Below are 57,671 nucleotides of genomic sequence, written 5' to 3' on the forward strand. Positions count from 1 at the left end.
TCAGGGCGCGTCTCCAGGCTTTCAATTCTGCAACGGTTGCCTTGTTTTCTTCTGCCCATTGCAAACATTCCGGTGCATCATCCCAAGTTAAAGCGATATAAAAATGTGACCATTTCAGCGAAGCATACTGATCACGCACATCTCCGAATGTCTCCCATACTCTTCTACGCTGGTACACTTGATCTCCGCTTATACCAACCATGGCACCAAAATCAGCATCAGTTTTTCCTTTAGCATATTTCTTTGTCCATTGGGCCGCACATTCGCCTATCACCCAACTGCTATCGCTCAATGCTTCTCTGGCACGCTCTATTAATTGATCTTCAGATAGTTTTGATGTCGAGTCTGGATGCTTAGTCATATCTTTAATTCTATGAATATAAAAATGGAAAGCTCTCTCTGAATTATCTAACAAAATTCAAATTGAAGGTAATCTTAACCCTCGGTTTGAGAGAGAAGGACGAAAAAAAATGAACCTGTAACACATAAAATACCTCAATGATTCAGCAAAGAAGGTACTCAATTGATGCTACACTGATTGAATTCAGAATTCCACCAACGCAAGGATCTTAGTGATGGAGAAGCTGTTTTCAGCCGCTATGTCTTTCCCAACCTTTTTCACTGGTAGTCTGATACTGACATTTCAAAACTCAAGTTAATTTAGGGAATTTACAGAATTAATTCTGAAGATGTGCTCTTTGCTTGACCTAACTTCGATCGGTTATTAGGATTCGGTCAAATTCAGACAAAGAAGCGTCGAATAATGACTCTATCGCTTCTGTTGATTAAATGGTTTCAGCACAATAAACTCTTCTAAAATAAGAGCTTATTGTGCTGAGAGAGCTTTAAGGCGCCGTAGCCAAGTGGTCCAAGGCGGCGGATTGCAAATCCGTTATTCCCCGGTTCGAATCCGGGCGGCGCCTCTTCTCCTTAAAAGTGCCTTTCTGATGAAATACTGAACGCTCCTCATGCACAACAATTGAAAAATTGTGTTCTATTTGAATCGTCTTACTAAAACCAAACACAAAAAAACCCTGACAGCAATTTATGCTGTCAGGGTTTTGACACAAAATCTTCTATGTTGTCTGAATTAATCACTAAGTTTTCTTTTATAATCGGATAACTTCTCTGAATTTTTTAAACAATGGACTAGAGAAACATCGCTGTCAAGCCTGCCTCTTCGATCTCTAATTGAGTCGGCAAGGTTCAACATCTGATCTAATCCAACATTTAATTCTTTATCAATTGATTGGGAATCAGTTGTCTTTAAATCTGCTAATTCAGTTCCTGCCGCCTTCCACATCAACCACGACGAAGTAACGTCATGGAGACTAGCCGTTCCGGCAGGATAATACTGATTGGCCCTCAAATTCCAGGCTGCTTTAGCATACTGCATACTCTCTGTAAATAACTCCTGGCTCCTTCCCTTGCGATTATTATTCAGCGAGTACTTTCCTTTTGCATACGATAAATGAGCTTTAGAAAGGTCAAGCAAATCGGCTCTTCCTAGTCCTGCTCCATTTGAAGCCATCCAATTGATATCCGTTTTGATTTCTTCAAGCCTACGTTCATATGTTTCAAAACTCGCCGTGTCGTTTTTTGTATTCTGATAAAATAGATCTAGTTCCTGATTGGCATTATTGACAGAGCTTAGGGCCCTTCGGTATTCAGATAAATCTGCTTCACCAACTTGAGCCTCTATATTTCGAATTGCATAATATTCAGCTGAATTCTTAGAAATCGCTTCTAAAGCAAACTGTTGAGCATCTCTATCCTGATTAACACGAGCGATTTCGTATTGGTTTTGTGCTAAAAGTAACTTTGCGTGGACAAGGTCCCCATACCAACCTTGAGATGCAGGTTGATCAAACTCTTGTAATTGCTCTACAGCTTGTTGTATCAGTTGTTGTTTCTGTTCTAAAAGAAACCCTTTGTTTTGTTTAGTTTTTTGAATCTCAGCCACTTCAATTTTTGTATCAAAAGCAATTTTTAATGCAAGATTATAATCAACAAGAGGCATTAATCCTCTCGTAAAGGAATTAGTACTCTGGCGAACCAGGTCATTGGCTCGATTTTCTGTTTGTCGTAAATGCTTCTTTAATTGTGCAGAATCCCTTCGTTTTTTTGGGGAAAAAATGATTTTTTTAGCTGAATGAACTTTTTCTGAATGGCTCTTCTGTTTTTGAGTTCCAGTACGTTCTGGAACCACATTTAAAGGGATGAATTTATTATGATATTCGTGTTCTAAGTTTGAATTATAGGAAGTAAAAGACTGCTCCATGTCGGTGGCAATTGATTCTCCTTCTGAATTCAAGAAGCGATGAATTGACTGCTGTAAGCCGGGTTCATTATCTCCTGTCATCAAATCCGAATTCGGATGAGACTTAGACCAGTACATGAAACTTATCATTGAGCAGATAATGATAGAGCAAATATAGAAATGAGTTCGATCGTTCATAGAAACACAAAATCGCTTGAAAAAATGAAACCCAAATTGATAGGAGTAATTGGGATTTTGAAAAAGCGATCCGTGCTATCTATAACTACTTTTCCTTTAGTTAGGTATCGGCATGATCATTTTTTAAAAATGCAAATTCAAAAAATGGCCATGCAATATGATTGAGAAGCATTTCTGATAGTGGCATAGAATCTGATACGACATGACTAACTATACTGACACGTCTTATCCCTATTTGTATTCTCAACCAAATCCTCTAAAAACATCCTTTTCAACCCAATCATCCCATCCCTTTATTTCATAAGAGATTGTGAGCTTTTTTAGATTACCTCGTCTAATTAAAAAGTTTTCCAAGAAGTGTTTGCAGAGAGATATCAAGGAATGAAACGTATCGTTCAACCTGCTTAAAATAAACATTAGTACACATTAGTATAAAACATTTCGAATCTGTTACCTATTTCCTCAAAGTTACATGTTTGCTTATAGTGATAACTTTTGTTATCGTAACTCCAACAACACATATAACGCATTTTATCTATTTAACTTATATTTTAATTCTTACACCTTTAGCACAAGTAATTGTGCATCTTGAACAAATAACAGATCACCACAACAGACCAACCCCAAACTCCGATCTGTTTTGACGAGAACAAAAGGACTCATGATGCCCTCTCTTGGATTAATTTATTCGCAGGACTCCGATATGGAGTCAGTTCTTAGACCGTGCATTGAAAAAGATATTAATAGATGTCTGAAAAGTGTCGCATCGCTCAGCGAACTGAAAAGTCATCTAATGGAAACATCTCCCACTACTTTATATCTTGATTTGAGGGCAAATGAGTGTTCTCTCTCAAATGATGATCGCATTGAAGTCCTCACATATTTGAGAGAAACCTGTAATTCACCTCTCAAAGTGGTATCTGTGATTGATCAATTTTTACCACTTGAATTGACAGAATCTGCCATTTTTTTGACAGATACATTTTTGGAATACCCTCCCGCTCCTGAAGAGTTTCAATCACTTGCTAAAGAATTATTGGAAACTGAAGCAGTCATCAAGCCGTCAACCTTACCAAAATCCCGTAAGATTTGTGGTGGTAATACTCATGTTACAACTTATACACCGCCGATGATTCCGATCATTGATCAGCTATCAAAAATTGCCAAACACAATGTTACTTTACTACTTGTCGGGGAAACCGGAACTGGCAAAACAACTTTAGCTTCTATGATCCATGAGCTTTCTCCACGAAACTCGGAGCCTTTTCAAAATATCGCTTGCGGTGCTTTACCATCGGATTTAATAGAAAGTGAACTATTTGGTCATATACGTGGAGCTTTTACTGGAGCTGAGCGTAGTAAAATCGGTCGCTTTGAAGCAGCAGGAAAGGGGACCTTGCTTTTAGATGAAATTGATATCCTTTCTGCGAAAGACCAGGCAAAGCTCCTTAAAGTCATTGAAACTGGTCAATTTGAACCAGTCGGTTCTACAGAATCTCGTCTTTCTGAAGCAAGACTTGTAGTAGCATCCAACGTAGAGTTGGAGGAGTTGACACAGAAAAACATATTCCGTTCTGATTTGTATTATCGTTTAAATGTGCTGCAATTTCGACTACCTGCGTTAAGAGAACGCCCCAATGATATCATTCCACTTTCTATACAATTCATCAAAGAATGTTGTAAGCAACATTCTATCAAGATCAGCAAAATACATCGTAAAGTAATTCAGATGCTTCAACAGTATCATTGGCCTGGTAACTTAAGGGAATTGAAAAACCAGATTCAGCGCGCTGTCTTATTTTCGGATCAAGGTGAATTGACCACTGATGAATTTTCACCCAATATTCTCCAGGAAAGCCTGTCTTCTGTTAGAAATGGTTTTCAAATAACACAAGAACCAACAACATTAGCAGATCAGGTTGCGATGAGTGAAAAGCATCTGTTACAGAAATCTTTGTCCGAGAATGGTTACCGCAAAACAGCAACCGCGAAAGCATTGGGAATTAGTCGAGTAGGTCTGTACAAAAAAATGAGAAAGTATGGAATGCTTGAAACAAAGAAACCTGCTACTCCTCAAAACCTACTTACCGAAAGTTAATGTTGGTAACAGAATCATCAACGAATGATGCCAACTAACTTCAATTAGTACTATTTGATTGGTTTATTACTGATTGAGATGTAGTGCTGATTGATTCTCCATACGAGTCTGACTCTAAAATTCCACCAGGCTGATGCTCACGAATTATAAAGTTTCGTAGTTCAAGTACCGCTGGTCCAAAGAACAATATGTAAATTGGAGGAGCCATACAAAAAATCACAGGAAAGAGTAACTTTATACTTGTTTTGCTTGAATTTTCTTCTGCACGTTGTCGGTATTTTCTACGCACACCATCAGCAAAATCAATTAAAGCCGTGGAAACATTTGTCCCTAGTCTTTCTGTCTGCGAAATCATTAACGAAAGTGCGTTTACATCCGGAGCATCAATTCTTTTTGCAAATTGTTTAAGGGCATCAGACATAGAATTCGCATCAGCATGTCGACGGATGATATCAAATTCTACTGCAATGTCTGGATGAGAAAAACGAACTTCTTCTGTAACACGCTGTAGGGCGGTTCTGAGTGGTACACCACCAGTCAAACACATCATCACCAGATCGAGCGCATCTGGCAACCCCTTTTGAATTCGATGAACTCTGCGGTTGGCCTGATTATGTAACACAAAACGGGGAAGACCATACCCTCCACCAGCGACCACAAGACCCACAATTATTATAATCTCTGGAAGACTTGAGCCAGGATCTGCTGCAATACAACCAATCCCTGTGACGATTAAAACTAGAACAACTAACAAATTTCGGGTTGCCAAGTATTCAACCAGTGCTGTCGAGCGATAATAGCCAGCTCTTTTAAGATCAAGCTCAATTTTTTGAATTTCATTCTCCGTTTGTGGAATAACGGCTGCCATTGCACGACGAAACGGACCTACGTTTGAAGAAGAGTAGTAATTCGAACTTTGATCATTCAGGTTCAAATTACGTTTTTTTCCTGAACGGCGTCCAACTGCAATCGCATCTCCAATTAAGAAGAAAACCAAGCATGCTAAAATAAAGGTGCCAATAGTGATAATGTCAAGAAACATAGAACTCTCTTTTATTTGAAATCTGAATAACTAACTTAAAAAGTTGATTCATTATTCATATAGCAGTAATAGGAATTAATAGTCCGTTCTCAGGAGAGCCGAAACCCAAAGTATACCGATCACTTCAAGGACTATCGCAATGAGTAATAAGATGTTACCTATCGGGTCAGAATACAAATTGGAAACATGATCTGGAAAAACAACTAACAATATTACAAATGCAACGGGTGCAATCACAGTCATCAAGATTGCAGATGCACGACCGGCGCCTGTAGAAGCCCTCATCTGACGACGATAATTAATTCTGTCACGAATGACTCCCGACATACGTTCGAGATTAGCTGGAAGATTACCACCGGTTTTGCGATACAGCATCAAAGCAGAGGTTAAAATCCTGAGATCAATTAACTGAATGCGATTCGAAAGCGATTTCATCACTGCTGGGACAGATAAATTCATATCTAACTGACGAGCACAACGCCTGAACTCAAAACTTAAAGGTCCCTTAGTTTCTTCGCCAACTATTGCGATTGCCTGCTCTAAACTAGCACCGGCGTGTGTTGACCGGGCCAGTAAATCAATCATTTCAGGCAGCTCTTCCTGAATTGTCTGCATTCTTCTTTTTCTTCGAAAATGCAGAATAAAAAGAATGGCAACCATTCCAAAAATCATACCGGCAATACCAGCAAGCGGCTGATCAGAATAAATGAAAATTGTACCACCAATCGCTAGACCACACATAACTAACAAAAGAAAAGTGGTAAACGGTGTCAAATCAGAACCGTTCTCAAGAACCAATCGATCAAAACTCTGATCGATCTTTCCTAAAATGCTGTCGGCAGGCTGTTGATCAAATACATTATAAACTCTTCTTAGGGGAGGCCGTTTTGAAAACCGCTCTGTACTTAATCTGCCTGCACCAGATAAATCGCGAAAAAAAAGATAGATCGCGAGACTTGAAACCGTCACTGCAGCAAAACAAATCAATGCGATAGATGAACTGTCCACTACAGGTTGTCCCCCTAATATTTTAATAATGGATATCACTAATTTGAGTATTTATTGCCAGCATCAAAACTATTTGTTTTCAAAAATTTGATCGCTAAGCTTAATCCCACAGGCTTCCATCCTTTTCAAGCAATTAGGACGATAACCAGTAGAGTAAAATCTTCCTTGCGCATTGCCTTGATCATCAACGCCTGTTTGCTCAAAACCAAAGATGTCTTCTACCTTATAATCTCCCTGGCTATTCAGTGAGACAATTTCAGACACTTTAGTAAGACGACGTTGTCCCCCCTTAAGACGCGAGACATGTAGAACAATTCCAATGCCATTTGCGATATATTGCCTGATCACTGGTAACGGAAGATCAAAGCCACTTATCGTGACCATCATTTCCAATCTAGCTAATGCATCGCGAGTATCATTCGCATGCACTGTTGTTAAAGATCCTTCATGCCCCGTATTCATAGCCTGAAGCATATCTAATGCTTCGGCACCTCTGACCTCACCAATAATAATACGATCTGGACGCATACGGAGACTGTTTTTAACAAGCTGCCTTTGTGAGATCTCACCTACACCTTCTGTGTTTTCGGTTTTCGTCTCGAGTCGTACAACATGTTTATGCTGGAGAATTAATTCAGCTGAATCTTCAATCGTAATCAAACGTTCTTCACGTGGAATGAAGTTAGACAGTGCGTTTAGTAATGTTGTTTTACCACTACCAGTTCCACCAGAAATCAACATACTAATACGGGAATCAACGACTGCTGCCAGAAAATCGACAATCTCAGGAGTCAGTGAATTGTTCTCAATCAAATCATCTATCTGTAATGGAGTTGCTCCGAATCTCCGGATGGATAATGAAGGCCCATTCAAGGCAAGAGGAGGAATGATGGCATTAATTCGAGATCCGTCGGGGAGTCTGGCATCAACCATTGGATTGACTTCATCAATTCTTCGTCCGACTCGAGAGACAATCCTCTGAATGATTCGCATCAAATGTTGATTATCAGCAAAAATAACATCAGATTCTTCCAGTTGTCCATTACGCTCAATATGAATTTCATAAGCGTGGTTCACGAGGATATCACTAATAGTGGGATCAGCCATAAGCTTATCCAAGGGACCAAGTCCAAATACTTCACTTAACAACTCATTTAATAAACGTTCTCGGTCAATACCTTCCAAAACAGCAACGTGTTCATCACAAATCTCCGTTGCAACAGCACGTACTTCTGTCGAAAGCTCTTTTTCAGAGATCTGGGCCAACATCGACAGATCAAGTGAATCAACTAGTTCTTGATGAATTAAAACTTTTTGTTTTTGAAAGTGGAGTTCAGCTTCGCGCTCTTCAGGAACAAAGCTTTCAGATTCCACAAAAAGTTTTTTTGTGCTTAGCGATTCCATGTGCAGTCCCAAAATCTTAAAAAAAATGCTTTTAATAAAATTGCCGATTCCAAATCAGTAGAGAAAACTCTATTTCATTGGATATGACATACCCTCAGCGAAATGAGTACATTGAAGACTCAATCACGTTTTAAAACTAAAAGCCACAAACTACAAATATAACTACTCTACAAGAGAGAACCGATATCAAGAATTTCTTGATCTTATAAACCACTAAGTGGTGTAGAAATCTCTGAAGTCCTTTTACGATCGGCTTGCTTCATAGTTGTTGTTGCTTTGTTGGAGGGAAGCACTTCTGATGCAACGGGTGTTTCAATTGCGTCAATCCAATTTTGACTTTTGTAAGCACGATTACCTTTAAAATGAACAGTATCCAAATTACCTGCTCGGTAGATATCCATGCTGGAAACACGCTGATTAGGAATAAAACCCAAAATGTTAGAGAGAGTAAGTCGGTCGCTTGAACGCCCCGTTGATACAACCTCTGTATTCTCATCGGGGTGTCGCAATGCTAAGCTTAATACACCGTGGTCTTCGACGACTTTAAGCACTTTGCCCTGTTCTGGTGAGACTTCAAGTGTCACAGAATATTCTTCTGATTTTTGACTCGCATTGCCAACAAATTTGTGTCCGGGAACAGCAATTTCACCCACAGCGAGTACTCGAACTTTTTCCAGAAGAGTAATCGTTGTTTCTGGAATACCATCCGTTTCATCAGAACGGAAGAGAACATCAACAATTGCCCCAGGCCGTGAAAAGCCTGCTACATTTCCAATTTTATGGATGGCAACAGTCACTGCCCGATTCCCTGGCTGAAGTGTATCTGAAAGCCCGGGCCCCATTCCATTGGCAAATAAATCAACAGTGTGAAAAGGTTGCCCTGCTTTGATAGGCGACTTGAGAACGCGGCCGGTAATATACTGAGAATCCATAATTCTCTGCTTACCATCGGATTTATAGCGCTTATTTACTTGCTCAGGCTTCATCCTCAAAATCGAAATGTCGTCCAGAGACAAGGTTTGTCCCGGCAAAAGATCCCTCGAAGCTATAGGAAGGTATGTCAAGTTAGGTTGGGGAGGATCTTCTGCTAACAGGGCAGGGCCTGGTTGTTCATGCAGAAATTGTCGCACAGTATAAGCTGCGCCTAAACCTAGTAAAATTGCGAAAATCGCCGCCGTCATTGTACCTGGACTAATTTTTGCCACGCTAACTTCCCTGAAATCTTTAGAGTTTGAAACTTTTGGGATTCACATTTTGTCAGTTTAAAGACACCAATGAACCATATTCAACAAAAAAATATATTTCTAACAACGAATACATTATGTCTACTCACCAGTTGCTGGAATCGTTAAATCCAGACCAGCTGGTGCATCTCCTACGGGATCAATTACAGTTGTTGTATCTACATACTCACTGGTAACACCATTAACTGTAAAGCTATAAGATTGATCTAGACTTTCGAGTGCAACGGCAGTATCGCCAAATTTTTGAACGACTTGATCTCTAAAAGTCACAAGCCCCGGGATAATTCCCAATACGAGCAACGTGACTATTAAAATAGTCGTAACAGGAGAGACGCTCCCATCTTCATCTTTCCAAAACTGTCGAGCAATTCTCATTCCCACTTATCCTGACCAGACTATATGCAGTAGCTAATATTCTCGAACATTCTGATAGTATGCATCTTATGTGCCTAAATGTCCGAACTAAATCAAAAATGTTCATATAAAGCCAGTTCCCGAGTGGGCGTCCTCGGGAACAGAGCTAAAATTTGTGATCACAGCCGCCGGGAATAAACCCAAAGAAAACGACTGATTCCTTTTAACCATGCTGAATGCATGGTTCGAAAACCAATAATAAAATTATGGGCCTTCGTTTTCAGCTGCTACCTGAACGCTGATACAAGCAGGTTCAGCGTTAGCTGGATCTAAGTTTGTGTCACAGAAGTCGAGCTGGTCAGCGAACACTGAACCTGCAGTGCTAGAAGTGTGACCAGTAACTCCTGAAAAACTATAGCTTTGATTAATGTTTGAAATTGCTAAAGCAAGGTCACCCAATTCTTGAACAACTTGATCACGAACGGTGGCCAATCCCACGACAACACCTAATACAAGGATCGTGCCGATTAACACGAGTTCAGACGAGACAACAAAACCTGCCTCATCATTCCAGAACTTAGTAAGCATGTTCATCCTAACTCCTTATTAAATTTTGTGAGCCGCTCTAAACAGCTCGTTTAAACATTTTGATACGAAAATTAAACAACCACAGGGGAAAATGCCCCTAAAAAGTGGTTGAACCCTCCTGGTTCAGCTAAACACTGAGTTGAAAGTCAACTGTTAACTATGGACCTTCGTTTTCAGCATCTACGATAGCGATACAGTGAGGATCCAAGTTTGGAGGATCAACGTTCTGATCACAAAAATCCAGGTTGTCAATGAATACAGAACCAGCTGTACTTGAAGAGTGGCCTGTAATTCCTGTGAAGGAATAGCTTTGGTTGCTGTTTGAGAATGCAGCTGCAACGTCTGCAAGTTCCGCGATTACCTGATCACGAAGTGTTGTAAGCCCGACAACCATACCGAGGACCAACACAGTAGCGATCAGCACTAGTTCTGTTGAAACGACGAAACCACCTTCATCATTCCAAAACTGCTGAAACATCTTCATTCGTACTCCTAACATTAATCAGATGGTTAATGTTCACTGGATGCACTACAAGAACATGTAGTAAACAACATCCAAGTAAATTAACATGTCTGCACACGCCCCGCGCAGACACTACGAATGAGAGAGCAGACAATGTGCCATTTTGCCCCACAATACATATTTTTCGTAATTTCACTCCATAATGCACTTTTTCAAAAAATCAACAGGATGCATTATGGGTACTTACCCCTAGAATCTGTAACTACAGAGTAATCAAGCTGATTAAAGTCGAAATCCAGCTTCGTTTTTTTCAGAAATAGAATACCACAAACACTGTTTCCAAAAGTTAACATTTTGAAACCAGATGTAATCGATAGTGCACATGTCAGCTGAGATAAGACACCAACCGTTAAAGCCTCAACCAATCAGGTAGAGCTGTTTCGGATGAAATCGGACCTGATTTAGGCCGCTTAAAAACTCATTATTTTTCTTCTGAAGACAAATCGATTTGGTACGGAAATTTGCCTCTCCAGAGTGCTAGAGCGCGGCCTGCATGAGAAAGAAATGTATAACTGCTTTTAATTTCAGACGCAGGCATTTTCTTAATCGTACTGACAAGCCAATGACCTGCCTTTTCAATTGTTTCGTCAGGAGGAAGAACCTCTTCGGGTGCCAAAGACCACCATTCCAGTGCATGGCCGGTTGCCAGAACTCTTCTAGCGCGGGGAGTAAATAATTTCTCAGAAGAGAGATCCAGCTTAGTTCCATCCCAGTTTTTATCCCAAAACCCGTCATCCGATTGCGTTTTTACGAGCAAGCTTGTAATGTTTTTCAGATATTGAACAATCCGTTCCCGCCCCTCTTTTGTCAGTATCGGAGTCTGCTCATTTACCCGTAGTAGCATGACAAGGGCATGTAAACGATGATTTCCATAACAAACACCTTTAGTGGGCTGTTGACGCATAATCCGGTCAGCAATCAGATCAAAGTTGACATATTGACCTTCTGTTGTCATCCAATCCCGTGCTGAATTGAGATACAGGGCAAAGACTAGAGTAGACCACTCATATTCTTTCTGATTCAGACTGAAGGACCTCAATGTCTCTTGGATCATTTCAGAAAGGGTGGTTTCTCCCTTCGAAGTCACTACTGGGAAATCGGCAGGTGTTCCAACTTCAGCCAGAGTTGCTAAAGTATGATCTTCATGACTGGAAGTCGATAATCCCTGCTGGACAAGTGGCTTGACTCCGTATTGATTATGAACCAGTAATGGCTTGGATTCTGTCCCCCAAACTTGAAAAAATCGACGATGGTCTAACAGAATATCGCGCATTTCGATTCCTGAAAGACATTTCGGATCCTCAAAAACCGACTCGATTCCCCAAAATCGCAAGGCATGATCAACATGATTAATCCGGGGCTCTTTACCCCTGAATTGAGGGCGCAACTTATGAAGCACTTGAACCAGATCCTCATCAGAGACAATTTTCGGCCGGTTATAAAGTGGAACAACTTTGAGTGGATTCAAGCGCAACGCCGGTAGTTGTTTTTGTTCCTGCCATTCCTGATAACGAACCGCTCCCCAGCCTATGGCAGCACTCACCAAGAGGATATGAAAGCAAAGGAATCCAGCAACCCTCAATTTTTTTCGAAAGGAAATCTTCTCTCGCATCACTCATTGACCTCGTTTTCGGATTTGGAATTCGTATCTTCCTGTTGCGTTTTTTTATGCTTTGCTGCTTCAATCAATCGTGGTTCACGCGATACGACTAGACTAAGATCATCTTCATAAACAACTTTAAATCCCTTCAATTTCCGAACCTGTTCATCAAGTTTTTCTTGTTTTTCTTTGTGTACAATAAACGTGGTAACATCATATTTTTCGGCAGCAGACTGCCAGCCACGGATCGCACGCGCGATCCCCAGATAGTCCTTCCATACACGGGGAGGTGTCAGATGAACGGCATTTGTGGTCATGAAAACTTTCATAGCTGGAGGACCATCCCAAACCAGCCAATCTCCCCACCATTGGGGATTCCACACCTGTCCCTCAGGAGGATGAGCTTTTAGAAATTCCGTCAATTTTCTAGGTGTTCCCTGGCTATAAATTTTGTCCAGATCTCGAGGTGTTCCTCCAAATAATGGTGTTGCCATGTTAGAAAAAGCAAATCCAAACCAAATCGATAAAACACAAGCCGACGTGATCACAGGCGATTTCTTAGCCCAGAATGATATTTTTTCTGGATCCCCTTCACGTAACCTTGGAATCACATTCGTCAAATGGGGGACCATGGCGTAGACAAAAATGACCGAAAACCAGCCAATCATTCGCACACCAATAATCACAGACAGAGACAATAACCCCACACGTAATACATCTGCAGCTCGAATGGCTTCCCGGCTACGTCGATAGAGGAACAACATTAAGACCCAGGCAAAACAAAACCAGATGCCTTCTGCATCTCGAAATTCCAAAGGTTCCCATTCCAAAACATCTTTTAAGTTCGGATTTCGGGGAAATGTGAGGGAGTTAATAAACAGGTCAATGTGATAGGGATTTACGAGCGCCCCACATACTGAAAGTTCTGTCACGACTAACCAACGCCTGACCCATTTATCGGTACAGACTTGAACCAGACTGCGTGTTCTCCAAGCCACTTCAAGGACTCTTCCCAGAAACTGCAGCCCCAAAATCGCCAGCCCCACTACAAATGAACCATGTAAGTTGGCCCATCCCAGAAAAACGAGGGGAATTCCAAGATATAATGAAATTAAAAGTGCAATTGGCGTTTTTTGCGCCTGTTTTTCAGAATCTTTAGTATCTAATGAATCTTCATTCAAAGTATCATATTTTTCGGACCAGGCCATAATTACAAGTAAAATGGCGACACATAACGTCCCAAAAATTTCCGGTCTAATAATCGCAATCCGGCTCGATGCGATTAAGACCAGCAAAAAAGAGGCAAGGGTACTGACACCAACTCGTCCAGATTTGAGGTAGAATGCAATCCAGAATAAGACGTGAGTCGCAAATACCGTCAAAGCAAAAATATGTGATAAACCACGTACTCCCAACGCTCCATTTACTTTGGCAAAGATCACCTGTGACAGCCATGCGGCGTCAATAGACCTGACACCCTCTGCCAACTGAAGAAAGGGGTCGTACTGTGGTAACGATTGATATTCAATAATCCAATTACCATAAGAAACATGCCCCCAAATGTCCGAATAAAAAATATGGACATTTCCGAAATAGAAAAACATCAGCGAAAACCAGAGACAGGTTATTAAATGAGGCCAACCTAGCGAAAACATTTCTCGGTATGAACGCTTTTTTTCTAAAAAAGTCATAGACTCTATTCTACCAGGATGGGAATCGATCGACATGATGCCTTCTACTCATGAAACATGACTTAAGTTCTTATTTTACGAGAAAAATCGACCATTTTTTAGATTCTTCTAATTAGATCTACAAAATTAACGCAAACAATGTTCCAAGAACTCCTGCGAAAAATTAATAAATCCCTACTCATATCGAGAGGGATAAGAAATCTGATCAATTTGTAAATATCAGCGTTGTAAACGAGAAACATCTGTTTTGTGTCAGCATAGACTTCATTTCTCTTCACACTTGGATTCCGCGTCGGACCAGTTGTTCAACCAAAGTAGAAGTGTCTATGAAGACTTCTGCCTGAATTCCAAGCTTTCTTGCTTCCTTAACATATTCAGGAATGTCATCTGTATAAAAAGCCTCTTCAGGTGCACATTGAATCTTTTCCAGTGCATAATCAAAAATAGCAGGTTCTGGTTTGATTGCACCAGCAGCATATGAAGTCACATAATCATCGAATCGTTGCAATACGTCAAACTGTTTCCAGATATAATCGAAATGAGAGACACAAGTATTCGACAACAGAACCAGTCTGTATTCTTGGGCTTTCAGAGAATCCAATACAGGGATGATTGAATGGTTCAGTTCAAAAATATCAGAACCGGCAATCTCAAGCGATTCAAAATCGACAGATTTACCAACTGCTCGTTCAAACCAGTGATGAAATTCCGTGGGAGTCAGATTACCCCGTTCATACTCCCACTGTTTCCCGGATTCAATGAGAAGCGCCTGGATCTCAAGCCGCGATCGCCCACAAAGCAGCCCCATTTGTTCACACATTTTATCGTGTGAAAAAAACGCAAGGACATTCCCCATATCAAATAAAAATGTACGAATCAAAGGACGATCCCCGGCAAATGGCTTAATAATCTCTGACTCTCACATGAATGATCGGTGTTGTATGTTATCATTCCTGGAATCACAAGCGTTTTATTTGGTACAGGCAAATAATAATCTCAGGTCAACCAGTGATAATTTTCGTTTGCAGATACAAGAGAATACACCTCTTATTGACGACATGGGGATATTTCCTTAAATTGCATCAAGATAACAACTTGATGAAAGCCAGTCTCCAGCATGGCTCTTATCATAACAAGCATTCAGGTTTGATTGATGATTTCTGTGCCGTTAGTCAAACCAAACTTGTCCAGTTCATGGAGAGTAAAAAATGGATTTTGAAGATCAGTCTTCTTACCCGTCCGGAGAATCAGGCAAAGAGTGGCCGTGCCTGCGTCAATTTTGTGTTTTTATGGAAAACCGGGTCGGTTATCTCCATCAACTATTACAGCTACTCGAAAAATTCGATCTCCGGATCATCGCCTTAAGTACTGTTGATTCTGTGGATGTGGCAATGAGTCGAATTGTTCTCGATAATTATGAACGAGCACGTGAAATCTTTGAGCTATCGAATTATACGTTTTTTGAAAAAGATCTGATTGGTGTTGAACTTCCAGATGATACCCAGCCTTATATGAGAATTTGCCTCTCGCTACTTCAGGCAGAAGTCAATATTGATTATACCTACCCGCTGCTTTATCGGAGGCATGGAAGAGGGGCTATTGCGTTATGCGTAGATGATCTCGACCTCGGTCTAAAAACACTGACTGAGCAGGGACATCGAATTATTACAGAACAAGATCTGAATGATGATGATGAGTATCTTTGAATTCAAACGAAAAGATCACTCTTGAGAAATTACTTGTGATTTCCCTGTCTTGGCTGCTTCATAAAACGCATAAATTGTTCGAATAATCCTTAAACTCTCCCGACTGGTCAGTAAAGGAGAGTCACTGCCTCTTACCGCTTGAACTGCTTTTCGTACAGCGGGTGTATATCCACGTGGCTCAACAGATTGATCAAATTGATATACTTTACCATTGTGGTTGAGCGTCCACTCCAAATGACGATCCTGGAAGGGCAGCATCTCTAGCCAACCCTTGCTACCCCAGATTTTGATCATTGATTGATATCCACGGTTCATAAAATAGCCAGATGTTAAAGTTCCCAAGAAACCGGCATCATAACGGAAAGCCAATGCAGCAGAGTCCTCGATGTGAATCGGCTGGCCACCCACCAATGCTGTGAATCCGGTGACATCAGTGATTGAAGATTCCGTCAGATACATCGAAAGATCGAGCCAATGAATTCCTAACCAGGAAAGAAATCCTCCTCCCGCACGATCCTTATGAGCATACCAGCTTTTGTGATAAGCAGGATTTGCTAAGCGTGTCTGATCAGCTAAAAGCGTCATCTCCAACCCATAGATCGTTCCAATGGCTCCATCTTGAATTAACGATTTTGCAAACCGAATTTCCGGGTTTGTGCGATTGGCAAGAGCCAATGATAAATGCAAGTGTTTACTTTCTGCCTTTTGCACTAATGGCTCAAACTGAGGAACACTGAGACAAGCTGGCTTTTCCGCAAAAACATGGCAGCCCTGTTCTAAAGCAAGACTGATCGAGCGAGGTGCCTGTCGTGCTTCCATCGTTACCAAAGCCAGATTGGGTTTTTCGTTTTGAAACAGTATTTCTGGGGCTTGATAAACATCCTTCAACTTGGATCCCAGTTGACTTTGTGCTGACTTCACCTGTTGTTGACTTGGATCAGAAAGAAAGACCTCTTTGACTTCATCAATTTCTTTCAGGGCAGAGAAGTAAGCACTTAAATGTGCCCCGGTTTCATTTGTTAATACAGCAACGGAAATCTGTTTAGCCATAAATGAATTCCTCCAGCTATTTTTAGCTTTGCCCAATCAGGATTGAGCCTCAACATTGCATTTTAAACTATTTCGTATATTTTATATAACTATATCAATTCTGCTTCGCCCCTTCCAGAATTCCTTCCTTTCTGGAAAGGTAGAGTCCCATATGTATCAGGATCAGTTTGTTGTTAGCAAGCCATTTAATCGCGCCAGGTAAAATTGACCTTATTGAAGTCTCTGAGCCCGAACTTTCACCAATTTCGCCACTTGGTTCTGGCCGAGGGGAAATTATTTTTCAACCCGAAACAACTTGTCTCTGTGGTTCCGATTTACCTTACTTTAGTGGAAGTGATGAATGGGAAATTGAAATAGGTCACTCTTTACACGAGATGATCGGGACAGTCACAGCAACGAATGGGCAGCGCTGGAAGGAAGGTGACCGGGTGCTCGCCGTCCCTGTCATGCAGCAGGGATTGCGGGAGCGATTTGTGCTCGATGAATTACGTACGATTCCGATTGCGACAAATATCCCCGAAGAACACGCGTTGATGGCTCAGCCTTTGGGAACGGCGATTTTTGCACTGAAAAAACTTCCCAATCTATTAGACCAGACAGTGGCCGTTGTGGGACAGGGGCCCATGGGCCAGTTAATGAATGCCTCATTAAGTAACATGGGGGCCAGAGAAATTATTGGGGTCGACCTACTAGAATCACGATTGCAAGTCAGCCCGCAAATGGGCGCAACCGCCACAATTTGTAATCAAAATTGTAATCTCATCGAAGCACTTCGTGAGATACTAAAAGGAGAATTACCAGATATTGTGATTGAAACAGTCGGTCATGCAGACCAGCAGTTCAATCTGTGTATTGATCTCTGTCGAGAAAATGGTCGTATTCTCGTTTTTGGTGTCCCCCCTGAAACGATTGATCAAGTACGTTGGCGGGACCTGCTCTTCAAAAACATTACCGTTCATACCAGCATTAACCCTGACTTCGAACGCGATTTTCCTTTGGCAATGAAGTGGTTGTCTGAAGGCAGGATCGATGTTGCCCCCATCATCACACACCGATTTCCATTGGCAGAAATTCAGCAGGCATTTGACCTGTTTCAAAATAGAACTGACGGAGTTCTTAAAGTGATTGTTGAATTTCCCTCCCTGCATTGATAATGATAGAGTAGATTCTACTTCAACAGACTGACTTTAAAACAAATGCGAGTCTTTTCATTTCACACACCATGTCAAAGGTAACCAATGAAATTGATACCCCATAATTATTGCCTTTTAACTCGTGTAACTCCTTGCTTCCTGCTCATTGTTTTGTTGATGAATCAGAGCCAAGCGGCTGAGACTCCTAACATTATTTACATTATGGCAGACGATCTGGGATATGGTGACCTCGGTTGTTATGGGCAGAAAGTGATCAAAACTCCCCATATCGACCAATTGGCAAAAGAGGGCATGCGGTTCACAAATCACTATTCCGGCCACACAGTTTGCCGTCCTTCAAGATTAGTCCTGCTTACGGGCATGCACAGTGGTCATACTCCTATCAGTCAAAATGAGCAATATTATTTTCCTGCTGGTGCTACCAGTGTAACAACACTCTTAAAAAAATCTGGATATGCAACTGGGGGAGTAGGCAAATGGGCATTAGGACCGCCTGAAACAACAGGGGTCCCCAGTATGCAAGGATTTGATTACTGGTTTGGATATCTAGATCAGGGAAACGCTCACAATTTTTATCCGGAGTTCCTTTGGAGTAATGAACAGGAAATCTCACTTCCTGGAAATAAAGTCGGAAACCAAAAAAGAGTCTCGGTTGAGCGTGAAACATATTCGCACGATCTATTAACACAAGAGGCACTGAACTTTATCAAGGTTAACCAAAAGAAACCTTTTTTCCTTCAGGCTCATTACACGATTCCGCATGCGAACAATGAAGGAGGACGCGCAACCGGCGACGGAATGGAAGTTCCCGAGTATGGAGAATATGCTGATCAGGAATGGCCAGCCCCGGAAAAAGGCTTCGCAGCAATGATCACGCGCCTGGATCGAGATGTCGGAAATTTCATCAATCTGCTGAAAGAACTGAATCTGGAGCAAAATACAATTATCTTTTTCACTTCAGATAATGGCCCTCACCAGGAAGGCATGCATCTGGTTGATTTCTTTAATTCGAACGGACCATTACGCGGTTACAAGCGAGACCTCTATGAAGGAGGCATTCGCGTTCCCTTAATTGTCAAATGGCCCGGCAAAATAGAAGCAAATTCGACGACGGATCACATCAGTGCATTCTGGGATTTTCTTCCGACAGCCTGTGAATTAGCTGGTATTAATCCACCACAAAATATAGATGGGATCTCATATCTTCCTACTCTACTTGGTGAATCCCAAACGGCCCACGATTCCTTATTCTGGAAATATCGAGGAAAAATCGCATTGAGATCCGGCAAATGGAAAGCCGTCCAAACAGGAAAGGAAAAGCCTCTGGAACTCTATGATCTCGACAAAGATGAGGGAGAGCACCACAATATCGCAGACGAACATCCCACAGTTACTGCCCACATGAAGCAGATGATCATTAAGAGTCAGTCGCCTCGCTGAATTTTTCTCCTGGAAGGCTAGCGATTTCTTTTTGCAGGTACTTCGTCAGATGATTTCATGGATTGGCTCTGTATGTTCAACTCCTACCAGCTTTTGATCCAAACCACCATAAAAATAAGACAAACGATTTGGATGAAGTCCCATCTGATTGAGGATTGTCGCGTGCAATCGTTTAACGTGAAATGGCTTCTCGACCGCTGCCGACCCCAATTCATCTGTTGCACCAACAGAAGTACCGCCTTTTATCCCTCCACCAGCAGTCCACATGGTAAAGCCAAAGGAATTATGATCACGTCCTGTGCCTTTTGCATACTCTGCCGTTGGCTGTCTTCCAAATTCACCGCCCCAGACAATCATGGTTTCATCAAATAATCCGCGAGATTTTAAATCCTTAATTAACGCAGCAATAGGTTGATCAGTATTGCCTGCATGAAAACTATGATTTTTTTCTAAATCGCCATGCGCATCCCAGTTGGAGTCATTATGATTTCCACCAGAATATAACTGAATGAAGCGCACACCTCGCTCAACTAGTCTGCGTGCCAACAGGCATCTTCTGCCAAAATCAGCGGTGCGGGGATTATTGAGCCCATATAATTCTTGTGTTTGCTTTGTTTCTGAAGAAATGTCTGCTGCTTCCGGTGCATGTTTCTGCATCTTGAAAGCCAGTTCGTAACTGGCAATACGAGCTGCCAGTTCCGAGTTACCAGTACGAGTAGCTTGGTGCTTCTGATTTGCTTCTTTTAAAGCATCCAACAATTCACGTTGAACTGCTTTACTCATTCCTTCAGGACGACGCAAATCAATCAACGGTGCCCCTTCAGAACGCATTGTGGTTCCTTGGTAAGTCGCCGGCATAAATCCACTCGACCAGTTCTTGGCTCCACTAATCGGACCTCCTGTCGGATCAAGCATGACGACATACCCGGGAAGATTTTCATTCTCAGTTCCTAAACCGTAATTAAGCCATGAACCAAGGCTGGGAAATCCACTCAGAATTCTACCCGAGTTCATCATCAACATTGCAGAACCGTGAATGGGAGAGTCGGCCGTCATCGATTTCAAAAACGCAATATCATCAACGCAGGTAGCCAAATGGGGAAATAGATCAGAGACCCACTGACCTGATTCACCATATTGTTTGAACTTCCATTTCGGGCCAACGACGCGTCCTTCATTTTTTTCACCGCCACGGCCTTTCGTTTTGACAGGGATCGTCTTGCCATCCAAACCATAGAGTTTTGGTTTGTGATCAAAAGTATCAACATGACTCGGACCACCATACATAAAAAGGAAGATCACACTTTTCGCTTTGGGCTTAAAATGCGGGTCTTTAGGCGCCAAAGGATTCTGATATTGGCCGACACCATCAGCGGCAACGGCTTGAGAATTCAAAAATCCATCAGCAGACAACATTCCCGTTAAAGCAACCGAAGCAAAACCGCCTCCCGCTTCCCATAAAAACTCCCGACGTGTACGACGGCAGAACTGTGCATGTCCAGCTGATTTCGTTTGCTGATCTACCAGATGATTTGATTTTAGTTCTGATGCCATAATTGATCCTTACACAAAATCAGAGACAAAATTTCCCAAGATCACTTAAATTTTCTTTGCATTAATCCAGATAAACAAATTCATTCCGATTCAGAATTGTTAAGCAGAAATATTCCAATGCCTGTTTTTCTTTCAGGGAATGCTTTTTCATCAGAGTATTAATTAATCGTACTCCCTCATCAACTTCATTCATCTTTGGTTGACGACCATAGGCCAGACGAATCGCGCGTATGACAAATTCGGAATGCGAATTTCTCACTTCTTCGAAAATTCTATTTGCAAAATGTTCGGCCTGCCGATTCACAAAGTCTCCATTAATCATTCCCAATGCTTGTGCCGGTTGTGTGGTCACAAATCGGACGGCACAGGTACTATCAGTATCTGCAAAGTCAAAATTGAAAAGCAGGGGAGTCACTAACGAACGCTTTACAAAAATGTAAATGCTTCTTCGTGCCCTTTCTTCCTCTGATGACTTACCCCATCCCTCACCGGGACGCGATTGGCCTTGTAACACTTCTTTCGATATCAAAGGGTAAAATCCGGGGCCGTACATTTTGGGATTCAGACGACCATTTACTTTCAATATGGAATCACGAACTTCTTCTGCACTAAGACGCCGCATGTTAAACCGCCAGAATAAATCATTGGCCGGATCGATGACTGCTGCCTGTTCTGAATACTGTGAAGACATCTGATAAGTATTCGACATCATGATCAATTTATGTAAGGATTTGAACTTCTGCCCACGTCCGACGAATTCGAGGGCTAACCAGTCCAGTAGTTCGGGATGTGTGGGTGGCATACCTAATTGACCGAAGTTGTTAGGTGACTGAACGATTGCCCGACCGAAGTGATGCTGCCAGATTCGATTGACGATCACTCGCGAGGTCAGCATGTTATCAGGATTCACAATCCACTCAGCCAGTACACGCCGTCTGCCGGATGTCTTTTGATCTTTATCAAGAGGTGGTATTTGTATCTCACTTTGCCCAAATATCCGCGGGAAACCCGGCTCCACCTTTTTCCCACGAACATGGGGATTTCCTCTTAAAAGCACAAAAGTTTCGCGCGGTGTTTTCAGACTGCGACTGACACTTAGCGCCATTTTTCGAGGAGGAAATTGCTTTCGACTCTCCTCCAGCTTCTGCATTTCATGCTTCATCGCCTGGTAGGTTTTGATTTGAGCCGGTTCCAAATACTTCTCCAATTTTTCTTTCAATAATTTTTTACGCTGATGGGTTTCAGATCGCCTTTGATCAACAGCCGACATTTTTTTGACGCCCGTCTGCTCGATTTGAAACATTTTTTTCTTAAGCTCTTTTTTCTCCACATCGTGCTTCGAATAGAGAGTAGAAATTTCAGGACCGGAAATATCGGTTTGATTAAAGGACCGTTGATCAGACCGTGTTCCATAAGAGTTCAAACCATGAAAAAACGCAAGAAAACTGTAATAATCCTCGTGAGGAATCGGATCGATTTTATGTTCGTGGCAACGGGCACAATTCAAAGTAAGCCCTAAAAAAACCTGACTTGTTGTCGAAACAATATCATCCATTTCATTGTAGTAACTCAGTAATTTATCAGCGGGTTCATCATCCCAGAGACCAAGACGATAATAACCAGTAGCAATGATTGTCTCACTTGATACATTTTCGAGTTCATCACCCGCCAATTGTTCTTTGACGAATTGATCATAGGGCTTATCACTATTGAAGGAACGAATCACATAGTCGCGAAAACGCCAGGCGTTTGGTTTCGCACCGTCACGCTCAAAACTGTTCGTATCAGCATAACGCACAAGATCAAGCCAATGACGAGCCCAGCGTTCTCCATAACGGGGCGAAGCTAACAGGCGATCGATCAATTTTTCGTAAGCATTGGGAGACTGGTCGTTGACAAACTGATCAACTTCTTCAGGGGTAGGTGGTAAACCCGTCAAATTAAAATAGGCCCGCCGAATCAGAGTCACGCGATCCACGGGTGGCGCAGGGGAGAGTCCCTTCTGCTCTAGTTTTGACAAAATAAATGCATCAATGGGGTTCTTAATCCACTTGCTTTGTCTAGTCTTTGGTGGTGTGCTTTTCTTGGGAGGTAGAAACGCCCAATGCTTTTTCCATTCAGCTCCCTGTTGAATCCATTTCCTGATTAAATTAATTTGTTCCTGTTTGAGACGTTCTCCCTCCGGAGGCATCTGATGATCTTCTTCTTGGGAAATGATACGAGTTAGCAGCTCGCTTTGTTCAGGGTGTTGAGGAACAATAGCGGTGGCTTCAGAATCTAACTGTTTAAAAGCGTGTTCACTCTGATCCAGACGTAAACCACCTTCTTGCACATCAGGTCCATGACATGCATAGCAATGCTTCGCCAATATAGGCTGAATCTGCTGTGTGAATTCAACGGCCGGAACCTTATCTTGCTGAACTGGTTTGGCGTTATTGGTTTCTGCCCATCCGAAAAGTGGCACACTAAGTTCGACAAATAGAACGATACCACAAAAAAGTAGCGTCTTGACTTTCAGGCTGAATCTGAAGGAACTTGTCCGTTTCATACTTAGCCCCTTTAAAAATGTACATTCATCAACTTATTATTTAAACGCCGTAAACTTAATCACAACTATAACGACTTGTCTCACTCTTGTCTATTCTCAAATGTAACTTGGATAATAGTCAATTCAAGATTAAACCGACCTAAGTTATTTGCCGTAAAGCCCCTCGAAATGATCTCATCCATCCAATGATTTACAGGTTTTCAAAGTAGACTGTCTGCAAATTAACTGATTGTGCTATAATTACTGACGCGCTGGTTAACTGGCATGTGCTTCTGATTTGAGGAGAATCCACTGGATGAATCGATTATTTCCTCCATTCTCAGGACGATTCTACCTGAGAAATGTTAACATCAGAATTCTTCTATGTGTCTGTATTTTGTTAATTTATCCATGTGCTTATCTACTGTCTAACGATGAGCAAGACGGACATCAGCTCATCGCGTTTTTAGATCCTCCCGCAGACAAAGATGTTCCAGACCAGACAGAACCTGAAAGTGAAGCCTCAAATAATCGTAAGGAGTTGATCCACCGCATCTATCGTAACAGAAGTTTGAGATCACAGTTCGAAAGAGCCGAGCACAAATTTCTGAATCAAGAAATCACCGAAGGCGCGCTACAATTAGAAAAACTTCTTGATCATCAGGAAGACTACTTCTTCTGGCCTGAAGGGCAATCCCGCCCGTTAAACTTCAGACAGCGTACGCGTGAACTTTTTTCAGTCGCTTCTCCACGAGCACTTTCAGATTATGAGAGAATTTCCGGCCCACAGGCAGACTGGTTTCTGAAGCAAGCGAAACAGAATCATGATCTGACGATGTACGAATACCTGGCGTTACGATTTTTCCCACTCCAGGCTGGTTTTGAAGCGCTAGACTATTTAGCCTCTCACTACTTGGAGCAAGGTAACTTCGATTTTTCAGCGCGCTATTGGGATCAATTATTGAATAGCAGAATTCATAAAAGACGAATGCGACCAACCCACTTTCTTAAAGCGGCAGTTGCATATCAACGATCTGGTCAACCTGAAAAAGTTTCCCAAATACTGACGGTCATAGGCACACTACCAGTCACAGTATCTGGTATCAAAAGTAACCTGTCTGATGCAATAAAGAGGGTAAACGCTTCACTTGAGAAAATGGATTTAAAAGAAAATCCTGGATGGTTTCTCTCGCAAGGAAATCCCCAACGAAACCGATCTATCAATGCCAGCCTGCCATATCTGAATCCTCGCTGGAGTCATCCGATAGCTCGAACCAAAAAATCCAGACCACTTGATACCTTAAGAAGCTGGCAAATCAAACAGAACAGAGAGGACCTCTCAACGGCTGTCGCAAATACTCCAATCGCAGTAGATAATCTGGTCATTTATCGAGACTTTGAAGGCATCAGAGCAGTCAATATAGAAACAGGGATAACATCCTGGTTATTTAAAAGCGATGGCAGTCTCAATAGTCTGATTGATCGTATTGAAAGCCAAACTCCTTCCCACTCAACTTATTCACAAAATTTACCGCTCGATAAATTCTACTACTTCAGTTCACTATACGGCTCACTTTCCACTAACGGGCAGCATGTGTTTGCCATAGATTATCTACCCAATCCAAGTCCTCAAATTCCACCACAATTGAATCTGGGGATTCGACGCCGAATTTCTCATTTCCCACTTGTCTCTCAGAGAGGAAACCGGCTCCTGGCTTTACCAGTGAAATTGACAACGGCTCGTTCAATCGATGATGCATCTGTTACTAATTCATCGACTTCTACCCAAAAAGACTCACTTCAAACAAAACCTGCCTGGAGTATTGATGGCTACTATTTTCTAGGCGCGCCTCTGCCTGTTGGTAACTATATTTATGCCGTTGCAGAACATAATAGTCAGATCTCTATACTTTGTATCAACCCGAGAAATGGAAACATCCATTGGAAACAAGGGATTGTCTATGTCAACCAGCCTATTCACTCAGATCGAAACAGAGCTCATAAGCAATGTCCGCTCGCCAGCAGTCAGGGGATTATCGTCTGCCCCACACAAATTGACACACTGGTTGCTATCGACGCAACTAATGGAGATTTACTCTGGAATTACTATTATGGTGAAGGAGACCATTACCGTAGAATTTCACAAAAACGATATTATGCTCCGGTTTCGTTTGGTCATCCAGGTCTGACCAGCGTACCAGTGATTGATAAAAATCGGATTTACTATTTGCCCAGTGGATCACCGTTCATCCATTGTATCGATTTGAAATCGGGCGTTCCGCTGTGGGATGAAGTTCCTCGAGAAGATGGCGAATTCGTTGCTGCCGTCGTTGATCAAACAGTTCTCATCATTGGCTCTGATTACTGCCGTGGACGACATATTGAAGATGGTCGAGAACTCTGGCATCTACATGTCGGACCCGTCACTGGCAAGGGAATTTTGTCGCGTAATAATTATCTCCTGCCAATTAAATCGGGAAGTCTACTCAGTATTCACATCCCTTCAGGAAAAGAATCCGGCTTCACTCTTAGTAACGCAACCCAAATTTCTGATATCCTGAACCGTGAGTTTAAACAAAAATTGCGACGCGGGGCCGAATATGCCTTCCAGCGTACATCTAAAGTTACACGGTCTCAGAGTAAAATTAGAACACAACACAATTGGTATCCTGGAAATATTATCGCACATCAGGGGCACATTATTTCGATAGGTCTTTGGCAAATCGATTCGTTTGCCCAGGCTGAAACAATGCTTGCCAGTTTGCCGCAAGATCAAGAAAGATCGCTCAATTCTGCAAAGGCTCAGAGTAATCAATTAATCAAAGCTGAATTGGAACTTTCACTCGGAAATCTGGAAAATGCAAAACGAAAACTCGAGGCCTTAATTTCTGTGCAGTCCGTTTCTCCGGTGAAAGAACGCTCGGAGTCACTGTTACGAGAATTACTCTACGCAGAATTAAACGAATCCAACCAAAACGAATTTCAGATATTGGCGAAAATTGAAGATCTAGCTTCCACACCTCTGGAGCGAGGTCGTTTCTTGTCACGAAAGTCAAAGTATCTACTTGAACAACAAGACTATCAGGGCTTGATGGAGATTGCTGAGGAATTTAAAAAGATCGATGTAGAGCAACCTTTAGCTATGGCGGGCGATACGAATCATCTGGTGACAGTAAAGAGCCTCATTAGCGGACTGATGGAAAAAGTAACACAAAAAGCGTCCCCAGGTGCACGCGAAGCAGTTGACTTGATTATTTCTAATGACCAGCATATAGCTCTCAACGATGGATCTGTTATCGCTCTACAATCATTTCTCGATACCTATGGTAGTTGGCCACAAGCAGTAGCAGTACGCAGTGCTTTGGCTGATCAATTGATAAAACAGGGAGAAAACCAAAGGGCAGAATTTTTGCTATTGGAAAATTACTCTAACCCCAATCCTGAAATAGCTGCTACTGCGACACGTCAACTACTGGAATTATGGGAATTGGCTGGTTTACCTCATGAAGCGGCTTCCTTATTACAAGATCTCAACGATCAATTTGCAAACGTGACACTCGATTCCGGAATCACAGGTTCTCAGTACGTGAAGCGTTTTAACCGTGCTTCGCAAGTGTGGACTGTTTTTCAAGCCATGCAACCTTTAAAACATTCCGTCTCACATGTTTCAATCAAACAAAGCCATACAGGTCCTGTACCACCGGCAACCAAAGTAATCTATAAAAATTACGAACGTAAATTTCTCCCTCCACCAGAAATTTCTCAACTCTTGCTGAAGGCAGGCACAACTCTTAATGTCGTCAACAAGCATGCTGGACAAAACATTGGGAAAGTAAAAATATCTGACCGTGTCTCCTATCCATATCAATCTCGCACTTCATTTGTAGGGCATTTCATTCCTCTTGGTAGTAATCGAATAATTCAGGGAGTTTCTCTGCTGCATCTTCAAGATGAATTATCTAAACCACTATGGACAGCAGAATTTGACAATTTGAGTAGTTCACAATCAGTGTTTTATGTAGGTCCATCCGGTCCGCGTGTCTGTATTTTTCAGTGGGATAATCAGTTATTTGGATTGAATCCTGCTACAGGCAAAGTTTTATGGGAGCGCAGAAACATTCCCACTAAATCAGGTTATTTAAGTGATTCCAGCAAGGGTTTGATCGGTGATCAAAAAGCAATTGTCGCTTTCAACATCAATCGGACAAATTACGATGTTTATAATTCGATCACGGGAGAATTGATTCGAAAAGGGGAACTGGAACTGAATAGCCGCTCGCGCCATGCATTCGGACGAAAGCTCTTTTATCAAACGACATCCACTACCGAAAAAAGAGTACGCTTGTGGGATCCGTTGACCGACCGATTATTACTTGATGAGCCAGTATTAAATTCAGGATTTTCAACACAGGTCTCCGCTAATGAACTGGCTATTCTACTGCCTCCCAATCGACTCAGAGTTTTGAATGTAGAGACGGGTGATACTGTTGTCGAATCGATAATCCCTGATAACTTACTTGAAAACTTAAACAAATTTGTCGGTTTTTCTGATAAGAAACGATACTACTTTAATTTCTCTTATACAACACCTCGCAGACGGTCTCCTCATCGTGACTTTTATGTGAGTGATTCTTTTTTAAATGTGGTGCATGTCGACAACGATTTAATCTGCATCGACAAAAAATCTGGAAGTATGCTTTGGAGCCGCAACCTTCCCAAACGGTCTTGGATTGATACTTCTCAATACCAACTTCCGTTTTTGATATTCATAAGTAAAATTCGGACTGAATCAAAAACCACAAGCTATTCTTTTCTCTTCGAGATCATGGACGCAAAAACGGGGAACACGATCGGTTTTAAAGAGAACATTATTAAAGACACACTTCTACAAATGCATATCGAACCACGATTGAATAAAATACTTCTACAAGGAATGAATAGTGCCATCGAAATTGATTTTCGTGATTTTCAGAAACCTCTGAAAAATATCTTTGATACGCCTCTCTAACAATTCATTAATTTGCTTGACCTGAACCTTTCGCATACATAGGCTGTCTCATAGAGAAATCAGCGGCTGTGGTATAATGGTATTACCCCAGCTTCCCAAGCTGGTGACGAGGGTTCGATTCCCTTCAGCCGCTCTCTTTCCTGTGCCTGTGAAATCACCACACACTCCAATGTTAATTTGGAAGTTGCGTGATTAAGCCAGAGTATAATCAAACTCGATAAAAAGTATGATCTGTGCTAGCTCTTCACTTGCCTCGTATCCGCCGAGCGAATTTGTTTGAGTTGTTTTGCCACTGTAGAGAAGGGGACCTCATGAGGCAGTTTCTGCGTTGTAGCAGCAAGTGCTGAAGCCACACCTGCTGCTTCCCCCATCGCTACCGCATTCCCAGTAACTCGGTAACTGCTATGTGCAATAAAATCACCGCTGATACACCGGCCCGCCATCATCAGCCCAGTCACATCACGGGCAATTAAAGCCCGTAGTGGAATATCATAAGGCCGCGACTTAAACGGTTTCTTTTCAATCGCCTTAGTCTTATCGGGATTAGTAGAATGGACATCAATTCCAAAACTCACACGGCAAATCCCATCCTCAAAGCGGGCGCCCTTCTTTAAATCATCACTTGTAACATGATATCTTCCTCTGATCCGCCGACCTTCGCGCGTACCAATGTGTTCTGCGGTGGCAACGATCTCTAAGTTTGTCCAGGGACTGCCTAACTTTTTCAAACTATTGATCAACTTATGGACTTCACGACGTGCTTGCAAGGTGGCATCGGTCACATGCGCTGCATCAATCGCTAGTGTTCCATATTCATGATTCGCCATCATGGCATATAGCCCTTCACGTACACGAAAAATCGTCGGACCACCATAGGAAGGATCGACACCTGCGCGCTGAAATTCTGCCAGAAGATTTTTCTTCGGATTTCCCAATTTGCGAGGTTCTGCATCTCCTCGAATGAATGGGGCGATTCCATCAGTGGTCACCCCTGTCAGTAATACCATTAGACTCATCGGTTGAGTAAGTCCTGTTCCCGGTTGACCAAATTCATAGCCACAGCCTGCCTGTGCCGCTAAATCGCCATCCCCCGAACAATCAATAAATGACTTCGCTCTCCACACCTGCCTGCCGGATTTGGATTCTGTCACAATCACTGAAAGTCGATTATTTATATCCGTCACAGCACCCACAACTCGGGTATGCAACTGAATTTTGACGCCTGCCTCTAATAACAGATCTTCCAACAGCAATTTTGTTTTCTCAGTATCGTAAGCCACCGATCCATTCTGCAATGGATTACTGGCACCTCTCTCTTCCAGTTTTTGTAAAATTTCACGCATCACACCCGGTTTGTTTTGGGCATCTATAATTAATGTCAGAGCTCCCGCAGTCCAGACTCCACCGACACAACCATTTACTTCGAGCAACCTGGTTTTGGCACCGCTCCTGGCAGATGCCAAGGCAGCCGCGACTCCGGCCGGGCCACCTCCACATACAATCACATCGTCCTCTTCAACAATGGGAATATTCCGAGCCGCCTCATGAAAAACTTTTCCATCGGGAGAAATCCAACCACTGGTCCGAACATGTTGTGCCGTAGAATTCCATACGGATTGTCCTCCTCCATCAATAATCATCGTATTCGATGGTCGCGTAATACCATCCAGAATAGGCTCTTTAGCAGAGGATGCAGTGGTTCCTGTAACAAAAGCCGCTGTGCCACCAGCAAAGTATTTCCCGAAATCTCGACGGTCCATTTTCTTGTTAGTCATGACACATACCTCTTTTTATTTTACTTTGAAATATCAACAGACTCTAAATTCATTTAGCCATTGAGTCGTTTTTGAATTTCGGTCACGACGTCATCAATGGGAACACGCACCTGTTCCAGTGTATCACGATCACGTAAGGTAACACAATTATCTTGTTCGGTATCACCATCCACAGTCAAGCAGAAAGGAGTTCCAATTTCATCCTGACGCCGATAACGGCGTCCAATCGCTCCTTGCTGATCATAAACGGCCTGAACCCCTGCAGATTTCAAACGTTGATAGATTGACGACGCCACTTCCGGCATACCGGCTTTTTTGATTAAAGGAAACACCGCTGCTTTCACGGGAGCCAACTTGGGATGGAACCGCATCACCGTTCGAGTCTGCATGTTGCCTTTTTCATCGGGTTGCTCGTCTTCGTAGTATGCTTCACAAAGAAACGCGAGTGTGGCGCGATCTGCACCTGCGGCGGGCTCAATCACATGCGGTGTAAATCGTTCTCGTGTCTGGTCATCAAAGTAAGTCAAATCCTTACCACTTCCTTTGTATTTGGGCTGACCATGTTCATTCTGCTCGACCACCAATTGATCTCCTTCACGAACTAGTTTACCCTCCATGTGTGAACGCAAATCGAAATCGCCGCGATGGGCTACCCCTTCAAGTTCACCATATTCATTCTCCTCCATGAAAGGAAACGCATACTCAACATCGGCTGTACCGACAGAGTAGTGAGCGAGTTCCTCTTGTGTATGATCACGGAGAATCAAATTGTCTTCTGCAATGCCATGTTTGATATACCAGTTATAACGACGATCTCGCCAATACTTGTACCACTCAAATGACTCATCCGGATGACAGAAGAACTCCATTTCCATCTGCTCAAATTCACGAGAGCGAAACGTGTAGTTGCGCGGCGTAATTTCATTGCGAAAACTTTTTCCGATCTGAGCAATTCCAAATGGAATTTTCACTCGTCCGCTATCAACCACATTTTTGAAATTCACAAACATTCCTTGCGCTGTCTCCGGACGCAGGAAGGCGGTTCCTTCTTCGCCAGACAATGCACCAATAATCGTTTTAAACATTAAGTTAAACTCACGTGGTTCAGTCAGTTCTCCACCAGTTTCGGGACAACGCGCTTCCAGTTTTCCAGTTGCTGGAATATCGGCATCCCTGAGCATCTTGCTGTATTCCATCAGGTTACAGACAGATATTTGATGAGTTTCACTGACAGCAATCCCTTGCTCTTTTTCATACTCCGTAATTGCCTTTTCCAAACGTTTACGTTTCGTTTTTGAAAGACCTTCTTCTCCAATATCTGCCATATAAGTCTCACAGGCAACGGGAGAACTATCGGACGCATATGCGACGGCAACAGAAACATGATCGACACGGAAACGCGCCTTGGATTCTTTCGAGTCGACCATAAAATCATGAAACAAATCAAAATGGCCGGAGCTTTTCCAGACACTGGGATGCATAATAATCGTCGTTTCGACACCGGTCATGGCAAAGGGCTTCGGAGCACCTGCGGGAGCAACCAATTCATTGTGCGTTGTAATCATGTCAGACCACCAGGCTTCTCTGACATTACGTTTGAGTTCAACTCCTAAGGGACCATAATCCCAGAAACCTTGAAGGCCACCATAAATTTCTGAAGACTGAAAAATGAATCCACGCCGTTTGCACAACGCAACAATTTTCTCCATCTCTTTTTTCATTGAATTGGTCTTTCAATCTTATCTTTCAAAGATACTCTATAGTGAGAATTAATCTTTAGTAGAAGCATAATGGTACTCATACATTCAACTACAATGTAATTTTTCCTGATGCCTGCTTAAATTCAGGGACAGCAGAAATGAGACCACGTTGCGAACATAGTTGAATATCCGTTTCAAAGCCACGTTGAATCAAGTTTCGGCCTCCGATACTGGCACGCATCGCTGATAAAATCCCATCTTCCTTTGATGTCTGTAAGCGATAGTAGTCTGCCACAATGCGAGTCGAATCATCCAAAGCCAATGCCTGATCAGAGAGATTCTGAAGTTCCACGGCAATCGCCCCTGCGCATAAACAGTCCTCTCCTGTCACGCTGCCATCAGTCCCAGCACAAACAAGACAGATAATACCATCTAAGTTACTCAGCTCTTTAACAAGGGCATCCAGGTTTAGAAATGAACCGATCAAGATCCGCTTTGCCTGAAAAGCTCGTTTCAGAGCTCTTGTTCCATTACTGGTTGTAAAAACAATACTTTTCCCATCAACAATTTCAGCTGGATAACGGGCAGGGGAGTTATCCAGATCAAATCCCTCGATCATCACTCCCAATCGCTCTCCCCCCAGTAAAACCTGAGCTCCTTCTGATTTCCTCAGTCTTTCAGCAACCAGATGCGCTTCTTCAACTTCCTGGCAGGGAACCACTGATTTTGCACCTGAATTTAAGGCATATGCAATCGTGGAAGAAGCACGCAAGATATCCAAAATCACCGCAACACTTCCTGAAAACTCATCAGGTTGTGACAACAATGGTAATAAACAGGTTCGAATCTCAGTTGGCATGGCTTATTAACAACAGCAATCAATTATGAGTTGAGAAGTAAAGAATTCAACGTGCTTTGTCTGAAATATCTTTTCGACACCAGGCACCATCCCATCTGATACATTTGACCGCCTGATAGGCTTTCAGTTTCGCCTCGCCGATGGTTTCTCCAATGGCAGTCACTCCCAAAACTCGGCCACCATCTGTGACGACCTGACCTTCTTGCATTGTTGTTCCCGCATGAAAAACTTTGGTATCCGATAACTGTGCTGCTTCATCCAAACCCCGAATCACTTTTCCTTTTTCGTAGTCACCGGGATAACCTTCTGAAGCCATAACCACGCAGACTGTCGGACGTTCATCCCATTCCAGCGGATCGATACTTTCAAGCCGCTCTTCTGCTGCAGCTAGTAAAAGTTCTCCCAGATCGGTCTTGAGTCGCATCAGCACGGGCTGCGCTTCTGGATCACCAAAGCGAACATTAAATTCGAGAACTTTCGGTCCTTGATTTGTAATCATCAAACCCGCATAGAGTATCCCGTTAAAAGCACGGTCTTCAATTTTCATTACGTTCACCATAGGAACCAGAATCTTTTCAATGATCTCGTCCATCATTGATTCTGTCACCAATGGCGCTGGACTATAGGCTCCCATTCCACCGGTATTGGGACCTTTATCACCATCATGAGCCGCCTTGTGATCCTGTGATGTCTCTAAAGGGATAATGGTGGAACCACTCACAATTGCCAGAATACTGACTTCCTGACCAATCAATTTTTCTTCAATAATGATTGTGTTACCAGCATCTCCAAATTCCTTGATTCTCATCAAAGACTTGATCGCATCAAGGGCTTCCTGTTTAGTATCGCAAAGTATAACTCCCTTACCGGCTGCCAAACCATCTGCCTTGATCACTAATGGCTGCTCTTCACGATCTTCCAGATAAGCCTCGGCTGCTTCAAAGTTGAAAAAAGTTTCTGACTTTGCCGTTGGAACATTGGCTTTCCACATCATCTGCTTCGCAAATGACTTGCTGCCTTCCAGTTCTGCTGCTGCTTTCGAGGGACCAAATACAGCAACTCCCGCCTCACGTAATGCATCCGCCATGCCTTCCACTAGAGGTACCTCAGGTCCAACAACAGCCAACCGAATCGACTCTTCTTTAGCAAACGATACCATCCTGGGTATATCCGAGACATTAATAGCAACGTTTGTCGCTTCTGACTGTGTTCCGGCATTTCCCGGCGCACAAAAAACCTGACTGACACTCTCAGACTGAGCCAGTTTCCAAGCCAGAGCATGCTCACGGCCCCCCTGACCAATCACTAAAACTTTCATTGTTTATGTTACCTACGCGCAATTAATCTTTGAAAAAATAGGAACATTTCAATTCAAAGAATTGTTCATTCCGACTGAAGTGGAGTATATCAGCACTGTTTTCCACCTAGTAGCATGGCTCACTGAATTTTGTATTTTGATGCTAAAAAGCTGATTTATCGCTATAGATGAGAACTATAGAACATGAATTCAGATCCAGATTCGATCAACCATCAACTAATATAAACGGAATCTGCTCAACGATTGGACGAAACCAACATTAGACCATATAATACTCCGTTCAAAGAACGTTCATGGCAAAGATGGCATGAATTTCAAAATCTACACAGTCTGAACCATACTTCTCTTCCGGCTGTCGTACAAAAATGAGCACAGGCTGTAATCGTTGGCTCTGAATAATCATTTTCATCGTAACATCCGCCTGTAGCAGTTGACTTAAAATCAATCTCTTAAAAGACTTTTATCCTTTTAGCTGTCTGGAGAATTTAAAGTGTTTGATACTGTCGCCATTCTTGGTGCCACGGGTGCCGTTGGGCATATTATGCGAAAACTGCTGGAAGATCGTAAATTTCAAGCAAATCAATTTCGGTTCCTGGCATCAGCGCGATCTGCCGGTAAAACTCTAGAATTCCAAGGGAAAACCTATACCCTTGAAGAATTAACTAAAGATTCCTTTGAGGGAGTTGAACTGGTGATTTCGTCTACTCCCGACGACACTGCAGCTGAGTTCCTACCATCGGCAATTGAAGCGGGCGCGATTGTGATTGACGAGTCAGGCTACTGGCGAATGAAACCTGAAGTGGCACTTGTCATTCCTGAAATCAACCCAGAAGCAGCTTTGGAAGCAAAAGGCATCATTGCCAGCCCTAACTGTTCAACAACTCAGATGGTCATGGCCTTAAAACCTCTCCACGACGCGTCTCCCGTTCGAAGGGTGATAGTCAGCACTTATCAAGCGACCAGTGGAGCAGGAGTCGTTGGCACCAGCGATCTTATGGAAGGTTCGCGCGCATTCTTAGACGGTGAAGACCATGAGTATCAAGCCTTTCAACACCCGATTGCCTTTAACGCCATTCCTCAAATCGGTAGTGAAAAAGAAGCGGGATACACCAGCGAAGAAATGAAAATGGTGTATGAAACCCGTAAAATTCTCGGAGATGACACAATACTAATCAATCCGACTTGCGTTCGCATTCCGGTTGCTAACTGTCACAGTGAAACAATCACGGTCGAAACAGAGCGTTCTATTTCTCCTGAAGAAGCACACCAGCTATTCGAAGAATTCCCTGGAATTACGGTGGTAGATGACCTGAAGAATTTCTCGTATCCGCTTCCCTCCACCTGTGATGGCAGTGATGAAGTCTTCATTGGTCGCATCCGCCGTGATATCTCTTCTCCGAATGGACTCAGCTTCTGGTGTGTAAGTGACAATCTGCGTAAAGGTGCTGCCACAAATGCTGTCCAGATTGCAGAGTTGCTCGCAAAACATCGAGCCTGCACTTAAGGAACGAAACGCCACTTCATGTTCCCAACAGGTACAGTCATTTTCTGACTTCATTTGCTCTGCTTAGTTTTTTTAAGTTAACTCCCTAAAGGCAACACAATGAATACGTTTCATTATCAGAACGGTGAGCTCTTCTGCGAAAATGTTCCCGTCACCAGATTGGCCGAAGAATTTGGTACACCGCTTTGGATCTATTCAAAATCAGCTTTTCTCAGCCGTCTGAAGGAAATTCAGGATGCTTTTGCAGAGGTCGATCCTGTCATCTGTTATTCCGTCAAGGCTAACGGAAATCTGAGCATTTTAAAAACGATGAATGATGCCGGCAGTAGTTTCGATGTGGTTTCAGGAGGGGAACTGTTCCGTGTCCAACAAGCAGGTGCCGATACATCACGTGTTGTGTTCGCAGGCGTTGGAAAAACCGATGAAGAAATCCGCCAGGCTTTAAAAGCCGATATTCTGATGTTTGATGTAGAAAGTGAGGCCGAACTCGACGCCATTGCCACAATTGCAGAGGAACTCGGCTGCATCGGTCGAGTCGCATTACGTCTAAACCCTGATATCGATGCTAAAACTCACCGTAAAACTACCACTGGGAAAAAGGGCAATAAATTTGGGATGGACATCGAACGAGCCACAGAGCTGGCCGACAAAGTCCTGAATGATGACCGACTGGAACTTACAGGAATTCATATGCATCTTGGATCTCCGATTCTTTCAACTGATCCTTATGCCAAAGCGGTCAAGAAAGGCGCTGAAGTCATTGCCCAGCTCCGTGAAAAGGGACATAAAACCAACTGGTTGAATCTGGGAGGTGGATTTGGAATCAGCTATAAAACCAATGAAGGACCTTCGGCTCAGACATATGCTGATGTCATCGTTCCTACAATCAAAGAAATCGGATGCCGCCTGGCTTTGGAACCTGGACGTTTTATTGCAGGAAACTCGGGTGTTTTAATCAGCCAGATTGTCTTCACCAAACGGGAAGGGGGTAAACTCTTTTACATACAGGATGGGGGCATGACAGATTTGATTCGTCCCGCTATGTACGACTCTTATCACCGAGTCTGGCCAGTGAAGTCTGCGATTCCCATGCCTCTCGACTGTGAAGGGGAAATTGCAGGCTGTGAACCCGCTGACGTTGTTGGTCCGGTCTGTGAATCTTGTGACTATTTCGCGAAAGACCGTTATCTTCCTCCGATGCAACGTGCTGACTATCTTTGCACATTCAGCGCAGGAGCCTATGGATCAGTGATGAGTAGTAATTACAACGCTCGGCCCCGCAGTGTCGAAATATTGGTAGATGGGAGTGACTACCAGGTGATTCGCCGACGGGAAACATACGAGGAACTCATCGCTTTAGAGCAAGTATAGCTGAGAAATCAATGAATCCAGACTGCTCGATACTATGTTCATAAGACCAGTTGCCGACGGTCGGGTTGTATCAATTATCGGGTTCCTGCGATCTCTAATGTGATGGCAACAGGAAAGATACGGTTACTCGCTATCTTCGATTGAACCGTTATCGCCGTTAGAAACGATGATAATTGATACAGAAGCTTCTACAGAGAGTATGTCCATTCGGATACCTTGAGTTGTAATTCTAAAAGACTTGAACTGAAACAACCGAATTGTGTTGTTTTGGGAAAGGTAGTAAGAATAGTATATACAATCTGTTTACATCAATTTTCATTGAATGATCCCCTATCTGTCAGGTAGATGAGATATAAGTCTGGTCCACCTTCAGTTAGTCCGAAATTAATAGCCGGCAACCAAGACGACACGGAGTCGACTGAATGTCTTTAAAAAATCGGATCCTGGCAACTTTTGCTCTGGCGTTCCTCTGCGCCTTGAGTGCATTAACGCGTGCCTGGACACAAGATAAAGTACCTCCCCAAAATCAGGATCCGGATTCCAATTTCAACTTAACCGCTGATGACTTGCTGCTTACTAAACCCGAAACCCCCGAGCAACTCATGCGGGCCGTCGTTCAACTCACAGACCTCGGTCAAGCAACTTCTGCGAAGCCGTATCTTAAACAGTTGATGAAAGCAGACATCGATAATGAAACGGTGTTGATGCTACGAGATAAATATGGCCCGGCTGCATTCATTGCTTTGGCGAACAATAAAACATTACAACCTGAATCAACTGAGCTGCTCAAAAAGATGGAAGTGGCTTTTCGTGCTTATGCCACTGACCCTGCCCGTATTGACGGGTTAATCAATGACCTCACAGGCTCACCAACAGATCGCGCCATTGCGATCATTGAATTGAAATCAGCAGGTGCTATTGTTGCGTCTCCGATCTTGAAGCGATTGGGGAAAAGCGAAGATCCGACCACCAAGGATGAATTGGCATTTGCGCTGTCGCAATTAGGTTCACCCGTAGTTCAACCATTAATCGCCGCTCTACGTTCTCCCAATCTCAATATCCGTAAAGTAGCCACTGATGTGCTTGGAGATATTGGTGATCCAGCTGCAATCCTTTATCTCTGGAATCCGGCTTTTTCGCAAAGTCAACCTAAAAGTATTCAAATCTCCGCCCGCATTGCATTGGCAAAACTACTTGGAAAAGATCCTCGTAAGACAGAAGAGCTTAACCGACATGGTGCACAACTGGAATTGAAAAAGGCTGCCATTCGCTTATACCAAACCTATAATGATCAGTCAGAGAATCAAAAAGTCTGGGTCTGGGATTCCAAACAAGAGACAGTCGTACAAAAAGAGATTCCTGCAGAAGAAACAAATTTAACTCTAGGTCTGCGTTTTGCCAAAGAAGCTTTGGAAATGTCTCCCGACCGCGAAGACGTACAGACACTCTATTTAGCAATGGCGCTCGCGATGGACGCCTATAGTGTTGGTTGGAATAACCCGCTTCCACAAGGCAAGGGGACTGCATTCAATTTAGCCCTGCTATCGGGACCTAAAGCTGTCAGCCAGGTCCTTGCTTTAGCAATGAAAAACGGACACACTCCCAGTGCCATTGCCGCTCTTAAAGCATTAGGTCAGATCGGTTCACGCACTCTTCTTTATGAAAAACTGGATAAGCATTCTTCGGTCATTGCTGCTTTGAACTATCCTGATCGTCGAGTCCAATTTGCCGCTGCAACAGCAATCATGCAACTTGATCCAACCAAAACGTTTCCAGGCGCTACACGGGTGATCGCCATTCTCACGCGAGCCTTACGCGGAGAAGGTTCACAATCAGCAATTGTAATTGATTCCAGCGTGCCACGCGCTCAATCTATGGCTGGTACCTTTAATGAACTTGGATATAACACTCAACCTTATCAGACAGGAAAAGCAGGATTTAAAGCAGCCACAAGTCGCATGGATATCGAATTCATTGCTCTGGAAGCCAATATTGCACGTTGGGGACTTTCTCAAACGATTGCCAATCTGCGAGCTGATTCCCGAACAGCAAATATACCGATAATCATCTACGGCCCACTTCGCCTGAAGAACAAAATAGAATATTCAATCCGACGTTATCCTTTGGTTCATTACATTGTCGAATCGAATGATTCTAAAGATGTAGGAAATCAAATCAGACCTTTTTTGAGTAGCTTGAAAACTCCAGAGTTGACCGGAGACATCCGGACTGAATACCGAAAGGCTGCGCTTTATTGGCTCTCTCACATCGCATCCAGTCAACGCACCAACATTTATGACCTGGAACCAGCTGAAAAACCCTTATTGCAATTAGTACCTGACCGAGACTTGGCATCGAATGCACTGATTACCCTTGGAGGCATCCCAACACGCTCTGCTCAGGCAGACCTGGTGAAAGTCATTGTAAATAATGTAATCAAAGCCGATGTCAAAGAAATTGCCGCTCTGCAACTTGCTTTTCATATTCAGAAATACGGATTGCTGGTTGATTCCATGCAGGTTGCTGAAATCCAAAAAGCATATCAGGCAGCACAAGATCCAGATTTGAACACCGCACTGGCTTCGGTTTTAGGCACACTTCAGCCTGATAATAAAATCGTTGGAGAACGACTACAAAAGTTTCAACCAGAGAAAAACACCCCTTAATCAATTTTGATTAGGTTCTAAGATTCTGATTGAGAACTTTCATTTGCTTCAGGAATTGCCTTTGCAGGTTTAATCAACGCTGCAATCACCAACCCTCCAATGATCCAGGTCAAGAGTAAGTCCAGCATCATCGCTCGGGTAAAATCGGTTGGATAATACATCCAGTTCTTCAAATTGAGAAAAGAAACAATCGCCGCAAATACACCGATTAAAGCGACAAATCGAAATCTCTGAAAGTAAGTCATCCTAGCCCCGTTTTTAATCGCCATTGATAATAAAGTCGCTGCAATAAAACTGGACAACATATTGATTAATAGGCCTGCGATCATCATTTGCGGTGGCATCGGAGGCATGCCCTCTGCTTTATAAATCACTGAAAATATGGGTCCCTCCTGATGTTTCTTCTCGAACTCCTGCATCATCGCATCCATTTCAGGTCCGGGTCCAGAAGGACTCTCTGGATATGCAGGATACAGGTAATAGCCATCTTCCAGATTCTGCTTCTTGAGCACATCGATCACTGCTTGTGCATTGGGTAAGGGTCTTAATGTTCCATCATGAATGGGTAAAACCATCCAGGACAACATGCCCCAAACAAATAGAATAATTCCGGACAGTATAGAAGCTAAAATGATTTTACCCATTAGATTGTCCCTTTGCAGAAGTAAAAGAGCTCAATGGAACGTGAACTGATAACACCATAATAAAAAACTCCGAAGCTAAATTGCAAACCTTCGGAGTTTTAATATGATATCAGTTATCAAAGCACCATTTACTTATTCGCGTTTGCTGCGGTCTTCTTTCGCAACAGAGCGCGTAATGGTTCTTCCAGTTCACTTGCTTTGGAAGTCACAAGATCTGTGATACCTGTATGATCCACTAAAATCATCGTTGGTACTCTGCGAACACCGTAATAGACTGCAGAGGGATTATTCCATCCTCGCTTATCTCGAGCGGAATAAAATATTTGCCTCCAGTCGAGAGACGTTTTCTCTTGAAAGGCGTCAATGGCAGGCTCTTCGTCATCCAGGTTCACACCCATGATTTCAAAACCATACTTACGGTATTTTTTTGATAAAGCCTGAATTTGTGGCAATTGCTCAATAAATGGTTTCGCAGTCGTCGACCAGAATACGACAAGCACAACACTCCCCTTATAGTCATCGACAGAAACATAGCCGCCTTCAATCGTCTCTCCAGCAAGTTGCAGAGGTTGCCCCTTTAAACGCAAACGCCTCAACAATCCAGCAACCTGTGCTGTCTCATTACTTTTGGGAAACTTTCGTTCCAAATCAATACAACAATCCATTGCCTGCTTATTTAAGCCATACAATTGACTGGTTTCTGCCGCGGCTCTCAACAATTGAGGAGCACGTACAGATTCCTTTGGAAATCGTGAAGCAAATAAACGTGCTTGTTTTACAAACTCCTCAATCCAGCGCGGTTCATCAATCGCAAACCGTTGTGCGCTTGTATTTGCAAATTTAGCAACAGTAAACCCAGCTTCAGCAGCGGATGAGGAATTTGGATCACGCTTAAACAATGACTCCGAATGATCATACAACGCATCAATACTGTCCTGGTCTCCTTCTAAAGCTAACTGGAGATGCGCATCTAACAGATGACGAATACAAACCGTAAAAAGACGTTGTTTTTCTTTATCAGCGTGGCACTGTTTCACTGCTTCCATCGCCAGCTGTATAATTTTCTGATTGCGGTCCACACGCGCCTTTTTTAGTTCATCCACATTTCCAGTCTTGGGTAATGCAGTGACTTTGAGGCGGGTAATCTCACGCACATTCCACTCTGGAGTTCCCTCTTCCAATTCCTGAATTTTGGTTACTTCATTTTTGAGAGAGGTATCATCATTGTCCAGGTCTTGCATATCGCGCTGATCACGACTCAAGCTGGCAGTTCGAATCACATTGGTGTTCGGCTTCAATGCAGGCCCCGTCTGAGAAACCGGCGAAATGGAAGTAGTAGGTAATGGTTTTGGTTGTGGATTGGTGGGTGCACCATCCAATTTTCCATCAATATTATTGCCTGCTGCTTGAGGTGTCGCAGTGTCCTCACTACCACAACCGAACTGACTTACTAATAGCATACACGCTACGATCGAGATGAAATCGTGTCGATGCCTCATGGCCTATTGCTCTCCTTCCATTGAGAGTCTGTAATTATCAGAAGAACCGAGGAAGTGAAATCGTTTAGAATGAATCCCTTCATTCCCTCAGCAAACTTATCATCAAAACTCTTGATAGGACGTGTTTTATGAAAAAACACACATTCAGAGCAAGACGAAGCTGGAAAAAATTACAATCTGTTCTGCGATTTCGCGATGTTTTTTAATGGGGAATCAATCGATTACAAAATCAGCCTGTGTTTAGGAAGAATACCCAGTCTATTTAAATCTCGCCATGATACTGTTTGAAAGCCTCAATGGCAAAATACTCTGGCAAACCAAGCTGATTGTAAACCTTTGCAGTGTTTCGGGTTCGATCTTCTGCGCGTACCCAGAATTCTCGCTTGTCACTCCCTGGATAAAATGCGCTGTCCTTTTGTGACTCGTGCTTGAAAATTGCTTCTCGTTTTTTGAGCACCACTTCCGGACTCAGTGGCACCGCTCGTTCAATTTCGTGTGGTTCATACTCTTCCCAGGCACCTCGATACATCCAGAATTCCGGTGAAATCCCTTCATCGGCGACAACATTGACCGCATTGATGACTGCCTCCGCACAAACGCGGTGAGTCCCATGTGGGTCGGAAAGGTCTCCCGCCACGTAAATCTGATCAGGACCAATTTCACGTAACAGATCCGCAACGATCTCGATATCTTCCTCACCAATGGGCTTTTTCGAAACTTGCCCTGTGCGATAGAAGGGAAGATTCAGAAAACGTAGAAATTCTTCAGCAACTCCCGCTACTTCTGCACCGGCTGTTGCCTCGGTTTTACGAATCAAACCTTTGATTCCTAACATTTCCTGAGAATCCAGATCTCCTGCATTTTTACTCTCAATACTTTCCTTAAGATCTTCCAGGTGCTGCAGGAAACCATGATCATCGGGATGAAACAGTTTGTGGAATTCGTGCACAAAATCAATGTGTCGAAGTGCATCATGGTCGAACACCGCAATATTCCCACTCGTCATATAAGCGATATAAACTTCATGCCCCTGATCGGCCAATGTAATCAACGTGCCTCCCATCGAAATCACATCATCATCGGGGTGAGGGCTAAAGACGATTACTTTTTTGCGGTCTGTTCCTGCGGGTTTTGTAGAAATCCCATCCAATAATGAATCGAATACGCGCTGTCGAATCTCTCCAACAGATTCGTATTTCTGAATCAACTGATGTAAATGGTGGTGCAGAAAATCTTCCGTTTCAAGCTTAAGGAGTGGTTTTCCGACTTGCAGAGAGAGCCAGATAACCGCTTTTTTCTCCAGTAGAGGCGTCCATTCAATATTCCCTACAATCCAAGGGGTTTTGACAGCCGTAAGCTCAGCTGCTGCTGCATTATCAACGACAAACTGAGACTGTGTGTGAGTCTGCAAAAAGCTGGCAGATACTTCATCTGTGACTTCCTGTTCGGCAGCGCGATTCACAACAGAAGCTTTATGCTCTCCCAATGCCATAATAATAATTTTTTTTGCCGACAGAATACTGCCAACCCCCATCGTGATCGCGTGGTGAGGAACATTATCTTCCCCAAAGAATCCACTGGCTGCATCACGACGAGTTACCGGATCAAGATTCACCAGACGCGTCAAACTATTTCGCGCACTGCCTGGCTCATTAAAACCGATATGCCCCGAACGCCCAATCCCTAATAACTGTAAATCCAGTCCGCCAAATTTCTCGATCGTTCGTTCATACTCTTCACAGAAAGTATCGACATCATCCGCGGCAATATCTCCCCGGGGAATGTGAATATTTTCCGGTTTGACGTTCACGTGATCGAAAAAATTCTCTCGCATAAATGTGTGATAACTATGAATCGAATCCGGATCCATGGGCCAATATTCATCCAGATTGAACGTAACCACATTTGAAAAATCGAGCTGCTCTTCGCGATGCATTCGAATGAGTTCACGATAGACGCCCAGCGGCGTTGATCCCGTTGGTAACCCAAGAATCGCGGGAACATCCTCTTTGATTTTGGCTCGAATTAAATCCGCAACGATGTTAGCGACATGTTTCGCCAACTCGGAAGACGTCTCAAAAATCAATGTAGGGATTTTCGTGTGTCTTACAAATTTGGATTTGGGAGTGACATGAACAGATTGTGCAGTATCAATAGCCATCAGACGTATTTTCACCTACCAAGCAACAAGGAAACTGACTGTCTTTATGAGAGGTACCATGATCTCATGTTTTGATTCAAACGAGTTGAGCCAGCCAATTAAAGTAATCACGCGAACAGTAGACCCCGTGTGCGTGTTTTTTTTATGAATGTTTATTATAACTACACACACGAAACGCTAACCAGTATTTGTTTGACCTAAATGTACAGAGAGAGAAACTTTCATGGTAAAACAGGCAGAATCACTACGAATTCTCGCGATTCACGCCCATCCGGATGATATTGAAATTCAATGTGCGGGTACTTTAGCCCGCTTAAAAAACCTGGGATGCCACATCACTGTTGCCACAATGACGGCCGGTGACTGTGGTAGTGCGGAAATGGGGCCGGTGGAAATCGCCAACGTTCGCCGAGCCGAAGCCCAAAAAGCAGCCGATTTATTAGGTGCCGATTGCATGTGTCTCGAGTTCCGGGACCTTTCAATCACCATAGATCAAGACTCCCGTCAACGCGTCACTGAAGCGGTCCGCAAAGCACGGCCCGATATTGTAATTACAGCTCCTCCCGTTGATTATATGAGTGATCACGAAATGACCAGTCGACTGGTCAGAGATGCCTGCTTTGGAGCATCTGCTCCCAATTACACAACGCATCAGTTTCAACCGGCACCTCCCACTGAAAAAATTCCACATCTCTATTATGTTGATCCGATCGAAGGTGTCGATTATTTTGGTAATCCGATTAAACCACAATTTATTATTGATGTGACAGAAACGTTTGAACTCAAGATGAAAATGTTGGCATGTCACGAAAGTCAACGTGCCTGGTTAAGAAAACAGCATGGTCTGGACGAATACATGGAAGGGGCCGAACGCTGGTCTGCGGCCCGGGGAAAAGAAATCGGTGTTGCATACGGTGAAGCATACGTGCAACATTGCGGACATCCTTATCCTTCCAGTAATCTGTTACGTGAACTCCTGGAGAACTAATCACAACTTAATAAACTCACTTTATATCAAAGATAGCACCATGCACGAATCTCCCTCATCAGATACAACCACTCAACAGGCAGATCAATCGCTGCCGTATTCAGAAGCAGAAATTGAATCGATGGCCACTGATGACGCCCATGCAGGTCGTTTTCTCACGTTAATGCTTGTCTGTACGTTTTGCTATACGATCGTTGTCGGAGGTTATGTGATTTATTGGAGTATGAATTAAGAAACAGTTCACTCAGTTATTCAAAACTTTCAATTTTACTCCGATTACGTTTGTCAATCGGAGTTTTCTTTTTAAACGGCCTCAGACGATTTAACGTCATCAAAAACAGTTCCATTCGGATTCAGAAAGGCCCAACAAAGCGCGGCAGAGATATAAATCCCTGTAATCAGAATTAAAACAGGATCATAAATTTTCGCATCGAATAAAGCACCGACGATCACAGGCAATAATGCAGCGCCTAAATTTCCTGCCATATTCATCATCCCGAAGATGGGGGCGACATGCTGTCCTCCCTTATCAATCGTGACAGTGTAACCACAGGAACCACTCAATCCCGCAAAAAAAGTCCCCATCGAAATCAATGTCATTGCTAATTTCATGTCTTTGACGAAATAAGCACACAGAGTGCATCCGGCACTTCCCAGCATAGCAAAAATCGCCACACCCTGTCGGCTCCAGCGACGACTCTGAGTCCTCTGTAACACCCAGTCCACAGTCGCCCCTCCCAAAGCGTTCCCCACGACATAAGACATCAAAGGCAAACTCGCCCAAATGCCTGAGGAAGCCATCGTGATCCCGCGTGCCTGCTGCAGGTAAACGGGAAACCAGGTCACATAAAAAATATAACCTGCTGCGCGAAAAAACTGCTGACCACAGATCATCCACATGGAAAAACTTGTCAGAATTTGTCCCCAGGGAGTCGGCTCACCTTTTTCAATCTTTGAATCGTCCTGTTCCTGCTGCTGAGTTTGAGCAATCAAAGCTAACTCTGCTGAGTTCACACCCGAGTGATCTGCCGGTCGATCTCGAAACCAATAATAAAACCAGAGTGCCCACAGAATTCCCGGAACGGCGAAAATAAACATACACATCCGCCAGGTGACTGCGGGGACAGAAATCCCGAAACAATCAAACCCAACTAATAGCACTCCAATAATAAAACTACCAATGGCACTTCCAATTGACATAAAACTTCCCAGTAACCCACTGGCGATGCCACGTCTTGATTCAGGTAACCATTTAGAAATCGTATTTGCAGAGCAGGGGAAGATACCCGCCTGCGAAATACCAAACAGCAAACGTGCTACCACGAGCGTCCAGAATCCAATGACGACCCCCGTGAATGCAGTCGCAATCGACCAAAAAATCGCAAACACAGTCAACGCGCGTCGTGTTCCCCAGATATGTCCCACCCAGCCGCTGGGAATTTGAGATAACGCATAACTCCAGAAAAAAGCGCTCATCACCCAGCCCATCTGGGTCAGGCTGATTCCGAGCTCTTCCTGAATCAATTTTGCAGGCACCGAAATCGCATTTCGGCTGATGTAGGCAATCGCTGCGATCAAACACAATAATGTCAGCACCAGATAACGAGCATGCGAAGGGGGGCCTTCTCTAGCATTCACCTTGAATGGCTCAGCGTCTGAATTATTTTCCGATTCTGGCACCTAAAAACTCCGTCCTATAAGGCCTGAATTAATAAATCAAACAGTCGGTCTACTTCGGCCTGGGTTTCGTGATCAAGATCCCAGGCATTGGGTTGGCATCGCTGCTCTGAGGGAAAGAGGCCTCGTTTCACTAATAGATATTTCTCAATCGCCAGAAAACCATCCAGCCCCGCCTGTAACTGCAATGCGACGATTGCACAGATCGGAAAATAAATACGATAAATCGTTTCATCATCATCAGCTTGAAGCGCACGCCATAATCCCATGATGCCATCCAACAAATCGACTCCCGGCATTGTTCCACAAATGCCCCGACGATACGCGTCTACCAATAAGATGCCACCAGAACCATCAAAGATCTGAGCCTGACCATTCGTCGCATCGCGTAACGCCGACAAGTTTGGACCAATCGGCGAGGCTTCCGGTTTGAAAAATATTTTCTTAGGCCCATACTCATCCAATAGTTTTCGATAAAAATCGATAGAGAGCGTCTGGCCGACATAAGAAGAGGCATCCTGCACAACCAACGGCAAATGGCATTGTTCAGCGAGTGCAGAAAAATAATTCCATAACGCATGTTCGGGAAGCGCTGTTGTGACAGGGGGAATTGCCATAACCGCATCACAGCCTGTTTCTTCTGCCTGGCGTGCATATTCTAATGCCTGACGTGTACTCTCTGCTCCCACGCTGGCTATCACGGCCCCTCGCCCATCTGAGATCTCAGACATCAGCCGTGTCAGTTCCAGACGCTCGGCATACGTCAAACGCAAGACTTCGGAAACCATCGCACCGCAGATGCCATCCACACCCAATTCATAACACCAGTCGATTTCCCTCTGTAATACATCGCGGTCAATTGTTTCATCGGCCTGCAATGGAGTATGCAATACCGGCAATACACCTTGAATTATTGACGACATTAAATCACTCTTTCTGCCCAATTGTGCTGTGATCAGTATGCAATGTTCTATGAACCAATAAGTTGTTGAATCGCATCAGCCATACCCTCGATTAAAATCTCAAGACTGCCGCGTTCGAAAGGTGTCTGCCAGACCTGATACAGATCGAGATCATAGAATTCTTGAGGTACCAAATAACCGGTAGTGCCATTAATTAGATTCAAACAGACAATGGTTCGATCATCAAACCGCTGTCGTAGTTCGCGTTGCAAAATTGAATATGATTCCGTCGGACTTCCAACCAGAATCGTTTCTCCTATCCTCCAGACCCAAATCGGTAGCGCCAAAGTTGATCCATCACCGATGCCACGTCGAATATTTCTACGACGTCGCAAACGTTCTTCCAATGCCCGATCCGTACATGCTTGTCGCTGTGCCTCTAATTCTTCAGCAGATGGCCAGTTTTTGATGGGCAGTTCCACTGTTGCCTGAACTGCTTGCAAGCAGGAAACAGGAGTAATGGGAGTCTGCTTCCAGACAGCAAGAGGTGCCCCCGATTCGACGACTCCCTGATATTCCAGCGATGTCGCGGAAGACTCCATATCTTCTAACGTCGCCAAAGCAGCAAATGCCAACTGGCGTCCATGTCGATCTGCAACTTCAGTATCACCTACATATTGATAACGGGGAGACAATTCCCCGGAAGCCCCCTGCATAAACAGAGCAGGGACTCCCAATACTTCACCAATGGTGTCTCGCATCGCTCCTGGAAAATCGGGAGAAATCGCCGTATTCTCCCAGGCGAGTGTCGTTGGATGGCAGGCGTAATTGACAACCACTGCTTTGAGCGTACCAGAAACATCTGTGATGCGTCCGAGAATCAGAGTGTCATCGGCAGGCTCATTCGGATTCCATCCACAAACAATGCGATCAGCTTCCGGTGAGGGATCAGGCAGATCACGCATTGACGCTAAAGAACAATGTCCCGTATTCCAATCTAGAACAGCCTCTGTTGCATTCTGAATCGCTTCGCGCACCGCCACGATGGAAGCCTGATAAACGGTCTCCAGATATTCTGCCAAAGATTCACTGGCCGGTAAATCCGGATCGGGATCGGTTAACGGCGGCGATGCATGCGTATGACTTAATCCAAAAATCAAAGCCGCTTCTTCAATATCTAATTCCTGCAGGAGTCGTGTTTGAAATCGTTTGAATGTAATCAATGAACGCCACCAGCCCAGGTCAGCATCGATAAAAACCAACGGTTTTTCAGAGCCAGTCGAATACAGGACCAGCGCATTCAAAGTCAAACGACGATGCAGTGATTCCGCCACATCGTGTTTCGCCGCGCCCCAGTTCCGTGCATAGATTCCTACTGGCGGGGTAATATCAACGGTTGCGACACCGATTCGCCCCTGAAACGCGGTCTGAGTTTTCGTCTCTAATGCTTGTCCGCTCATGATGATTTCCGTGAAACAAAAAAACTCTTTGTCAGATTAGAGTGATGGTAATGTTCTTTGCTACTTACCAATCTCCAATCGCACCATCTTCATAAAAGACGCGTTGTACAGTTTCCTGCTGAAACGGATGTTTTTTGACTTCAGCTTCATTGATCGAGATCCCCAGTCCCGGCTTGCCATTCGGTTTGACGGTTCGCGTCACAGGATCGATGATAAAGCCTTCTTCAACAATATCCTGTCGCCAGGGAACATCATCCAATACCGATTCACAGATGATGTAACTCGGTTGAGAAAATCCAAATTCCAGCGAGGCTGCCGTGCTGATTGGTCCTTGTGGATTATGGGGGGCGAGTGCAATTCGATGAGCATCCGCCAAAGCGGCAATCCGCCGTGCTTCGGTAAATCCACCACAGTGTGTCAAATCAAGCTGACAAATTTCACAGCCTCGTTTTTCAAATAGATCACGGAACGCCGCCAAATGAGTCAATCGCTCACCCGTCGCAATGGGAGTTGTTGTCGCAGCATTGATTCGAGCCAGACTATCCAGCGACTCCGGCCAGCATGGCTCTTCAAAGAAATACAAACCATAAGGATCCAGCGCTTGTGCAAACTGTAAACCCATGGCGGGAGAAGGGCGGGCATGACCGTCCACCATGATATCAACCTCGTCTCCGACCGCTTCACGCATGGCAGAGACACAATCTTCCGCAGCTTTGATCGGTTTCAGACCCTCAATCGGCATCGTGGGTGGTACCGCCATCGATTTGAACGCCGTGAACCCGTCTGCTACCGCCTTTTGCGCCAACTCGGCAAATTGTGACGCGTTATCCGTCGATGTCTGGTAAAAAGATTCCATATTGCCACCACCCAAATGACAATAAAGACGAATATAGTCCCGAACTGGACCGCCCCAGAGTTGATGGCAGGGAACATCGTGAACTTTCCCCAGAATATCCCACAGTGCCAGGTCTATACCGGCAATGGCGGTCGAACGTGTGACACCGCTTCCATGCCAGAAATGCTGGCGCCACATCATCTGCCAGAGATATTCGACACGCCTTGGATCTTCACCAATTAATAACTGTGATAAATCCTCAATCGTTCCGGCAATCCCACGTGTATGCCACTCCAGGGTCGCTTCACCCCAACCAATCAAACCGGGTTGATCTGTGATGACTTTCACAAACACCCAGTTTCTCATGCGGGCATAACACACCAGTGTTTCGATGCGTTCAATTTTCATTGAGAATAGTATCCCATCTGCTTTAGCTTTTTATTTTGGTGTCAAAATAACAACATAACCCTAAAGCAGATGGGAAGCAAGTTATTTTGAGAAAGAACTGCGCAACATCTGAGTAAGAATTATATGGAGAGGCGCGGCTGACAAAAGAGGAATATCAATCGTACAGTTACTGAATTTTATGGAAACTGTTGTTCCAATTCTTCAGTGTCGTATTCCTGCAAACGCTGGCGGGCCAATTCAGCCCACGGCCCCATTTCATCGAATTCCAGATACACTTTCCAGTGGGGAACCGCTTCCTCAACCCGATTCAGTTGATTGAGCATTTCAGCAATATGCAAATGGGCGTCTGGGTAATCCGGATGAACGGAGAGTGCAATTTCAAATGCATGCAGAGCAGACTCTCGTTCGCCTAACTCATTATGCAGACAACCGAGTTGTGTCCAGGCTTCGATATAATCGTGATCCCATTCCACAGCCGCATAGTAACGTTCAAGGGCACCTTCCGTATTACCGTTCAAGTACAGCGCCTCAGCCAGATGCAAATGTGCTTCGGGCATATCCGGATGTCCCAGCAAAGCCATTCGATATGCTTCAATTGCTGACTTAGCATCGCCTGCATCGAGAAAACGACAGCCTTCCTGAAACCATTCATCCGCGCTCCGATCCTGAAACTCGGGAGTTTTAAGATGCTCTGTGAATTCAATCGTTCCCTCATATGACTCTTCACCGGCCAGTTCTTCCTCAGTCAATTCATTGAGTTGAGTTTCTTCCGTGCCGAAGTCAAAGACCCTCTGGCCCCGCCTGGGATCAATCAACCCATGCTCATCTTTCAATAAGAGCTGTGCATCCTGTGATAATAGTGTCAACTGAGATAACGGCTGATCGATCTCGTTAAAAAATTTACCCAAATGCTGCAGGCTGTTTTCGAGATCTCGTGGATTAACTCCTGATTCGAGCAGTGCGGAAAGCCGACGGACACTGGCCACTTCCTGAAAAGAAAAGTAAGGCAAACGAAAGATCTTGCGCACTGGCTTGATCAAACCCTGTCTTTCCCAGCGACGAATTGTGGTCACAGGAACATTCAGCATCTGCGTCAACATGGCGGGAGTATATAACTGGTCGACATTCACTCCCGGATCTTTGAGTTCAATCAGTGCGAGCCAATCTGACTCTTTGATGATCTGAATCGAAACTCCTTCCGCAATCAACTCTTGTGCCTGACTCAAGTTCACCGAGGGAGAGCCATCCGCCTCCAGCGGCCAGCCTTCCTCTCCTACAACCAGTAAAGTCGTCTGCCGACTGACATGCTGTGCTGCCTGACCGCCGTGTAATTCTACGAACTCCCAGGCTTTCTGATGTGTCATGCAGGCAAGCGTCCCCGTAAAAACGACACGCTCCCCCTGCAAAGCAGGAGATCCCTCTAGCAACTGATCAGATTGTTCTTGAGTCTCGGTCATAAGCTTAAGTCATAACGTTTTTATGCAAGAATTTCGAGTAAAAACTGGTCTCTCAGGTGGGAGTCTCAATAATATCAATATACTGAGCGGTAAACTTTCTCTGAGGATACTGATACACGAATCGGTTGGGTAGCTTTCAGAGCAAACCTTCATTATAAGAGAGCAAATTAAGTTTGATCCCCTCCAGGTACCGTTTGTACCCTGAATTTTGACTATATATCCATGGGAGTTTATGAGAATGTCCTCGCTTGAGTCGTGTGATCCTGAAATTTGGAACTGTATTCAGTCTGAAGCAAAACGACAGAAAAACGGACTGGAGCTGATCGCTTCTGAAAATTATACCAGCGCGGCCATCATGGAAGCAGCCGGTTCTATTCTCACGAATAAATATGCAGAAGGGCTACCCGGTCGACGTTATTATGGCGGCTGCGAATACGTGGATGTCATCGAAGACTTGGCCCGTGACCGTGCCTGCGAACTCTTTGGAGCGGAATATGCCAACGTGCAACCACACTCCGGGTCACAGGCGAATATGGCGGTTTACCTCACAGTCATGAAACCGGGTGACACCTTTCTCGCCATGGACCTCGCCCACGGTGGTCACTTAACTCACGGCATGAACCTGAACTTCTCCGGCCAGCTCTATAATCCCATTCATTATGGAGTCCGGGAAGATAACCACCAAATCGACTTCGATCAAATTGCCAAGCTCGCCCGTGAACACAAACCGAAAATGATCATCGCCGGCGCCTCTGCGTATCCCCGCGAAATCGATCACCCGAAATTCGCTGAAATCGCTGAAGAAGTCGGTGCTGTATTGATGGTCGATATGGCCCACTACTCAGGACTTGTCGCAGGCGGCGTTCACAATAACCCTGTCGAAGTGGCTGACTTCGTCACGTCGACCACACACAAAACTCTGCGAGGTCCTCGCTCCGGATTCATCTTGACTAAGAAAGCAAATGCCAAAGATGTAAACCGCGTGGTATTCCCTGGTATCCAGGGGGGACCGCTCGAACACGTCATTGCCGGCAAGGCCATCTGTTTCAAAGAAGCGAACACGGAATCCTTTAAAACTTATGCTCAACAAGTCATCTCCAATGCACGCACCTTAGCCGGTGTTCTGCTGGAAGGTGGCATCAAGCTTGCTTCTGGTGGAACCGACAACCATTTAATGCTCTGCGATGTAACTGCCATCGGCCTGTCTGGAAAGATTGCAGAAGAAGCCCTCGATAAAGCTGGCATCACCGTCAACAAAAACATGATTCCGTATGACCAACGCAAGCCTCTCGACCCCAGTGGAATTCGCATCGGTACCGCTGCCTTGACCACACGTGGTATGCAGGAAGACGAGATGAAAAAAGTCGGAGCCTGGATTCTCCGTACTCTGGGTGCTCCCGATGACGATGCCAACATCGAATCGGTGAAGGGAGAAATCGAAGAATTCGCCCAGAGCTATCCCGTTCCTGGAATTGCTTAAGAGATAACCTCCCGGCTATGACACAAACTGAACTCAACATCACGACTATCGACTGTACGCGCAGCGATGCAACTTCATTGTTCGCCGAATTACGCAGTAAACTGAGCCCGAGCGGAAACGTTGTCTCGGAAGCCGGTCGACAACGGACCATCGAACTCTTTGGCGAACCTCTCTCTCCGCAGCAAGTCGTCGAACGTATCTGCAATGACGTCCGTGACACAGGTCGCGATGCACTTCTCGATTACTCGGTAAAGCTGGATCAAAAAGAACTTACCCCCGAAACCATGCGTGTCTCGGCGGAAGAACTGAAAACCGCTCATACAGAAGCAGATCCAGAATATCTTAAAACACTCCGCGCGATTCGTGAAAATATTATCGAATTCCAAACGGCACTCTTGCCCGAAGATGTTAAAATCCTCCGCGAGGCAGGGGAGTCTCGCGTGGAATTACGCCAGCGTTATTTACCTTTAAAACGTGTTGGAGTTTGCATTCCCGGCGGTGCAGCCGCCTATCCTTCCACACTGTTAATGACCGCTGTCCCCGCACAAACAGCGGGGGTCAAAGAAATCGTTGTCGTCGTGCCTCCAACTGACTTTGGTGGATACAACACAGATATCCTCGCCGCCTGTTATGAGTTGGGGATCACAGAAATCTATCGTGTCGGCGGTGCCCAGGCTGTCGCCGCACTCGCCTATGGTGTGGAAGGCATTGAACGCGTTGACAAAATTGTTGGTCCCGGAAACCTGTTCGTTGCACTCGCTAAACGTCATGTTTTCGGCGAAGTTGACATCGACAGTATCGCCGGCCCGAGTGAAGTCATCGTCCTCGCCGATGAAACTGCCAACCCCGAATTCATCGCTAGCGATTTGATCTCGCAAGCAGAACACAGCCCCGGCTCCGGTGTGCTCATCACCTGGCACGAACCATTAATCGAAGCCGTCAAAGCCGCGCTCATCAAACAGCTTAATGAACTTCCTCGTGGCGATCTCGCACGTCAAAGCCTGCTTGACTACGGCGCTCTGATTCTCACCCGCGATGCCGATGAGGCAGCCGGCTTAACCGATTTGCTCGCGACCGAACACTTACACATTTCTATGGCAGACCCCGAACAGATGCTGTCAAAAGTCCAAAACGCTGGCGCGATCTTCATGGGCCATTACACTCCCGTCGCCACAGGCGACTATTACGCCGGTCCTTCGCATGTTCTCCCCACTGGTGGCACAGCCCGCTTTGCCAACGGCCTCTGTTCGATTGATTTTCTGAAACGTTCATCAGTCATCTCCTACAATCAGGAAGGGTTGGCCCAAGACGCGACGGGCATCTGTTTGCTCGCCGAAAAGGAAGGCCTCACCGCACACGCCGCGAGTGTCACCATCCGCCTGAAAAATGAATCCCAGTAACTATTTCGAGAAGCCTCGCACTGAACTTGCTCCTGATTTTCAGTAGATATTTTCGCACTTGACGCCCACGCGCCGTTCTCGAAACTCCCTGTTTCTGTCTCGCGCGCGCGAGGCGGCTTTTTCTGGTAACTGCATAGGAAGCACAACTTCGGTTTGTGCATGCGAAAATGACCCGTTTTTTCTAACTTTTCACCTGATAAACGATAACCGGTTCCCACTGTCTCGTATGGAAGCACTCCTTTTGAACACGCTTTCCCAAGCCACAAGGGAAACAAAACCGCATTTTTGTACCACATCTCAGACAGAACCGCGCAAATGTGTCTCTTGACCGCGGTGTGCCGTTCAATATGATCAGCCCATCTCAACCACACGATCCCTCGTTCAATCATAGGAAATGCAAACATAATAACTCTTACCTCTCAAAACAGAATCAAAGCAGCAATGACAGTCTGTTAATGACATACTGAGTCTAAGCGCACTTTCAGATATCAAACGAACCGTCACTCGGAAATTCGACAGCGCATGCGCGGAATGAATAATACAACATAGCGCCCGCCAGCCCTAACTAAAAATCTGGAGGTGCACAAAGCGAATCAAAGGGCGGCACCAAACACGATTGAATCGATCCGTTTTTATTGGCTCTCGTCTTAATATAAAAAATCAGTACTACCACGAAAAACACGAAACTCACGAAATTATTTTTGATAAGCTAATAAGATCATCTCTAGGAGAGTGTGGGGCATGGTCTCTATCACTTTGAGTTTTATTGCGAACAGAGAATTCTCGTGTCATTGGTGCCGTTCGTGGTCTGGAGATTGATCACTCTGCACACCATGTGCCCGGTCTAAATACTCGTCCGACAGTAATTATGAAAGACAACCCTCACACCATTTCCACTCACTACAAGTGGGTCAGCCCGCATACAATTCGGGCCGAGCGCAGCGAGCAGGAGGTTGCGGGAAACAAAACCATTATAAAAACAGCAACACTCTATCAGGATCAGTTAGAACATTGATATCAAAACACCAACACGTTTCGTGAATTTCGTGTTTTTCGTGGTAGTCTACTGAATCACAAACAGGCGATCTATTCTTCGACTTTTGTTGTCTTCACATTGCCACTAAACATCAATTTCCGACGCCCATCCGGGGATTCGCCAATCACATAATCGTCAGGTTTGATGCCTTCTTTTGTCATCAGGGGGAGATCGACTCCCCACTTCATCTTATATCCGGCTGCTTGCACAACAGCGATGGCATCTAATGCCTCCTTTTTCGCCTTTTCGCCGACATCAGTAACTTGTGCTTTTAAATCCTCCCAGCCGGTCGGCCCCTTCTTATGATAAGTGGCATAGAACCCGTAAAGATTCCCCACAACCTGCAAGGCTACCTCTTCCGCATCAGCAGGGTTGGTCAAAGTGGATTCCGAGTCCGCAGGAGTTGTTTTTCTACAACCATCGCAGAGAAAGAATGCGATGATGCAGACGCAGGCAACGAAAAAACGTGTCATTGTAATCGTTCTTTTTTATCGAAAACGAGAGCGCTGATAATATTCGTTTCAGTAACGTAGAGGTGCCATAAAATGAACAACAAAAGGTCTCTGCGTTATGATCTAGTAAGCTTCTAATATACAAAGGCAAAGTCACCGCTGCAATCGATGCTACGTAGCTGAATAGGTCCAGCTATTGTCAACTCGTCAATTCAATCGAAGACACTACGAATTAAAGGACAAACGCCAAAAGCAATTTACGCACGACGTTCCTGTTGTCGCAAAAAAGCCAGTACGTCCTTACAGCCTTGTTGAATGTGAGCACTCATCAATTCGCGCGCCAGAGACGCATTACCGTCACGCAGCGCGGCAAGCAACTGCTCTTTTCTTTCACAGGTTTTTTCAGCCAGTTCCTGAGTCAGTAGCTTAGAACTGTTGCGTTGTGATTCAAAGACAGTCGCAATCGCACGATGTTCCCGAATGACTTTAGAAATCAGACGATTACGTGAGGCATCGATGACGATTTCATGAAAAGCTTCTTCACAATCAAGCCAGCGGTGAAACTGGGAAGGCGTCGCATGCCCATCACTTCGCTTCTGAATCGATTCGGCGATTTGATGAAACTCCGACATGATCGATTCGAGATCGTCCAGTTGATGGGGGGTAATATACCGTGCGGCTTCTGCCGCCCCACAACTTTCCAAAGCGTCACGCAAGACATAAAGTTCTTCAAGGTCTTCGCGATTCGGCTTCCGTACAAACGCGCCAGCGCCGGGAACATGCTCAACCAGTCCTTCTGTGACCAGACGATGAATGGCCTCTCGCACGGGAATCACGCTCACGCCAATTTCCGATGCCAGCTTACGATTCACCAATTGCACGCCGGGCACTAACGCTCCTTGCTGCATTTCCTGCTTAATAAAGCGATAAGCACGGTCCGACAGATTTTCAGTAACTTCGTACATTTTTCATTTTCTGGTTGACAAGCGTATTGAAACTAAAGAGAATATGTAACATCATGTTATAACACGTTATTACTTCGTGTCAATCTTTTTTCGTTTAAAACATACTTCTCAGGTTTTTCACCTAATTTTGAGTCCGTTTAGAGGGTTTCGCATGCTGAGCAGCAATGCAAACCCCCTTATCAAACAACCATGATCCCAATTCTTTTAACTTTATTCTTACACATCACCGGGAGAACAGCATGAAACCCAAACGCGGATTCACTTTGATTGAGTTGCTGGTGGTCATCGCCATCATTGCGATTTTAATTGCCATCCTCTTGCCGGCAGTCCAACAGGCACGTGAAGCCGCCCGCCGCTCCAGTTGCAAAAATAACTTCAAACAGGTTGGTCTGGCCTTACATAACTATCATGAAACTCACCGGGTATTTCCTCTGTCCGATCATCGTGACTCGGGACGAGGCTGTTCGGGGAGCGTCTGGACACAAAATGACATCTATCGCTACAGCTGGGGGGCGATGATCCTTCCCTTTCTGGAAGCAAATGCCATTTATAAAAATATTGATTTCAGCAGAAATTATAATGTCTCTCCCTCCAACGACATTCAGGCGGTAGGCGCGACCATTCCGGTTTTCATTTGCCCCTCTGATCCGCAATCAGAAGCCCGT

The 57,671-nt window shown here is 44.2% G+C and carries 43 protein-coding genes and 2 tRNA genes (2 of these 45 only partly in view); 16 read left to right on the plus strand and 29 right to left on the minus strand.

Annotation, left to right across the window (positions count from 1 at the left end; translation table 11 throughout):
• A protein-coding gene (locus tag V144x_RS17540) for a hypothetical protein (protein WP_144986577.1) crosses the window boundary here: on the minus strand, nucleotides 1–361 show its 5' portion. Its footprint begins 455 nt before the window's first position; 361 of the gene's 816 nt are visible here — the first part of the coding sequence; its start codon is at nucleotides 359–361; the stop codon falls past the left edge of the window.
• Between the two features lie 488 nt (nucleotides 362–849).
• Between V144x_RS17540 and V144x_RS17545 the strand changes: the two genes are divergently transcribed.
• Nucleotides 850–923, plus strand: a tRNA-Cys gene (locus V144x_RS17545).
• A 167-nt stretch (nucleotides 924–1,090) separates the two neighbouring features.
• On the opposite strand, the gene V144x_RS17550 is transcribed toward V144x_RS17545, so the two are convergent.
• On the minus strand, nucleotides 1,091–2,362 hold the full coding sequence (locus tag V144x_RS17550; RefSeq protein WP_232102564.1) for a hypothetical protein: 1,272 nt from the start codon (nucleotides 2,360–2,362) through the stop codon (nucleotides 1,091–1,093).
• A gap of 1,018 nt (nucleotides 2,363–3,380) precedes the next feature.
• Between V144x_RS17550 and V144x_RS17555 the strand changes: the two genes are divergently transcribed.
• A complete protein-coding gene (locus V144x_RS17555) occupies nucleotides 3,381–4,556 on the plus strand; it encodes a sigma 54-interacting transcriptional regulator (protein ID WP_197998488.1) in 1,176 nt (391 codons plus the stop codon).
• Nucleotides 4,557–4,596: 40 nt separating this feature from the next.
• On the opposite strand, the gene V144x_RS17560 is transcribed toward V144x_RS17555, so the two are convergent.
• The 10 genes from V144x_RS17560 to V144x_RS17605 all read right to left on the minus strand — a co-directional run bounded on the left by V144x_RS17560 (nucleotide 4,597) and on the right by V144x_RS17605 (nucleotide 14,890).
• Nucleotides 4,597–5,598 (minus strand): type II secretion system F family protein, encoded by a 1,002-nt coding sequence (locus tag V144x_RS17560; RefSeq protein ID WP_144986583.1) that lies wholly within the window; start codon nucleotides 5,596–5,598, stop codon nucleotides 4,597–4,599.
• Between the two features lie 75 nt (nucleotides 5,599–5,673).
• The gene (locus V144x_RS17565) at nucleotides 5,674–6,606 is read right to left on the minus strand and encodes a type II secretion system F family protein (RefSeq protein WP_144986585.1); all 933 of its coding nucleotides are present in this window, start codon (nucleotides 6,604–6,606) and stop codon (nucleotides 5,674–5,676) included.
• Nucleotides 6,607–6,675: 69 nt separating this feature from the next.
• Nucleotides 6,676–8,010: a CpaF family protein gene (locus V144x_RS17570; RefSeq protein WP_144986587.1), complete on the minus strand. Its 1,335-nt coding sequence runs from the start codon at nucleotides 8,008–8,010 to the stop codon at nucleotides 6,676–6,678.
• Between the two features lie 203 nt (nucleotides 8,011–8,213).
• Nucleotides 8,214–9,215: a Flp pilus assembly protein CpaB gene (gene cpaB / locus V144x_RS17575; protein ID WP_144986589.1), complete on the minus strand. Its 1,002-nt coding sequence runs from the start codon at nucleotides 9,213–9,215 to the stop codon at nucleotides 8,214–8,216.
• A gap of 120 nt (nucleotides 9,216–9,335) precedes the next feature.
• A complete protein-coding gene (locus V144x_RS17580) occupies nucleotides 9,336–9,629 on the minus strand; it encodes a Flp family type IVb pilin (protein WP_144986591.1) in 294 nt (97 codons plus the stop codon).
• Nucleotides 9,630–9,872: 243 nt separating this feature from the next.
• Complete coding sequence (locus tag V144x_RS17585) at nucleotides 9,873–10,196, minus strand: hypothetical protein (RefSeq protein ID WP_144990981.1); 324 nt, start codon at nucleotides 10,194–10,196, stop codon at nucleotides 9,873–9,875.
• Between the two features lie 157 nt (nucleotides 10,197–10,353).
• A complete protein-coding gene (locus V144x_RS17590) occupies nucleotides 10,354–10,680 on the minus strand; it encodes a Flp family type IVb pilin (protein ID WP_144986593.1) in 327 nt (108 codons plus the stop codon).
• A gap of 460 nt (nucleotides 10,681–11,140) precedes the next feature.
• Nucleotides 11,141–12,331 carry a hypothetical protein gene (locus V144x_RS17595; protein ID WP_144986595.1) on the minus strand — a complete coding sequence of 397 codons (1,191 nt, stop codon included), beginning with the start codon at nucleotides 12,329–12,331 and terminating at the stop codon, nucleotides 11,141–11,143.
• Nucleotides 12,331–14,046 (minus strand): hypothetical protein, encoded by a 1,716-nt coding sequence (locus tag V144x_RS17600; RefSeq protein WP_197998489.1) that lies wholly within the window; start codon nucleotides 14,044–14,046, stop codon nucleotides 12,331–12,333. Before V144x_RS17600 ends, V144x_RS17595 begins: the two co-directional genes overlap by 1 nt.
• Before the next feature lie 238 nt (nucleotides 14,047–14,284).
• Complete coding sequence (locus V144x_RS17605; protein ID WP_232102565.1) at nucleotides 14,285–14,890, minus strand: HAD family hydrolase; 606 nt, start codon at nucleotides 14,888–14,890, stop codon at nucleotides 14,285–14,287.
• Between the two features lie 328 nt (nucleotides 14,891–15,218).
• Here V144x_RS17605 and V144x_RS17610 point away from each other — a divergent pair, with 328 nt between their 5' ends.
• Nucleotides 15,219–15,716, plus strand: a complete 498-nt coding sequence (locus tag V144x_RS17610; protein ID WP_144986599.1) for an acetolactate synthase — start codon at nucleotides 15,219–15,221, stop codon at nucleotides 15,714–15,716.
• Nucleotides 15,717–15,731: 15 nt separating this feature from the next.
• On the opposite strand, the gene V144x_RS17615 is transcribed toward V144x_RS17610, so the two are convergent.
• Nucleotides 15,732–16,766, minus strand: coding sequence for a Gfo/Idh/MocA family protein (locus tag V144x_RS17615; protein ID WP_144986601.1), 1,035 nt, complete (start codon nucleotides 16,764–16,766; stop codon nucleotides 15,732–15,734).
• Nucleotides 16,767–16,936: 170 nt separating this feature from the next.
• On the opposite strand from V144x_RS17615, the gene V144x_RS17620 reads away from it, so the two are divergent.
• Nucleotides 16,937–17,917, plus strand: coding sequence for a zinc-dependent alcohol dehydrogenase (locus V144x_RS17620; protein ID WP_232102566.1), 981 nt, complete (start codon nucleotides 16,937–16,939; stop codon nucleotides 17,915–17,917).
• A 159-nt stretch (nucleotides 17,918–18,076) separates the two neighbouring features.
• On the plus strand, nucleotides 18,077–19,360 hold the full coding sequence (locus V144x_RS17625; protein ID WP_197998490.1) for an arylsulfatase: 1,284 nt from the start codon (nucleotides 18,077–18,079) through the stop codon (nucleotides 19,358–19,360).
• A gap of 45 nt (nucleotides 19,361–19,405) precedes the next feature.
• Here the strand turns inward: V144x_RS17625 and V144x_RS17630 are convergent, their stop codons facing one another.
• Both V144x_RS17630 and V144x_RS17635 read right to left on the minus strand, forming a co-directional pair.
• Nucleotides 19,406–20,914 (minus strand): DUF1501 domain-containing protein, encoded by a 1,509-nt coding sequence (locus V144x_RS17630; protein ID WP_232102567.1) that lies wholly within the window; start codon nucleotides 20,912–20,914, stop codon nucleotides 19,406–19,408.
• 61 nt (nucleotides 20,915–20,975) lie between these two features.
• Nucleotides 20,976–23,462, minus strand: coding sequence for a PSD1 and planctomycete cytochrome C domain-containing protein (locus V144x_RS17635; protein WP_144986607.1), 2,487 nt, complete (start codon nucleotides 23,460–23,462; stop codon nucleotides 20,976–20,978).
• 295 nt (nucleotides 23,463–23,757) lie between these two features.
• Here V144x_RS17635 and V144x_RS17640 point away from each other — a divergent pair, with 295 nt between their 5' ends.
• Nucleotides 23,758–28,449, plus strand: a complete 4,692-nt coding sequence (locus V144x_RS17640) for an outer membrane protein assembly factor BamB family protein (protein ID WP_144986609.1) — start codon at nucleotides 23,758–23,760, stop codon at nucleotides 28,447–28,449.
• A gap of 62 nt (nucleotides 28,450–28,511) precedes the next feature.
• A tRNA-Gly gene (locus tag V144x_RS17645) sits at nucleotides 28,512–28,582 on the plus strand.
• Nucleotides 28,583–28,685: 103 nt separating this feature from the next.
• On the opposite strand, the gene V144x_RS17650 is transcribed toward V144x_RS17645, so the two are convergent.
• The 4 genes from V144x_RS17650 to purD all read right to left on the minus strand — a co-directional run bounded on the left by V144x_RS17650 (nucleotide 28,686) and on the right by purD (nucleotide 34,101).
• Nucleotides 28,686–30,224 (minus strand): FAD-dependent oxidoreductase, encoded by a 1,539-nt coding sequence (locus tag V144x_RS17650; RefSeq protein ID WP_197998491.1) that lies wholly within the window; start codon nucleotides 30,222–30,224, stop codon nucleotides 28,686–28,688.
• Nucleotides 30,225–30,277: 53 nt separating this feature from the next.
• Nucleotides 30,278–31,945 carry a glycine--tRNA ligase gene (locus V144x_RS17655; RefSeq protein WP_197998492.1) on the minus strand — a complete coding sequence of 556 codons (1,668 nt, stop codon included), beginning with the start codon at nucleotides 31,943–31,945 and terminating at the stop codon, nucleotides 30,278–30,280.
• 88 nt (nucleotides 31,946–32,033) lie between these two features.
• The gene (locus V144x_RS17660) at nucleotides 32,034–32,783 is read right to left on the minus strand and encodes a 2-phosphosulfolactate phosphatase (RefSeq protein WP_144986611.1); all 750 of its coding nucleotides are present in this window, start codon (nucleotides 32,781–32,783) and stop codon (nucleotides 32,034–32,036) included.
• Between the two features lie 46 nt (nucleotides 32,784–32,829).
• Entirely contained in the window at nucleotides 32,830–34,101 is a 1,272-nt protein-coding gene (purD, locus tag V144x_RS17665) for a phosphoribosylamine--glycine ligase (RefSeq protein WP_144986613.1), read from the minus strand.
• Between the two features lie 490 nt (nucleotides 34,102–34,591).
• Between purD and V144x_RS17670 the strand changes: the two genes are divergently transcribed.
• The 3 genes from V144x_RS17670 (at nucleotide 34,592) to V144x_RS17680 (ending at nucleotide 39,642) form a co-directional block, all read left to right on the plus strand.
• Nucleotides 34,592–35,605 carry an aspartate-semialdehyde dehydrogenase gene (locus V144x_RS17670; RefSeq protein ID WP_144986615.1) on the plus strand — a complete coding sequence of 338 codons (1,014 nt, stop codon included), beginning with the start codon at nucleotides 34,592–34,594 and terminating at the stop codon, nucleotides 35,603–35,605.
• Between the two features lie 99 nt (nucleotides 35,606–35,704).
• Complete coding sequence (lysA, locus tag V144x_RS17675; RefSeq protein ID WP_144986617.1) at nucleotides 35,705–36,976, plus strand: diaminopimelate decarboxylase; 1,272 nt, start codon at nucleotides 35,705–35,707, stop codon at nucleotides 36,974–36,976.
• 422 nt (nucleotides 36,977–37,398) lie between these two features.
• The gene (locus V144x_RS17680; protein WP_144986619.1) at nucleotides 37,399–39,642 is read left to right on the plus strand and encodes a HEAT repeat domain-containing protein; all 2,244 of its coding nucleotides are present in this window, start codon (nucleotides 37,399–37,401) and stop codon (nucleotides 39,640–39,642) included.
• A gap of 17 nt (nucleotides 39,643–39,659) precedes the next feature.
• On the opposite strand, the gene V144x_RS17685 is transcribed toward V144x_RS17680, so the two are convergent.
• The 3 genes from V144x_RS17685 to nagB all read right to left on the minus strand — a co-directional run bounded on the left by V144x_RS17685 (nucleotide 39,660) and on the right by nagB (nucleotide 43,946).
• On the minus strand, nucleotides 39,660–40,286 hold the full coding sequence (locus V144x_RS17685; RefSeq protein ID WP_144986621.1) for a hypothetical protein: 627 nt from the start codon (nucleotides 40,284–40,286) through the stop codon (nucleotides 39,660–39,662).
• Nucleotides 40,287–40,414: 128 nt separating this feature from the next.
• On the minus strand, nucleotides 40,415–41,785 hold the full coding sequence (locus tag V144x_RS17690; protein WP_144986623.1) for a TlpA disulfide reductase family protein: 1,371 nt from the start codon (nucleotides 41,783–41,785) through the stop codon (nucleotides 40,415–40,417).
• Between the two features lie 262 nt (nucleotides 41,786–42,047).
• Complete coding sequence (nagB, locus tag V144x_RS17695; protein WP_144986625.1) at nucleotides 42,048–43,946, minus strand: glucosamine-6-phosphate deaminase; 1,899 nt, start codon at nucleotides 43,944–43,946, stop codon at nucleotides 42,048–42,050.
• 223 nt (nucleotides 43,947–44,169) lie between these two features.
• On the opposite strand from nagB, the gene V144x_RS17700 reads away from it, so the two are divergent.
• On the plus strand, nucleotides 44,170–44,934 hold the full coding sequence (locus V144x_RS17700; RefSeq protein ID WP_144986627.1) for a PIG-L deacetylase family protein: 765 nt from the start codon (nucleotides 44,170–44,172) through the stop codon (nucleotides 44,932–44,934).
• 40 nt (nucleotides 44,935–44,974) lie between these two features.
• Nucleotides 44,975–45,166, plus strand: coding sequence for a hypothetical protein (locus V144x_RS17705; protein ID WP_144986629.1), 192 nt, complete (start codon nucleotides 44,975–44,977; stop codon nucleotides 45,164–45,166).
• A 71-nt stretch (nucleotides 45,167–45,237) separates the two neighbouring features.
• Here V144x_RS17705 and V144x_RS17710 read toward each other — a convergent pair whose 3' ends face one another.
• The 5 genes from V144x_RS17710 to V144x_RS17730 form a co-directional block, all read right to left on the minus strand.
• Nucleotides 45,238–46,614 (minus strand): MFS transporter, encoded by a 1,377-nt coding sequence (locus V144x_RS17710; RefSeq protein ID WP_144986630.1) that lies wholly within the window; start codon nucleotides 46,612–46,614, stop codon nucleotides 45,238–45,240.
• Nucleotides 46,615–46,628: 14 nt separating this feature from the next.
• Complete coding sequence (locus tag V144x_RS17715) at nucleotides 46,629–47,534, minus strand: dihydrodipicolinate synthase family protein (RefSeq protein WP_144986632.1); 906 nt, start codon at nucleotides 47,532–47,534, stop codon at nucleotides 46,629–46,631.
• 47 nt (nucleotides 47,535–47,581) lie between these two features.
• Nucleotides 47,582–48,973 (minus strand): alkaline ceramidase, encoded by a 1,392-nt coding sequence (locus V144x_RS17720; protein ID WP_144986634.1) that lies wholly within the window; start codon nucleotides 48,971–48,973, stop codon nucleotides 47,582–47,584.
• 64 nt (nucleotides 48,974–49,037) lie between these two features.
• Entirely contained in the window at nucleotides 49,038–50,216 is a 1,179-nt protein-coding gene (locus tag V144x_RS17725) for an enolase C-terminal domain-like protein (protein ID WP_144986636.1), read from the minus strand.
• Between the two features lie 176 nt (nucleotides 50,217–50,392).
• Nucleotides 50,393–51,673: a tetratricopeptide repeat protein gene (locus V144x_RS17730; RefSeq protein WP_144986638.1), complete on the minus strand. Its 1,281-nt coding sequence runs from the start codon at nucleotides 51,671–51,673 to the stop codon at nucleotides 50,393–50,395.
• 238 nt (nucleotides 51,674–51,911) lie between these two features.
• Here V144x_RS17730 and V144x_RS17735 point away from each other — a divergent pair, with 238 nt between their 5' ends.
• The 3 genes from V144x_RS17735 (at nucleotide 51,912) to V144x_RS17745 (ending at nucleotide 55,568) form a co-directional block, all read left to right on the plus strand.
• Nucleotides 51,912–53,153 (plus strand): serine hydroxymethyltransferase, encoded by a 1,242-nt coding sequence (locus tag V144x_RS17735; RefSeq protein WP_144986639.1) that lies wholly within the window; start codon nucleotides 51,912–51,914, stop codon nucleotides 53,151–53,153.
• A gap of 17 nt (nucleotides 53,154–53,170) precedes the next feature.
• On the plus strand, nucleotides 53,171–54,553 hold the full coding sequence (hisD, locus tag V144x_RS17740; protein ID WP_144986642.1) for a histidinol dehydrogenase: 1,383 nt from the start codon (nucleotides 53,171–53,173) through the stop codon (nucleotides 54,551–54,553).
• A 766-nt stretch (nucleotides 54,554–55,319) separates the two neighbouring features.
• Nucleotides 55,320–55,568, plus strand: a complete 249-nt coding sequence (locus tag V144x_RS17745; protein WP_144986644.1) for a hypothetical protein — start codon at nucleotides 55,320–55,322, stop codon at nucleotides 55,566–55,568.
• Nucleotides 55,569–55,639: 71 nt separating this feature from the next.
• On the opposite strand, the gene V144x_RS17750 is transcribed toward V144x_RS17745, so the two are convergent.
• Both V144x_RS17750 and V144x_RS17755 read right to left on the minus strand, forming a co-directional pair.
• Complete coding sequence (locus tag V144x_RS17750) at nucleotides 55,640–56,062, minus strand: hypothetical protein (RefSeq protein WP_144986646.1); 423 nt, start codon at nucleotides 56,060–56,062, stop codon at nucleotides 55,640–55,642.
• Between the two features lie 236 nt (nucleotides 56,063–56,298).
• Nucleotides 56,299–57,006, minus strand: a complete 708-nt coding sequence (locus tag V144x_RS17755) for a GntR family transcriptional regulator (protein ID WP_144986648.1) — start codon at nucleotides 57,004–57,006, stop codon at nucleotides 56,299–56,301.
• A gap of 239 nt (nucleotides 57,007–57,245) precedes the next feature.
• Between V144x_RS17755 and V144x_RS17760 the strand changes: the two genes are divergently transcribed.
• Nucleotides 57,246–57,671: the 5' portion of a DUF1559 domain-containing protein gene (locus tag V144x_RS17760; RefSeq protein WP_144986650.1), read on the plus strand. It continues 483 nt past the right edge of the window; the window shows 426 of its 909 coding nt (coding positions 1–426); its start codon is at nucleotides 57,246–57,248; its stop codon lies off the right edge, out of view.

Source organism: Gimesia aquarii (assembly GCF_007748195.1).
GTDB lineage: Bacteria > Planctomycetota > Planctomycetia > Planctomycetales > Planctomycetaceae > Gimesia > Gimesia aquarii.

Excerpts from the sequence above, each read along its gene's own strand:
- V144x_RS17685 (WP_144986621.1), bottom strand. The coding sequence starts at position 40,286 with ATGGGTAAAATCATTTTAGCTTCTATACTGTCCGGAATTATTCTATTT.
- V144x_RS17625 (WP_197998490.1), top strand. The coding sequence starts at position 18,077 with ATGAATCAGAGCCAAGCGGCTGAGACTCCTAACATTATTTACATTATG.
- V144x_RS17650 (WP_197998491.1), bottom strand. The coding sequence starts at position 30,224 with ATGACTAACAAGAAAATGGACCGTCGAGATTTCGGGAAATACTTTGCT.
- V144x_RS17595 (WP_144986595.1), bottom strand. The coding sequence starts at position 12,331 with ATGCGAGAGAAGATTTCCTTTCGAAAAAAATTGAGGGTTGCTGGATTC.
- V144x_RS17590 (WP_144986593.1), bottom strand. The coding sequence starts at position 10,680 with ATGAAGATGTTTCAGCAGTTTTGGAATGATGAAGGTGGTTTCGTCGTT.
- V144x_RS17660 (WP_144986611.1), bottom strand. The coding sequence starts at position 32,783 with ATGCCAACTGAGATTCGAACCTGTTTATTACCATTGTTGTCACAACCT.
- V144x_RS17580 (WP_144986591.1), bottom strand. The coding sequence starts at position 9,629 with ATGAGAATTGCTCGACAGTTTTGGAAAGATGAAGATGGGAGCGTCTCT.
- nagB (WP_144986625.1), bottom strand. The coding sequence starts at position 43,946 with ATGGCTATTGATACTGCACAATCTGTTCATGTCACTCCCAAATCCAAA.
- V144x_RS17690 (WP_144986623.1), bottom strand. The coding sequence starts at position 41,785 with ATGAGGCATCGACACGATTTCATCTCGATCGTAGCGTGTATGCTATTA.
- V144x_RS17705 (WP_144986629.1), top strand. The coding sequence starts at position 44,975 with ATGCACGAATCTCCCTCATCAGATACAACCACTCAACAGGCAGATCAA.
- V144x_RS17635 (WP_144986607.1), bottom strand. The coding sequence starts at position 23,462 with ATGAAACGGACAAGTTCCTTCAGATTCAGCCTGAAAGTCAAGACGCTA.
- V144x_RS17560 (WP_144986583.1), bottom strand. The coding sequence starts at position 5,598 with ATGTTTCTTGACATTATCACTATTGGCACCTTTATTTTAGCATGCTTG.
- V144x_RS17735 (WP_144986639.1), top strand. The coding sequence starts at position 51,912 with ATGTCCTCGCTTGAGTCGTGTGATCCTGAAATTTGGAACTGTATTCAG.
- V144x_RS17725 (WP_144986636.1), bottom strand. The coding sequence starts at position 50,216 with ATGAAAATTGAACGCATCGAAACACTGGTGTGTTATGCCCGCATGAGA.
- V144x_RS17550 (WP_232102564.1), bottom strand. The coding sequence starts at position 2,362 with ATGACAGGAGATAATGAACCCGGCTTACAGCAGTCAATTCATCGCTTC.
- V144x_RS17630 (WP_232102567.1), bottom strand. The coding sequence starts at position 20,914 with ATGGCATCAGAACTAAAATCAAATCATCTGGTAGATCAGCAAACGAAA.
- V144x_RS17615 (WP_144986601.1), bottom strand. The coding sequence starts at position 16,766 with ATGGCTAAACAGATTTCCGTTGCTGTATTAACAAATGAAACCGGGGCA.
- V144x_RS17715 (WP_144986632.1), bottom strand. The coding sequence starts at position 47,534 with ATGTCGTCAATAATTCAAGGTGTATTGCCGGTATTGCATACTCCATTG.
- V144x_RS17600 (WP_197998489.1), bottom strand. The coding sequence starts at position 14,046 with ATGTCGATCGATTCCCATCCTGGTAGAATAGAGTCTATGACTTTTTTA.
- hisD (WP_144986642.1), top strand. The coding sequence starts at position 53,171 with ATGACACAAACTGAACTCAACATCACGACTATCGACTGTACGCGCAGC.
- V144x_RS17755 (WP_144986648.1), bottom strand. The coding sequence starts at position 57,006 with ATGTACGAAGTTACTGAAAATCTGTCGGACCGTGCTTATCGCTTTATT.
- V144x_RS17720 (WP_144986634.1), bottom strand. The coding sequence starts at position 48,973 with ATGAGCGGACAAGCATTAGAGACGAAAACTCAGACCGCGTTTCAGGGG.
- V144x_RS17750 (WP_144986646.1), bottom strand. The coding sequence starts at position 56,062 with ATGACACGTTTTTTCGTTGCCTGCGTCTGCATCATCGCATTCTTTCTC.
- V144x_RS17585 (WP_144990981.1), bottom strand. The coding sequence starts at position 10,196 with ATGCTTACTAAGTTCTGGAATGATGAGGCAGGTTTTGTTGTCTCGTCT.
- V144x_RS17655 (WP_197998492.1), bottom strand. The coding sequence starts at position 31,945 with ATGAAAAAAGAGATGGAGAAAATTGTTGCGTTGTGCAAACGGCGTGGA.
- V144x_RS17570 (WP_144986587.1), bottom strand. The coding sequence starts at position 8,010 with ATGGAATCGCTAAGCACAAAAAAACTTTTTGTGGAATCTGAAAGCTTT.
- lysA (WP_144986617.1), top strand. The coding sequence starts at position 35,705 with ATGAATACGTTTCATTATCAGAACGGTGAGCTCTTCTGCGAAAATGTT.
- V144x_RS17700 (WP_144986627.1), top strand. The coding sequence starts at position 44,170 with ATGGTAAAACAGGCAGAATCACTACGAATTCTCGCGATTCACGCCCAT.
- V144x_RS17640 (WP_144986609.1), top strand. The coding sequence starts at position 23,758 with ATGAATCGATTATTTCCTCCATTCTCAGGACGATTCTACCTGAGAAAT.
- purD (WP_144986613.1), bottom strand. The coding sequence starts at position 34,101 with ATGAAAGTTTTAGTGATTGGTCAGGGGGGCCGTGAGCATGCTCTGGCT.
- V144x_RS17680 (WP_144986619.1), top strand. The coding sequence starts at position 37,399 with ATGTCTTTAAAAAATCGGATCCTGGCAACTTTTGCTCTGGCGTTCCTC.
- V144x_RS17610 (WP_144986599.1), top strand. The coding sequence starts at position 15,219 with ATGGATTTTGAAGATCAGTCTTCTTACCCGTCCGGAGAATCAGGCAAA.
- V144x_RS17730 (WP_144986638.1), bottom strand. The coding sequence starts at position 51,673 with ATGACCGAGACTCAAGAACAATCTGATCAGTTGCTAGAGGGATCTCCT.